Genomic DNA, 57671 nt, shown 5'->3' with positions numbered 1-57671 from the left:
GACTTTCCTGTAAGGCTTTTAAACGGAGCTGCATATATTGCTCCGCATCTTCGGTGTCGAGCACTTTAGTTAAAAATGATGAGGTCTCCATTCTTTCTCTCCTATAGCTTTTTTTATATTTACAATACATGAAAACTTTGATAAACAGTAGAGATAATTAAATTTTTGAAATATTAATATCTGAAGAAGCTGTGCCTCCCGGGCAGCAGCCGAAAAGCCTTATAATATAGTATGCAAAGAGGGCAACTGCGCAATTATCAGTGTATGGCATGATCTGCTAGCAATATATGGGACAAAAATGGCTGACAAAACAGCGGAAAAAAGCGATAATGAAACAGAAGCAACAATGGATGAACCGCGGTGTAAGCTCCGGCATATACAAAGATATCTGAGTCAGAAAGCTATGAAGTATGGTTCTCTCGGCTCCTGGGTTTCAAATAGTGAGGGGAATGGTTATATGAACTACCATTGCTGTGCAACCTGCATACATTTTCGCGCTGAGAAAAAAGAAGGCAAGATGAGTTATTTTTGTTCGCGTCTTGGTTATAATACTCATACGACCTATCAGTTTAATTGTTGGGAACCGACTGATAAGGTGAAAAAATTGATGGAAAAGCGAGTGGGAAATAACAGGTAAAGGATTGTTGTTTTGGAAGAACCTTCTTCTTGTTACCTGAGCATATTTCCTGTAATATAACTATATAAGCTGCGTTGTTCGTATAGCATAATAAAGTTTTAACCTTTAAGCTGTAATAGGGAGTTTTATATCGAAACCGGAATGGCGGGCCTTTATCACGGATAAAGGATATACAGGAACGTTTCTGCAAACACCCACTTTGAGGAGTGGTGGTTTAAAACTTTCTTAGTTGGCTACGGCAAGTGCGGCTTACATATTTTTAAATAAAATCCTGATATATGACTTTACAATTTAACTGTAGGGAACGTACTTAAAAAAGTAAAAAATGAGTCTAAACTCTTCTGGGGAATGACTTTTGGAAGAACCTTCTTCTTGCCATTTGCTCATCTTTCCTGTAATATAGCTATATAAGCTGCATTGTTCGTATAGCATAATAAAGTTTTAACCTTTAAGCTGTAATAGGGAGTTTTATATTGAAACCGGAATGGCGGGCCTTTATCACGGATAAAGGATATACAGGAACGTTTCTGCAAACACCCACTTTGAGAAGTGGTGGTTTAAAACTTTCTTAGTTGGCTACGGCAAATGCGGCTTACATATTTGTAAACAAAACCAGTCTCTGTAACGGGGGCTGGTTTTTTTTATGTTTATTTTGCGGATAACAAATTTTTCATTTGGTGTTGAATTATGTTTTAATGGTTGTATTATAAACTGTCGGGAGTTGATCATTCTGCGTAGAAGTACAGTGAAAATCGTCACCATCCTGTCTATTTTATTCGGTGTATTATGGCTTTTCGGTTTTGGATGGGCGGTTCAGGATTATTACGGAGACCATTCAGAAGGTGAAATAGAGAATAAAGATACCAGTCATGTCCAGGAAATGGACAACCGGGAGTTTACTATCGTGGCATTGGGGGATTCATTGACAAGAGGTACTGGTGATGAAACAGGAAAAGGATATGTCGGGCTTGTTACAGAGGACATTCAGGATCGCTTTGAAAATGAGGTGACACTGCAAAATCTTGGAATAAACGGCCAGACTTCAGGGGAACTAAGGGAACAGGTCAAGCAAAGCGAGGTACAACGCCAGTTGGCTGCGTCAGACACGATTTTGATTACGATCGGCGGAAATGATTTATTTCAAGGAGGGCAAACCCTTATGGATCGTAACCCTAATGAAATAGGTAAATACCAGTCTGAATATGTCCGCAACCTCCATTCGATTTTTACAGATATCCGCAAAGCAAACAGCGAGGCGACGATATTCTACCTTGGCCTGTATAACCCCTTTATCGAACTGGAAGACGGCAGTGAAACGAGTAAGGTCGTCAGGGAGTGGAATTATCAAGGCGAGGCTGCGAGTTCAAGTTTTCCAAAAACGGTTTTCGTTCCTACCTTCGACTTATTTCAATTATCGGTTAATGACTATCTATATACGGATAAATTCCATCCGAACCAGGAAGGCTACCGTTTGATTTCTGAACGGGTGGCTCCTTTGATCAAATGGGAGGAGAAGCAGCAATGAGCCGGGTCACGCTTACAGTCACCGATTTACGGAAAACAATCAAAAGAAAAGAAATTATCAAAGGCTTAAGCTTTGAACTGCGAGAAGGAGAAGTGTTCGGATTTCTCGGTCCGAATGGGGCGGGGAAAACGACCACCATCCGAATGCTTGTTGGTTTGATCAAACCGACTGCAGGTTCGATCCATATTTGTGGCTATGATGTGAGAACGGATTTCACCAAGGCTATGCAGTATTTGGGCTGTATCGTTGAAAATCCTGAGCTTTATCCTTTTTTGAGCGGCTATGATAATTTATTGCATTTCGCGCGGATGCTTCCAGAAGTGGATGAACGAAGAATACAGGAGGTGGTTTCGCTTGTCGGAATGGAAGCGCGGATTCATGACAAAGTCAAAACCTATTCCCTCGGAATGAGACAAAGGCTTGGCATTGCCCAGGCCTTGTTAAATAAGCCAAAGGTATTGATCCTGGATGAACCGACCAACGGGCTCGATCCCGCGGGCATCCGGGAAATGAGGCAATTCATCCGGGCGCTCGCGGAGCAGGAAGGGCTAAGTGTCCTCGTATCCAGCCATTTATTAAGTGAAATTCAGCTGCTCTGCGACCGGGTTGCAATCATTTCAAAGGGTGAAATCATTCAGGTGGATACGGTCGATAATTTGCTGAACAAACAGGAAAAAATCATTTGGAGACTCGAACCAATCCGAAAAGGAAAAGAGGTTTTAAGCCGATATACCGAAGTGATTGAAATGAATGATGAATATCTTGTCACTCCATATGAAGAAAAACAGGCTGCTAACTGGAACCGGGAATTAATCGAAGAAGGCGTTCAGGTTATGGAAATGAATCGTAAATTACCCGCGCTGGAGGAATTATTCCTAGAACTGACCGAGGGAGGTGGCGGGATTGGCTAATCTTATTCAGAATGAAATGATGAAGCTGCTCGCCCGAAAACGCCTCCAGGTCATTGCAATCATCGTGGGGATATTAGTTTTATTGTTTACATATGCCCAATATAAGCAAGTCGAAGAACAGCGGGAGAAGCTTGGGACCTCTGACTGGAGGGCGGCCTTACAGCAGCAGATCATCGATATCCAAAATCGGCTAGGTTCGAGCAGAATGTCAGATGACTGGCGGGAACAGCTTCAGGTCAGTCTGAAGCAGCAGCAATATTATTTGGATCAAAACATCAATCCAACAGAGCCGGGAGCCCCTTCATTTGTAAGAATGTTTATTGAAAATTCGAGTGATTTATTTATCCCGCTGCTAGTCATGATCATTGCAAGCGATCTCGTTTCCTCGGAGCATAGTCTTGGTTCTGTCAAACTGCTATTAACCAGGCCTGTGAAACGTTGGAAAATTCTCCTGAGCAAGTATATAACGTTGCTTCTGTCCATATCTGTTATCATGGCAATGGTCGGCTTGTTGGCTTACCTCATATCGGGGATTATTTTTGGCTATAAGGGGATAAACGCCCCGGTTATTACCGGTTTTTCGGTTGAAGGCGGAAATCTCGATACAAGTCAGGTTAGGCTTATCAGCCAATGGGAGTTTATCATGATGGATTTTGGGCTTGTCTGGTTCGTTGCGGTTGTCGTGGGGACACTTGCTTTCATGATTTCGGTATTGATAAGAAGCACCGCGGCAGGGATGGGAGTGATGCTCGCTGCCCTTATTTCGGGTGCTATCCTAAACGAGATGGTTTCATCGTGGGAATCCGCGCAATACCTGTTCATGGTTAATTTAAAGCTGACGAACTATTTAAATGGTGTAGCCCCGCCTATAGAAGGAATGACCTTGCTTTCATCGATGATTGTTTTACTTGTCTGGTGGGCGGCGGCACTTATGGTTTCATTCGCGGTATTTACGAAACAGGATGTTTATTAGTTCACAATTTTTAATGGTGTGAAAGAACAGCTAAGATTTTTGTTCAGTAGTAGTTAAAAACTTATAAAAAAAATCTGTCCTTTTATGGACAGATTTTTTTTGCCATTCAAGATGAATAACATAATGCGTACAGGGGAAGGAAAGTAATAGATCGTAATTTGTCTCTTTTCGTATCATAACTGCGTCTATGGAAAACAATAAAAGCAATGTTGTCCGTAAAAGGAGGATGAAAAATGGACGATCACCATTTAAGTGAGAAATTTATTCCCGTCACCTCTGTTACGAGCGGAGACGGTCAGTCTGTTACAAGTGATATTTATTGCTTGCCAATCCAAATCGTAAATGTCTGTTATATCGGAAACCGTGAAAAGTCTTCTGATTGGGTACTGATTGATGCGGGAATGCCCCGTTCGGCAGACGAAATCATCGGCACCGCAAAGGAATTGTTTGGTGAGGATGTTCCACCCAAAGCGATTGTTTTGACACATGGCCATTTTGACCATGTCGGTGCTTTAATTGACCTTGTGGAACGGTGGAATGCCCCTGTGTATGCCCATCAACTGGAAATGCCGTATTTGACTGGAGAAAAGGATTATCCTAAACCAGACCCTACAGTCGAAGGGGGCATGGTCGCCAAGATGGCTGGCCTATTCCCGAATCAGGGAATCAATTTAGATCAGCATGTACACGAACTTCCTTCGGATGGGTCAATTCCGCATCTTCCTGGTTGGAAATGGGTTCATACGCCTGGTCATTCCGAGGGACATATTTCGTTGTTCCGGGAGGAAGATCGCGCCTTAATTGCCGGAGATGCATTTGTCACGGTCAAGCAGGAGTCGTTATACAAAGTGATAACACAGGAAAAAGATATACATGGACCGCCAAGGTATTTTACGACCGATTGGAAAGCCGCGAAACAATCAGTGGAGAAGCTCGCTTCCCTAAAGCCATCGGTGGCAGTGACCGGTCATGGTCTTCCGATGGCAGGAGAGGAATTGACTGACAGTTTGAACAGGCTGGTACGGAATTTTGATGCGATTGCCAAGCCTGACTACGGAAAATACGTAAATGAACCCAGGAGGAGAACAACATGAGCGAGAAAGAACAACAGCAGGCAAATTCAAGCAAGATAGCTGGAAGAACGTTTGAATTCGAGGATTACAACAGGGACGATGAGGTGTCCTCAGGTCTTGCCGTGACGCATGAGCAAATTAGTGATAACTACACTACATCAGCACTTGATAGTGCCGTGGAAAACATGGAGGAACCTAAAAATCAGAATGAAAACAACTCGTAATTAGGCGAACCCCTCCCTGCGTTAAAACACAGTTCCAAGATCTCATACAAATAAAAAAGAATGGAAGGGGCAAGCTCTTACCATTCTTTTTTATTTTCAAATATGGACTTTTCCTATAATATTCCTTGCCCTTCAACCTTAAATTAAAGTAATTTAGTTGAAACTCCATTAATGTGAATGTTTATGGTGATGGTGGTGTTGATGCATCCGGAATTCATTTTGTTCAATCATCTTATAATGGTCTTCATACCGTTGAATCATTCTGTCGCCCATTTCCTTTGAAATCACACCAAAGTCCACATATTTTTGAATTAGCTCTCTTTTCTTTTCTAAAATATCTTTATGTAATACTTTCAGTTCTGTTTTTTGCTTTTCTGTCAGTTGTGTATTCTTCTGTTGTGAAGGAGCTGCAATAGCAGCGCTAACACTCGCTCCGAACACTAAAGCAAAAGCAGCAAAGATATATAGCAACTGTTTTTTCATAATAACTGTCTCCTTTCAAAATCTATATTTATTTTCCGTCAATAATGAAGAAATATGTAAGTTTCCTGAATAGGATGTTTTTTGATATAGGAAATGGGAAGTCCCGCTGTTAGGAGGATGAACGATATGTATAAAGAATTTAAGGAACTCGAACACCGTCCATACGCGTTGCCTTCGTCTCCCTGGGTATTGACCCAGGTATGGAGGGATTTACTGTTCATGCACTATCCATTATCACCGGATTTAATAAAAAGCTATATACCGCGAAGGCTGGAGCTGGATACTTTTCAAAATGAAGCGTGGATCAGCATCATTCCCTTTAGAATTACGAATATGAGAGCTAGGGGATTGCCGCCGATTCCATTTATCAATTCTTATCTGGAATTGAATGTGCGAACATATGCTATATATAAAGGGATACCAGGCATTTATTTTTTCAGCCTCGATGCAGATCATCCGTTGGCTGTGTTAGGTGGAAGGACTGTGACAGGACTTCCTTATAAGCAAGCAACAATGTCTTATCAAAAAAACGGAAAAGATATTGAATTTGCGAGTCATCGAATCGACGGTTCCGAAAAATTGAAGGTCTCTTATCGTACCGGACCCATATTATTTGAACCGCTTCCGGGTTCCATTGATCACTGGCTGCTGGAGCGTTATTGTATGTATTCATGTAGAGGAGATGTCCTCCTGAGGGGGGATATTCATCATGATAAATGGAAGGTCACCACGGCGGAGTCTTCTACTAAAACTAATACGATGGTTTCTTTTTTACCGGGGGAACCTCCACTGCTTCACTATTCGAGCAGAAGGCGTTTTTTTGTCTATCCATTGAAGAAGGTGTGACGTTGAAGTTCAATGAGTGGGGGAAAAGACCGGAATTTGGATATCACCGAAGATCTCAGGTATATCAACGGAATTTTGGATATATCACCGGAATTTCAAAAATATCACCGAAAGTTAAGATATATCACCGGATTTCTGAATATATCAACGAAATCTCGGATATATCACCGAAATTTCGGATATATCACCGGACTTCTGAATATGTCAATGAAATCTCGAATATATCGCCGAAATTAGAGATATATCACCGAAATTTAAAGATATATCAACAAAATTGAAAATATCCACGAAATCTCAAATAGATATACATCTCTGAAAGTGAAAATAGGTACGAAAGATCGCCTTCGAAAAAATTTATACGTATGATCGAAAACTGGGATAAGTACCCCTGATTAGTGATATGTGCCCAAAAATCTGAGATATATGCTCGATTAAAAATATATGATCGAAATAAAGGAACTGGACATTCAAAAAAACATGGGCACATATCGCCCATGTTTTTTGAAATTATACAAGGTCTCCATCTGGAGGGCCTTCCCCCATCAGCCTTTTATGAATCCAAATGGCTGCCTGTGAGCCGTCTCCCATGGATATCGTGACCTGTTCGGAGTGGGCGATTAGGTCTCCGCCCGCCCATATGCCTTCAACACTTGTTTCTTTTGTACGTGGGTATACTAGGACATGGTTTTTTTCATTTAGTCTTACGCCGGCTTGTTTGGCCAGCTCGGAATTCATTTTGTTTCCGCTGAAGCCTGTAAAACCTCGTTCCGCCTCGATGATTTTACCGCTGTTCAGTTCGAATCCCATAAGATCCTCCTTATCATCGAGAAGAACTTTTGAAATAACTTCCTTAATCACTTGAATATTGTGCTTGTCTAAATCTTCTGCAATGGCAGCTTCAACAGGGGCTTGTTCATGATTTATGAACACGATATCATCCGACCAGTAACTCAGGGTGAGTGCCATATGGGCGCCGGTATTTCCGCCCCCTAATACTACCGTTTTCTTTCCGGTTACTTCGTAGCCGTCACAATCCGGACAGACATATATATTTTTGCCGAGACATGGAAACAGGTTCTCAATATCAGGCAGCTTATCCACAAGGCCGGTAGCCAGAAAAACGGTTTTTGCTTCATATTCTTCATTCTTCTCTGTTTTCATTTTAAAGGAACCATCGAGTTTCTGTAAGCTGAGTACTTTGTCTTCCACGAAATGGACACCATATTTCTCGGCATGCTGTTTTCCGAGGCGCCTTATTTCTTCTCCGCTTACTCCATCTGGCCAGCCTAATATATTATGGTAACATTTACAAATCGTCGAACGACCTTGATTGGAATCAATCACCAAAATATTATGGTTGTATCTCCCTAATTGAATGGAAGCTTGCAGACCGGCAATGCCCCCTCCGATTATAATGCAATCCGCTTTTTTCATTTTTTCGCAGCACCTCGATTGTAGTTTTCATCGCATATTTCAAAAATATACCACTATCACTCCGTCAATAAACTACCTTCTAAAAATGTGTCGGACGGAATATATAAAGAATTGAAAGGGAGGGATTAGATGACATTCAAGCAGGATGCTTTGTTTGAGCATAGCTTTTGGCTGCAGGTTCTTGGTGACCATTCTAGATTCATTTTAGAAACCCTGGCCCCGGTGGAAAGGGAAGACATACAGAAAGCCGAGTATTTTAAACAAAATTATGACTCATTGTTGAACGGGCTGCGAGAAATTCCAGAGGACCAATTACTCACTTTTACGCAAAATGTGAAAAAGCTGACGGAACATTTCCGGGAATTCAAATTATCTTTGATCAGAAAACATCTAACAGGAAAAATAAAAATGAATATGACTCCGACTTTTATCAATCATATGGTGAATGAGCTGGAAGAATATTTAAACATTATCAGTTATCTTGAAAAAGGAGAAAAGCCTCCAATTTTTCATGAACTGCACCACCATCTCTTATGGCTCGTGGATGCTGCGGGTCATGCCGGGACGATCAATGACAAGATGGACAGTGTCGAAAGGGATATAAAATATAAATCTGCGGCCTTTACGAAAAAGTTTGAGGATTTTTATTTGAAAGCAGTCGAGCTGACCGGTTATTTAAGAACGAACCTGCACAAATTTCCGGCGTTAGAAAAAATGAACAAAGATGTCAAGCTGGAGATGAGATTATTTAGGATGTTTTTAGAGGAACTGGAGGAGTTGGAGCTAACTGAACAGGTGTTGGGAACTTTCTCAGCGCTGATGGCTGACCACATGTCAAGGGAAGAATGCTACTATTTAATGAAGTTGGCTGAATCCACTCAAACTGAGCCGCCTGACTGCAATCCTGCTAAAAAACGGGTGGAAAAGTAAAGAAAAAGGAGGCTGGTTTCATTCCGGCCCCCTTTTTGTGAAAACTATTAGATTTCCATCCATTCTGTACTCCAGTTCTGTATTTCCTTGATAACCGGTGAAAGGGCAATGCCTTTTTCCGTCAGGGAATATTCGATTCTCACGGGAGTTTCTGGATAGACTTCCCTTTTAACGATTCCTGCCTGCTCCAGATCCTTTAATCGCTCAGAAAGAATCCTTCCGCTTATCGGAAAAGAGGATTCAATGTTGCAAAAGCGCTGAGGACCGTCTAAAAGCTGGCTGACGATTAGTCCTGTCCAGCGTTTGCTCAATATTTGCATGCCTTTTTCAAAACGGGGACATACTGTTGATTTATTCATAAACATCACCTCATAGGTATATTATACCCTTTATTAGTCATTTGTAACAGATTTACATATACCAATCTATTTACTTGACGATATTTATATACAATACTATACTTGCTAACGTAAAGTAAGTAATGGAAGAGGAATTAATTCCATCTGTAAAAAATGATCTTTAGCGAAAAATAAACGTGTGGGTCATCATAACAGACTCCTTTAATCCTTCACTATATTTTGCGACATGGGATCGATCATACATCATAGAAAAGGCAGGTTACAGTTTAATGGCAAAAGTATTGTACATCACAGCACATCCTCATGACGAAACACAATCTTTCAGCATGGCTGCGGGAAAGGCTTTCGTTGATTCATACAAAGAAGCAAATCCTACGGATGAAATTGTCCATTTGGATTTATATAGCATCGACATTCCTCAGCTTGATGCGGATATATTCAGCGGCTGGGGCAAACTTCGTTCCGGTTCTCAATTTGATCAGTTATCAAAAGAGGAGCAGTCAAAAGTTAGCCGCTTGAATGAACTTTCTGATCAGTTCGTGGCCGCTGACAAATATGTTTTTGTTACGCCGTTATGGAATTTCTCATTCCCTCCAGTCATGAAAGCATATTTGGATTCTGTTGGACAAGCGGGCAAAACATTTAAATATACAGAACAAGGTTCTGTGGGCTTGCTTACAGATAAAAAAGCCCTTCATATCCAAGCACGCGGCGGCATCTATTCAGAAGCGCCGATGTCCGAAATCGAAATGGGACACAGATATATCAAAATCATGATGGACTTCTTTGGTGTACCAACACTGGAAGGATTATTTATCGAAGGACATAATCAATTCCCAGATCGTGCTGAAGAAATCAAGCAGGACGGAATTGAAAGAGCTAAGGAATTAGGAAAAAAATTCTAATTCGCAAACACCGGATGAAACCACATCCGGTGTTTTTTGATGTTTGCTCTTCTCAAGCTTTGGGTAAAAGAGTGAAAAGGAGATGATAATGATGGCAAATTCAAGGGGTATAAGTCCATATGTGTTGCTTGGAGTAGGAGTTGCCGGAGTTTCATACTTGTCCGTCAGGAATAATCGACAGAAAGTCACGCAAGCCTTTCAAGGGTTAAAAGAAAAAACAATGAAGATATGGTCGAGACAGAAAACAGAACCGGAAATACCACTTCTTGAAAAGGCGGGACACCCGGATCCATATGATATCCCCGATAACCGGATGGTCGATGAAGGAGCCTTGTTCAGCGTTAAATACTATAACCAAAAAGAGCAGCAAGCTTAATATAATCGCCCAGGAATCGATTCCTGGGCGTTTTTTAGTCCGCTCTTATATTATAGCGCTTCCGCCAATTGGCGTTTCTCTAGCTTAACGGCCACAAATAAAAAAGAAAAGGCAGCCGCAAATCTTGCCATGGAAACAAGCGACATCGCAGAATTCATTCCTAGCGCATTCAATAAAAATACACCGAATTGCGGGGCAATAAAGCCAACTATTGATAATAAAAAGTTGTAGTTGGCAATGTAATTCGTGCGCGTTGCATCCGGGGTTGCTTTCAATAGCTGGTTGAATAGAAGAAGATTCGTTCCGGCTACGAAGATGCCAATCCAGACATTAATCAGGGTAATATAGGTCAAATTTGTAGATAAGATCGTCAAAACCGGCGCGGACGCCATTCCAGCTGTGGCCACAAATAGCAGCATGTTATTTCCCCAACGGTCCGCAAATTTAGCCCACCACTTCATGCTGATGATTTGGGCGATTTGATTCGTAACAGAAAATAAACTGAACCATAAGGCCGTAGCGTTTGCTTCTTTAATGTGATAGATGCTGAAGATCGACCAGCCCATTTGAGCGGAAATATTATACAACAGGGCACAAACCAAAAAGGCCCTATACGGCTTGTGATGAAAAATGCTTAGAGAGAAGCTTTTGTTTTCATTTATTTTATTATTTTTTTCCGTCATCGTTAGATTCTCTTTATGCTTGAAGAGATAAAGCCCCTCAAGTAATGCAAATAGGAAACCCGCCGCAAATAGGACTTGATACGGAAATGGATCAGTTTTATCATACAGGCTCAAAAATAGTCCTGTCGACAATGTTACGACTAATGCGGCCATTGTATTGAACTTGTTTCTTGAACTGAAAAAGTTACCCCTTCTTTCTTCCGGTATTAAATCCCCGATCATGGACTGCCATGACAAATTGGAAAGTGCTCCGGGAAAATTTAATAAGGCAATCAAGCCGACAAGCAGCCATGCGGCATAATCAGTCTCTGAAAAGAAGGGGACGAATAAAATCAGCATGAATAATAATCTCGTGGCAAGTGTAGAGGCGACCGTGAAGTTTTTCTTGCTTTTCGATTTATTTAACCAAATGGCACCTGGGATCAGGGCTAACATGCCAATAATCGATGGCAATGATGTAATAAGTGCGATTTGGCTGTTTGTAGCTCCAAGAACACTAATGGCAAACAACGGAATATAGCCGTTGACCATATTAACCGAGGCAGTCGAGGCAAGACCGTTATAGATACTTAACTTTTCATTTCTTGTAAAACTCAATGATTGATTTCCCCTTTATATCTTCTTAATATCCTAATCTTGTGGCAATAACAGTTACATGTTCCTATGAACCGAAATGAATTGTACAATGACGTTTCTCCGCTTGCAAGAGTGCGGAGAAAAAACAGTCCATTCGGCTTAGCTTCTCAATTAAGAACGAATCATAATATAAGCTTTCTACATTGAAGCTAATTTTTTCTACAAAACATGAAAGTTAGCACATGAAATTTAGATTGTACTTTGCACTTTCAAGGATTAAGATGGTAAATGATGATTTGTTTTTTACTAGACCTAAGAGGAGTTGATACACATGAACAGTTCCTATGACCCTGAGGGTCCCAGTCAGAGCGGGGAAGCTAATTTCATCCATGATTTGATAGCTGTAAAAGTATCAACTCGAAAAAGATAGAATAGCTTCCTCAGGAAAAAGAGGAGGTTAACAGATGATAGAGATCTTTAGAACAACCGAAGATAGGCAATTAGAGACAGCGGGCGATTATTCAAAGGGAAGCTGGATTAATATGGTTTCCCCGACAGAGGAAGAGATCAGTGAAGTTAGCAGAAGTCTTAACCTGCCACTGAATTTTTTAAAGGATCCGCTCGATGATGAGGAACGCCCGCGTATCGAAAAAGAAGATGGAAATGTTTTGCTTATTGTCGATTATCCTTATATAGAGCGAAATGACAACGGCCAGGCGATTTATGAAACGATACCAATCGGAATGATTTTCACAGAAGATTGCTTTATTACCATCTCACTAAAAGAAACTCCTATTTTAAACGGATTCAAGAACAATAAGAAAAAAGAATTTTACACGAATAAAAAAACCCGCTTTGCTTTGCAGCTTCTTTTTGATATTTCGTCATACTATCTGCGTTATCTTAAGCAGATTAACAAAATTTCCAACGAAGCGGAACGGGAACTTCACCAATCGATGAAAAATAAAGAATTATATACGTTCCTGACCCTGGAAAAAAGTTTGGTTTATTTTACGACATCACTTAAATCGAACAAAGTCGTGCTCGATAAAATCCTCCGGTTTAACTATTTGAGAATGTATGATGAAGATAAGGAATTATTAGAAGATGTGATTATCGAGAATACCCAGGCAATTGAAATGGCGGAAACCCATAGCAGCATCCTCAGTGGAATGATGGATGCTTTTGCATCGATTATCTCAAATAACGTAAACATCGCGATGAAGTTTTTGACTTCCGTAACCATCATTTTAACGCTTCCGACTATGGTTGCGAGCTTTTTCGGAATGAACGTGAAGCTTCCTTTTGAACATCATCCATTTGCCTTTATCATTACATTATTAATTGCTGTCGGCCTTGCAGGGGCAACTGCTTTCGTTTTCTGGAAAAAGAAATATTTCTAAGCAGAAAGGCCTTCCGTTATGGAGGCCTTTTTCCTATTCATCGAAATAATCGCGAAGCAGAGTATTTGTATCTTCACCTTGTCGTGCATAAGGATTTTCATTTTTCACATTGTCTTCATCCAAGTTTGTCTTGATGACCAGCCGCGGGCTATCTGATGATTCAGCGATAATCCGGTCGTTCAGTTCCTTAAAATCGGGCATATCTTTATTGCCTGGTTGTCTTGGTTCCATCGTAAGCACCTCCTGAATTTAGCTTTTAACCTACAAACGAAAATATGCATTCCCATTATTGGATGACTGGAAGCAATCGGTGGAAGAATGGAGAGTGAGTCAGATGTAAGGAGGATCGTTATGGACAAATGGAATGAACAGGCAGCCCCGAATAATAACCAGAAAGCAAATGATATGTCTCTTGAGAGGGGAGCACAGATTAAAGGTGTTTCAGATGAGGAAATAAACGATATGAAAACGGAAAACGAGGTAAGAAAGCAAAATCTTTAATAAATTCGTTTGATTATTTTTATTTTAGCTTTTAGAACGAAGTGCAGGGTTGCCAGTTTAGCCTTTATTATCTGAATTGGGCCGTTTATCCAAATCACAGAGTTTATTATCCAAACGCAGCATTTATTATCCAAACTCAGATTTTATTATCCAAATCAATTTTAGCAATAAAAACCAAAGTAGAAATCTCAAGCTTCGAAATGGAAAAAGCCGATACCGCAGACTGAAATTGGCTACATCTTCAAACAGAAAAATCCCTTTTAAGATCAACAAAGGAATCTTAAAAGGGAGGCTTATTCAGTCTCTTTTTTGTTTTTTGTTTGCTGAGGAAACGCGTGCTGCACCAGTTTCCTGGTTGGTTGTTCCTTGACCTTCTACCTGGGATGAGCCTAACCCAATCGTTGACGGATCCTTTTTACGTTTATGGTTCATGGATGCCTGTCACCTCCACCGTTACTTTCTCTATTTACGGTGGATTCTATACATAGAAATCGGGCGGGTGGGGCATTTTAAATGATGGAGGAGGTGTTAGCATGGCGAGAATTGGTGTTGAGCAATCCCTTAGCAATATCCAACAGGCTTTACGGGACAAAGGACATGATGTGGTCGAGTTGAAACAGGAGTCTGACACTCAGGGCTGTGATTTCTGTGTGATTACGGGCTTAGATTCCAATGTAATGGGAATGCAGGACACTTCCATTCAGGGGTCGGTTATTGAAGCGAACGGGTTGACGGCAGATGAAGTTTGCCAGCAAGTAGAAAATAGAATTCAATAGTAAAAAAAGACTAAAGAGTGAACGATTCTTTAGTCTTTTTTTAGAGGAGAATTTAAACTGCCCCTTATAACTTATTCCTCTTCAAGTTGGATATCAATCTCCAGTTCAATGGCCACATTTCCTTGAATCGCACGTGAAATCATGCAGGAGGTCTCAGCTTTTTCAGCAAGTCGCTGAGCAAGGCTGATTTCTCTATCAGTTGCATGGCTTTCTAAGACTATTTTTGGACGATGTATGATTTTTTTATAAGAAATCACTCCGTTTGTTATATCCACGATTCCTTCCGACGCCATTGTTAATCCTTTTTTTGCAAGCTTGCTCCGTTCCATCATTGCAGCCAGGGTAATGATATAACACGTAGCCGCAGCTCCGAGAAGCATTTCATCTGGATTAGTACCGATACCAGGACCGTCCATTTCTGGTGGAATCGATATTTTCGTTTGTAAATTTCCGGTTTCGATTTCGCCGACGTCATTTCTTAAACCGGGCCAATTTGCTTTTAGATGAAAATGATGTTCGGTCATAGATACCTCCACCTCCACATTAGTCTATACCTTAGTGTAAAACAGATTCACAAAAAAAGGGGTTATTTTGCTTCTCTTTTTCGTTCATGCACTGTAAAATATAATGAGAATCATTATCAAAGGAATGGGGAGACATTGTTCAATGTTTATCATGAATGCAAGCTTTGAAATTGAAAAAGATTACGAATATATTTTAGAAGAAAAAGGTAAGAAGGATAAACAAGAATTGTCGGCCGTAAAAGGGATTATTGCGGTTGAACGCTGGCGAAAAGAACATACAGAAACGGTTGAGTACGTGATGGTGTCAAAGTGGGAAAGCGAAGCAGACTTTAAAAAGTGGATCACGAGAGAGGAACATGTTAACGAGCACAAAGATATGAATAAAAAGCGCAAGGAAGCCGGAGAGCGACCTTATCATATAAAGAAAACATTGCGCTCATTTGAGGCAGTTGAGAATTAGAAACAAAACAACATTCAAATCATGCGGGGCTGACTTTTTTAAACAAAAGCAGCCCCTTTTACTAATTGTAAAACTTCACTCGATCTTCCAAAGAGCTGCATTCCTTATCCCCCGGTTCCACCGTAGGCTTGCCAAATGGAATTTGGGCGATCAGCTTCCAGCTGTTTGGTACATTCCATTCGCTCTTGACCGAATCATCGATCAGCGGATTGTATTGTTGCATGTCATTGATGAACCTTCCTAATTTTTTTAAACCCTAATAGAGGATATAGAAGTAAACAGTTGTTTCGAAAGCGGATATCAATCGTGTCAGTAGCTTTTACCTGAGATATAATGGTAAATGAATGGGAGGAAGTAATGATGCCAAAAACAGAAAAAGAAAAGATGATCAATGGTGAATTATATTTTCCATCAGACAAGCAATTGCAAAAAGATCGGGAGAAGGCAAGAAAAATCACCAGACAGTACAATCTGACGACTGAGACGGAACATGATTTACGTGCGGATTTGATTAAACAGCTATTTGGTTTTACAGGAAAAACTGTATCCATAGAACCAACATTTAAGTGTGATTACGGCTACAATATTCATGTTGGTGAAAATTTTTATGCCAATTTTGACTGTGTAATTTTAGACGTGTGCCCAGTAAAAATAGGTGATAATTGTTTATTGGCTCCTGGGGTACATATTTATACGGCAACACATCCAATAAATGCCGCCGAAAGAAACAGCGGGGCGGAATACGGGAAGCCGGTCACGATCGGCGACAATGTATGGATTGGAGGAAGAGCAGTCATAAACCCCGGAATAACGATCGGAAGCAATGCCGTTATCGCTTCTGGTTCTGTTATCACAAAGGACGTGCCTGAAAATGCGGTTGTAGGGGGAAACCCTGCGCGGCTTTTAAAAGAAATTAATGAAAGAGCCTAGGATAAAAAACAAAGCAGGACAAATGCCTGTTTCGCGCAATTAGAATGGAATTCCGCGCATGTCCTAGGAGGTTCGTCCATCCTTAATATGAATGCCTGAATATATTACTCATATAAAGTGAAAGGAGGAGTATAAATGAGTAATCCTTGGTATCCAGGCAGACGCAGGAATGAAAACAGCGGTGGTGATGCAAGAGCAGAAGGAAGAGCCAAATCCGATTCAGACAGCCGTTCTAAATCAGAATCAGATAATGAACTTGACAATGATTTAGATGTGCGCACTGATTCTGAAGCCGAAAGCGAAAATAAGCTGAAGAATGTAGACAAAAACACGAATATAGCTAAAATCTCTCACTCCGGGAACGCAAAAATTGATCTTGATATCGATGTGGATTCTGATTCTAGGGCTAAAGTGCGTTCAAGAGCGGATGCGGAAGCAGATGCAGATGCTGAGCAGGATCAAGAATCTGATCAAGACCAAGACAATGAACAAGACCAGGATGTAGACATCGAAGACTGATGATTGCAGGCGGGGAGGGGTTTACCCCGTTTCCGCCTCATTTTATGATTAGGAAGTGTTGTAGATGCCAGAGGAGCATAACAGTCTTTTTTCACTCAATAAATCAAGGCAAGCTGACACCGATGCTAACGAAAACCTCGCCAAAATCGGTCACAGCGGTAATTCCGATGTTGATGTTCATGTGAATGTTCAGGTTGATACACGTCCGATAGCCTATGCCATGCTTTGTTCATTATTAGCGACACAACAGATCAGCCATAATGAATTTAAAAAGGCCCTTGATAAACTGGAAGAGTTAACAGCTAATTATGGAAATAAAAGCGATATCCGAGTGAATGGATCGGAAGAAAAAAAGGGACATAACCAAACTAGCATTCCTGGGTTAAGATTGTGGGGACCGTTGCGAAAGGAAAGGTAATGTTCTCTGGAGTCATTAGCTTTCCTTTACATATATGCATTACATGGGAATAAGTGTATTTGGGAATCTTAATGATACAAGGGTGAGTCTTTAAGAGAGGAGGGCTAACTGATGCCAGAATCAGATTTGTTTTCACACGACAAGGAAATCTGTATGAATATCGGAGATGGCAGACAACGGTATGAAGGAGCGGTCGTACCGCCGATATACGGCAACACACTATTTACATACGATACATTTGATAAATTATCAGAAGCGGTTATGGATGAACAAAGTCACTTTGTGTATACACGCGGCACAAACCCGACTGTATCCATCGTCGAAAAAAAGCTAGCCGAATTGGAACGGGGAGAAAAATGCAAATGCTTTGGCAGCGGGATGGCTGCTATTAGTGCAGCTTTATTAAATAGCCTGAAACAAGGCGACCATATCCTATGCGTCAGCCACATCTATTTTTCGACGCTTGATTTAGTTAAGTATTTGCAAAAGTTCGGAATTGAGCACACAGTAGTATACGCTACCTCACCGGAAGAAATTGAACGGGCAATCCGGAAAAATACAAAAGTGATTTACATGGAAAATCCTACTGATATGATGTACCGTCTTATCGACTTAAAAGCTGTGGCAGAATTGGCCAAAAACAGAGGGATACGGACGATCATCGATAATACTTGGGCAACCCCCTTGTTTCAAAAACCTCTGACACTGGGTATAGACATGGTCATCCATTCCGCCTCAAAATATCTGGGTGGACACAGTGATCTATTGGGCGGGGCCATTATTGCCGATCAAGGAATTATTGATGCAATTTTTAAAGAAGAATATTTGATGGGCGGGGCGGTTTTATCACCGTATGAAGCGTCTTTGCTGCTCAGGGGATTAAGGACGCTTCCATTAAGGATGAAGGTCCACCAGAAAAATGGAATCAAAATTGCCGAATTCCTTGAATCGCATCCAGCGGTGAAAACTGTCCATTATCCAGGGATTCCTTCACATCCTGACTACCAGCTTGGAAAGAGACAATTAAGCGGTTATTCAGGATTAATGGGCTTCGATTTAAAGGAAGAACATTATGACGCGGTAAAAGAAGTGATAGATGCAACCGCCATCTTCCAAATCGGCGTTTCCTGGGGATCATTTGAAAGTCTGATTCTTTCGCCAAATTACGGAACCAATGCAAATCAATTGATGAAGGAACATCGAAGTCCAGGTTTCATACGATTAGCGGTTGGCTTGGAAGATGCCGATTTGCTCATTTCCGATCTCAAACAGGCATTGGACAGATTGTTATAGGTTGAATGTCTTGCGATTGTGCATGGTACCTTGAAGAGGCTGATGCAAACTATGTTAGTAAGCATGCTCTACATCCAGGTAATGCATGACAAAACGAGGCAAGTGAGCCCGCAAAATGTCCTTCATGATTAATAGAGGACAAAAAGGTGCGGTTTCTTCAAATAGTTGGACGAGGAATGTTTAGGACAGTCTCTTATCAATGACTATTAATTAAGGCCAAACATAAGTTGACATTTATCTTCAAATCATATATCTTTAAAATGAGATAATTTAGTAAGTTCTATTTTTTTTAAATAAATATATCTTGATTTCGAGATAAAGTGTACACCAAAAAGAATAGGGTACATTCTATAATGAGGTGATTAACCATGGAATTAAAAGGGATTCATCATGTTTCGGCCCTGACTGCGAAAGCCCCGGAAAATTATCATTTCTATACAAAGATATTAGGCATGAGATTAATAAAAAAAACAGTCAACCAGGATAATATATCGGTCTATCACTTATTTTACGGAGATGAAATCGGCAATCCGGGTACAGAGGTAACCTTCTTTGAAATACCGAATGCTGCCCGGACCCATGAAGGTACGAACAGTATTTCAGAATTATCCTTACGGGTGAAAAATGATAATGCGTTGGTGTTTTGGCAGAAGAGGTTTAAGGAATTAAACATTGAACATGGAGAAATGACTGACAGGTTTAATCGGAAAGCCTTGCCGTTCAGAGACTTTGAAGGACAGCGATTAGTTCTTGTTTCCGATGAAAATAATGAAGGGGGCCGTGGCGGGAAACCATGGGACAGGAGTCCGATTCCCGCGGAGTATGGAATACTCGGGTTAGGGCCTGTGAAACTCACCGTACGTGATTTAAGTTTAACCGCAGACAACTTGACCAATATTCTCGGGTTTCGGGAAAAAGGAAAATATCCTTCCGGGCAAGGTGAGATTGTCGTTTATGAAACAGGCGAAGGCGGTACTGGCGCAGAAGTCCATATTGAGGAGAGAAATGATTTGCCAAAGGAACGTCTTGGCCGCGGCGGTGTTCACCATGTCGCATTCAGGGTGAAAGATGAAGAAGAAATGCAGCAGTGGGTTAAAAAAATCAAGGCAGCACACATACCGAATTCTGGTTTTGTCGACCGCTTCTACTTTCGGTCACTCTATTTTAGGGAACCGAACGGGATTCTCTTTGAATTGGCAACGGACGGACCCGGTTTCGATACCGATGAAGAGTTCGAGCATCTGGGAGAGTCTCTTGCGCTGCCGCCCTTCCTGGAAGATAAGCGTTCCATCATCGAGGCGAAATTAAAGCCGCTTGATACGAGCAATTAAATGGGACATGCATTCAAAAAGGAGAACTGGACATGAAGAAACAGACCACAGGGATACACCATATCACCGCGATAGTCGGGAATCCGCAGGAAAACGTTGATTTCTATGCCGGTGTGTTAGGATTGAGGCTGGTCAAAAAGACGGTGAACTTTGACGATCCGGGCACCTATCACCTTTACTTCGGCAATGAAGCGGGCAGTCCGGGAACCATTATCACCTTCTTTCCCTGGCCGAATGCCTATAAGGGAAAAATAGGATCAGGCCAGGTGGGGATAATTTCCTATGTTGTGCCAGAGGGAACCCTCAGTTTCTGGGAAAGACGCCTGAAAAAGTTTAAAGTCGCTTTTGAAAAAAGAAACAGATTCGGAGAGGACTATCTGGCTTTCGAAGACCCTCATGGTTTACAGCTGGAATTGGTAGCCCGCAAGGAAGGGACTGACAGCAAATGGTCCTTTGGAGGGGTGTCTGCTGAAGTAGCCATTAAGGGGTTTGGCGGTGCAGTGCTTTTATCTGCGAACCCGGAAAAGACAATGACTGTACTCACAAATGTGATGGGACTTGATAAAGTTGGGGATGAAGATGATTTAACAAGATTTCGAACAGCGGATGACATTGGCAATATCATTGATGTAAGCCGGACGGAGTTACCCCCGGGTTCTATGGGGGTAGGCACGGTCCATCATATCGCCTGGCGGGCAGATGATTTTGGTGACCATGAAAGCTGGAGGCAATACCTCGATAATCAAGGATACGGAGTGACCCCGATCATCGACCGCCAGTATTTTAATGCCGTTTACTTCAGGGAAGAGGGCGGGATCCTGTTTGAAATCGCCACTGATCCCCCGGGATTTACAAGGGATGAATCAGCGGAAGAGATGGGTAAAGGGCTTTTGCTGCCTCCGTGGCTGGAGGAAAGACGTTCCAAGCTGGAAAGAACTCTTCTTCCTGCTGAAGCAAGGGTACTAAAGGAGGATCTAGAATAGATGAAACATATTTTTAAGCAAGGAAGCGGGAAAGAGGCACCTGTGCTGTTGCTTCTTCACGGCACAGGCGGTACAGAAAATGATTTGCTTGGACTGGCGGAAATGATATCGCCGCAATCTCCGGTTCTAAGTGTAAGAGGGAACGTTTTGGAGAACGGGATGCCAAGGTTTTTTCGGAGACTCGCCGAAGGCGTTTTTGATGAAGAGGACTTGATTTACCGAACGAAGGAATTGAACGAATTTTTGGGAAGCGCCGCGAAGCAATACGGGTTTGCCCGCTCCGAGGTTGTGGCAGTCGGTTATTCAAATGGGGCTAATATTGCCGGCAGTCTGCTTTTCCATTATAAAGATTCACTGAAAGGGGCGATTCTTCATCATCCAATGGTTCCAAGACGGGGAATCGAGCTCCCTGAACTGACTGGGGTGCCGGTATTCATTGGCGCAGGCAGCAATGACCCAATTTGCCCGCCGCAGGAAACGGAAGATCTCGTCGCCATTTTAAGAAATGCAGGAGCAAATGTTGATATCCATTGGGAGCTGCATGGCCATCAACTGACAAGGATGGAGGCGGAAGCTGGGGCGGCGTGGTTCCAAAAGAACTTTTAGAAAGAGGTTTGCACATATGATTTCATTAGATCCTGAAAAAATGAGCGAGCGGGAAAACTATAAGTTTTTAACGGGAAGCATCATCCCCAGACCCGTCGCCCTGGTCACGACGCTTTCTGATCAAGGCGTAATCAATATTGCCCCGTTCAGTTATTTTAATATTGTCAGTGCCAACCCGCCGATGCTTTCGCTCTCGATCCAGCGGAGAAATGGAATACAAAAGGACACAGCCAGAAACGCGATCGAAAAAGGAGAATTCGTCGTCCATATCACCGATCAGAACAATGTCGAGGCAGCTAATAAGACGGCTACAGAGCTGCCATTCGATGAAAGTGAACTCCCTTTGTCAGGTTTATCGACGGTCACAAGCAGTTCCATCTCGGTTCCGGGAATAAGAGAAGCAAAAGTAAGGTTTGAATGCCTCCTCGAACAAACGATACAGCTTGGAGGTACAGACTTGGAGACAGCCTGTGATCTATTGATTGGCAAAGTGGTTGCTTATCATATTGAGCCATCTATTTACCATGAGGGCAGAATTGATGCTAATGGATTAAAACCGGTCAGTCGGCTCGCAGGCAATCACTATTCAAAATTAGGCGATACTTTTACATTGGAACGCCCCAGATGAATTGCCTGGGCAATCGGAATAAAACGACAAATATTGATGATTCACACTTAGCTTGAAGTTAAGTGTGTTTTTTTATCCATTACAGGTTATTTCTGTAGCAGAAATTCTTGTAAACATACAAGGCTAAGGGAAAAAATCAAATGATGCAGATTAAGCTGTGGCTAAGAGGAATTATTTTCAGTGTGTAAGTTCATGTTCCTGACAAATCCTAAATGTGATATTCGGAATGAATATCGAATGTATCCTGCGATGAGGTGATTAGATGGGTTACCAAGGTCGATATGTTGATCCGCACTCTGAGCTATTTCGCCATAATTGGACCAGACCGAAGCGTTCGAAGTCCCAGGTGAATGGCCATACGCAAATGTCGCAAACCAACATCATCCTGAGAAGCAACGCAAAAGCGCATCATTGGTAAGGGATACCACATAATAAAATGAAAAAGGCGCTTCGGCGTCTTTTTTTGGCAGTAAAGTATAAACTTCCCTTTCTTCATAGGTGCAACTACGTTTAATCTCCGCCTTAGGGCTCGTCAATTGACGAGTTTTCTTTAACTGTTCAATAGTCATATAATTCCACACGAGTTATATAATTCCCGATTTATACTTATTCTGGATGATACTCAGATGCATAAAAAGGATGGAAAAACATTATTCTATTATTGTGATTGAATAAACCAAGGGAGGAAATGAAACATGACTGTGATTTCAGATGTCAAGACAACACTTGCAGGATTGAAAAGTGCGCAGGCAAGCTTCGAAACGTTCGCACTTGGTACTGATAACGAACAGGCAAAACAACTTTATGAAGAAGCCGCTCAACAAACGCAGCAAATTGTTGATAAGTTATCTCCGCGTGTAGATGAAATTGTCCAAGAAGAACCGCAATACAAAGAATAAGTAAAATAAAAGGTTGGTTTTATCCCAACCTTTTTTTACACTTCCTTTTTACTTAGAAGAAAGTAGGGCAGGCAGACATGGCAAATAATAAAAAGAAACAGTTAACACCTGTTCAACAGGAATATCAAATCCTTCAAAACCAACGGGAAATCAAGAGACCCGTTTTAATGAATTGTATAAAAGCTTTTTTTGTAGGTGGATTGATTTGTGCGATTGGACAGGCCATTCAATTCTTTTATATCTATTATTTTGATTTTACAGAGAAAACGGCGGGCAATCCGACTACAGGGACTTTAATTTTTATTACGATGCTGCTTACGGGATTCGGTGTATATGACCGGATGGCGCAATATGGAGGAGCAGGTACGGCCGTGCCGGTAACCGGCTTCGGGAATGCGGTCATTTCGGCAGCGATTGAACATCGAAGTGAAGGATTTGTGCTAGGTGTGGGCGGTAACATTTTTAAACTGGCAGGATCCGTCATCATATTCGGCGTTTTTTCCGCTTTTGTGGTCGCGTTCATCAAAACGATTCTTATTCAGTGGGGTGGCTTGTGATGCTAAAAGGACATCGAACGTGGGTCTTTGATAATAAGCCCGTTATCGTTTCCACCGGGACAGTAGGCGGGCCGTTTGAGGCAGACGGAATGCTTGCTGAAGATTTCGATGTGCTTCACTCAGACTTATGGATTGGACAGGAGTCCTATGAAAAAGCCCATAAGATCCTTCTGGAAGAAGCGAACCAAAGAGCGATGGAAAAAGCGGGCCTGCAGCAAGAACAAATTCAATTCTTTCTTGCGGGGGATCTCGTAAATCAAATTACGCCCACAAGCTTTGCGAGCCGGACGTTAGGGGCACCGTATTTCGGTCTGTTTGGTGCCTGTTCAACCTCGATGGAGGGCTTGGCTTTAGGTGCCTATATTGTTAATACAAAAGGTGCCAAGTATCTGCTTACTGGTGCATCCAGCCATAACGCTGCGGTAGAGAAACAATTCCGCTATCCGACTGAATATGGTGCCCAAAAGCCTCCTACTTCACAATGGACAGTTACAGGTGCCGGAGTCGCTTTGTTAAGTGATACCGGAGAAGGTCCACGTGTTACATCTGCCACGATTGGACGTGTGGTCGATATGGGAATGACCGATCCATTCAATATGGGGGGAGCGATGGCCCCAGCGGCTGTTGATACATTAGAGGCCCACTTTCGGGAACGGGATCTCGATCCATCCTATTATGATTTGATTGTAACAGGGGATCTTGCTCAGATTGGCAGGGAAATTGCCCTTGATTTATTTAAAAAACATGGGCTCCCGATTGAAGAAGAAAAGTTTAGAGATTGTGGATTAATGATCTACCGGGATGGCCAGCCTGTACTTGCAGGGGGCAGTGGAGCGGGATGCTCAGCAACGGTTGTGTATGGTCATTTGTTGAATCGAATGAAAAAAGGAGAGTTGAAACGGATTTTGGTTTGTGCAACGGGTGCTTTATTATCCCCGTTATCCTTCCAACAAAATGAAACAATACCTTGTATCGCTCATGCGGTATCGATTGAAATGTAGCCAACAACAAGGGGGATAAAAAATGACTGTCGCATCTCAAGTGAAGCAATGCCTTACAAGTCTGAAGGGAGTTGAAACAGATCTCTCGAGCTTAGCGCTCCGGACAGAGGATGACGATTCAAAAAGAACCTTGCACGAAACGATGATGGTCGTCCATGAAATCGTAAAGGATCTTAAAATGAGAGTCGGTGAAATAGAGGAGGAAGAATTCACATACAAAGGCTTTTAATAGAAAGAGACCGTTAATGGAGATGAAAAACGATGCCAGATTGGTTAAATATCATTGTGAGATCCCTATTATTTTTGGTTATCCTGTTCTTAATTACTAAATGGCTGGGTAAAAAGCAAATATCACAGCTCTCCTTTTTTGAGTATGTCACCGGTATTACAATCGGCAGTGTAGGAGCCGAAGTTGCTACAAAACCAAACCAAAGCATGATGCATGGGGTGCTCTCCATTGGGGTATTTGCGTTGGTGCCATTTCTCGCCGGATTAATTTCTATAAAAAGCAAGCCATTTCGCGATTTTGTCGAAGGGAAAGGGACTATTTTCATCAAGGATGGCAAGATCATGGAAGATAATTTGAAAAAGGAAAAATATACGACTGATGAGCTACTGGAATTGCTTCGAAGGAAAGATGTTTTTAGCGTGGCAGATGTGGAGTTCGCGGTCTTGGAGGCAGCCGGTGATTTAAATGTCATGCTAAAGAAAGAAAACCAGCCGTTAACCGCAAAAGATTTGCAGTTGGCTGTGGCTTCAGTAAAGGAACCTCAAACGGTTATTATGGACGGCAAAATTATGGATGAGCCGCTTTCGACGATTGGACGGAGCAGAAAATGGCTGTTAACCGAGGTAGGGAAAATGGGAGTCACCCTTGAAAACGTCTTTCTCGGCCAAGTGAATTCCTATGGCGAATTAACCATCGACGTTTATGATGATAAACTACAGATACCGTCCCCGCAGGAAAGGCCTTTGATCCTGGCGACGATGAAACAATGCGAAGCGGATTTAGAGTCATTTGCGCTTGCGACAGATAATGAGACAGCAAAAGAAATGTATGTGAAAAATAGTAAGAAGCTGCAAAAAGCGATTGATAAAGTTACCTATATTTTAAAGAGCTAGTCATGTAGAACAGTGTTTTTTTATCTAGGAGCAGTAATTCAAACGAAAATCCTTGTGATTTAAACAATAATACAGTTCATTTAATCGAAAATCAGGATGATTTAAACGAAAGCAAAATCCATTTAAATCAAACATGAAAAAAGACCGCCATATCCTTTAAAAGGTGGACGGTCTTTTGCTTTTGGTTATTCTAAATTGGCATGTTTGCCGTACATCTTATCTGAATCCAGCCCTTTTTTCTCCATGAACCGGAGAATCACGGCATCGTAGAATAATAAAAGAGTTTGTTCAAAAAGTGACCCCATCGGCTGGATCGTTTTATAATCACTTTCTGACTGATCTTTAGGTGAACCGGGCAATTTTATTGTGAAATCGGCTAATTTGCCAATTGTTGAATCTGGAACGATTGTCGCAATCGTTACGGTACCGCCGATACTTTTTGCTTTCTGGGCGACAGAGACCAAGCTTTTCGTTTCTCCAGAACCGGAACCGATGATCAAGATATCATCTTTTTCGAAGGTAGACGTAACGGTTTCGCCAATTACATAGGCATCTATTCCCATGTGCATCATTCGCATCGCAAAAGATTTACCCATAAATCCGGATCTGCCAGCGCCTGCTACAAAAACTTTCTTTGATTCAAGAATCCCGTTTACCAGCTTTTCAGCTTCTTCATCAGCGATCAAGTCCACTGTCCGCGTTAATTCATCTATAATTTCCGCTAAAAATTGAGTAGTTTGCATGCCAGGATTACCCTTGCTTGATCATTTTTTGCATTTCGGCAGCTACGGCTTTTTTATCGTCTTTACCAGTAATACCTCCGCCAACAATGACAAGATCAGGTTGTGCCTTAATTACTTCAGCAAGAGTTTCTAATTTAATGCCTCCCGCAACGGCAGTTTTCGCATTTTTAACGACGCTTTTAATGGTAGCTAAATCTTCAAAAGAATTTTGTCCTACCGCTTGAAGGTCGTAACCAGTATGAACACAGATATAGTCTGCTCCAAGTTCATCAAGCTCTTTAGCACGAGTGGCGATATCTTTAACAGCGATCATATCAACAAGGATTTTTTTACCTTGCTTTTTTGCTTCTTCTACTGCACCTTTGATGGACTCATCTTCTGCAGCCCCGAGTATCGTAATGATATCAGCTCCAGCTTGAGAGGCCTGCATAACTTCATATCCTGCCGCATCCATGATCTTTAAATCTGCCAATACTTTCAAATTAGGGAATGCTTCCTTCATTTCCTTAACGGCTTTAAGACCTTCATTTATAACGACCGGTGTACCGATCTCGACGATATCGATATGTTCTTCCACTTCTTTAACCAATTTAATGCCTTCTGGGATGTTTACTAAATCCAATGCTAATTGTAATTCCATGAATGTCACACTCCTAAGATAGTTTTATGCTAATGCACAATAGTAATGTACCCATTAAGAATTCACCTAACACGAGGTAATAAGTTCTTTAGAACAGGTACTGTGTCAGTATACTATGTATGTTTATCTTTCGAAAGTACGCACTTTATTTTTACATAGTGTTAAAAAGTATACCGTAATAAAAAACCAGGGGAGAGAAGACTTACATTGGAAACCATAAGGAAAAAGCAAAAAAGGCAATTAAAACCAAGTGTGAACCAATAATTCCATATCTTGCTTTAATGCAGGTTCTTCACCAAAAGAAGTGGTTTAAGCTTTTGATTATCCGTTGATTTCCGCTCCAGACGCTCGCTTTCCGCGGGCAGTCCGGGAGCCTCCTCGGCAAAGGGCACGCCTCCGGGGTCTCCCTTGGCCTGCTTTTCCCGCAGGACGTTGAATCATCATCCATGCATAGGCACCGCACGAGAAAATGCGTAGCATTTTCGAGGAGTCTCGCATATCCTCTCCAATCAACTTTGTTGCAAAATTAACTGAGATATTACGTTAATCAATATTCAACCACCAGTTATGGCGAAGAGCCTTAATGCATAAAGTCTTATTCTCTGTTTTATTTACCCTAATAGTGGGCCGTAAAAAATGGTTCGTTTTCCCTATGAGAAATTAGAGGAAAGACAGATGTCCACATGGAAAAGAAGATAAGAATGCGAACATAGAAAGGTGGAGCAGAGAATTGAATAGACAGATGAAAAATAGCATGGTCATTATTTTGGTTTTTATGTTAGCTTTAATTCCATATGTTGATCTGGATCATCCGGTTGAATCGGCGACCAGCGCAGGAACCGAATTGGGACAGCAGATTACGCGCGTTTTGGATAACCCATTGCTGGATGGTGCTGTAGCCGGAGTAAGTGTAAGGTCTGCAGCAACAGGAGAAATCCTTTTTGAACAAAACGGTGACATACGCCTGAGGCCAGCTTCCAATATGAAACTGTTGACGGCATCAGCGGCGCTTAACACGCTTGGTGAAAATTACAAGTTCCATACGGATGTACTCACAGACGGAAAACTGAAAGCTAACATTTTAAAAGGAAATGTTTATGTAAGAGGAAAGGGTGATCCCACTTTATTAAAGGAAGACTTTAATGAAATGGCCGCTTCTTTAAAAAACAAAGGGGTGAAGATGATTGTCGGAAATGTAATCGGTGATGATACTTGGTATGATAATGAGCGCTATTCGACTGATCTGTCATGGACAGACGAAACGGAATATTATGGGGCTCAGGTATCTGCTTTAACAGCCGCCCCAAATGAAGATTATGACGCAGGCACGGTCATTGTCGAAGTCAATCCGGGGAAAGCAGCCAATGAAAAGGGCGCCATTTCATTATCGCCGGCGACAGATTATGTAAAAATCATTAACAATGTAAAAACGGTTGAAGCGGGAGCAAAAAAAGAAGTGAAAATCCGCCGCGAACATGGTTCCAATACAATTATTGCGGAAGGCACAATACCACTGGAAGCGAGCAGGGTGCGAAGTTGGATTGCCGTATGGGAACCAACCGGATATGCACTTGATTTATTCAAAAAGTCATTACAGGAACACGGAATAAAAGTGGCAGGACGAGTGTTAACGGGAAAAACACCGGCCGGGGCTAACGTTCTTTTCTCCCATCAATCCATGCCGCTATCCGAATTACTAGTTCCATTTATGAAGCTTAGCAACAATGGCCATGCGGAAACACTCGTGAAGGAAATGGGAAAAGTGGAAAAAGGAGAAGGCAGCTGGGAGAAAGGGCTTGACGTGGTAGAGGCAAACATAAAATCGTTCGGAGTTAATACTGAATCAATAGTAATGCGTGATGGCTCAGGGGTCTCACATGTCAATTTAGTATCTGCCAATGAATTTTCTACGCTGCTTCACACGGTACAGAACAAAAATTGGTTTCCAGCATACCAGAATGCACTGCCTGTTGCAGGTGTCAGTGAAAGAATGGTTGGCGGAACTCTAAGAAACCGGATGAAAAATACATCGGCAACGGGAAATGTAAAAGCCAAGACGGGCACGATTACGGCAGTGAGCTCACTTTCAGGCTATGCTACCGGGAAAAGCGGGGAGACGTATGCATTTTCCGTCCTCCTAAATAATGTACTTGATGATGAGGCGGTAAAGAAAATTGAAGATGAAATGGCCGTCATTTTATCTAGTCAATAACTTTTTACGGATAAATTTTAAAGGAACGCTTCCTACTATGTCGAATCATTTTAATAAAAGATGTATACTGTCGGATTAAAAATGGATAGGTGGTTGGAAGAAGTGACGGTTCAAACTGGGGATGTATTTACATGGGAAAGAACATTTAGCGAAGAGGATGTTTTTCAATTTGCAGAGATTTCGGGCGATAAAGGAATTCATCATATGAAAAAGGATGAAAAAGGCCGTTTGATGGTTCAAGGTTTACTGACAGCAAGCATCGGGACTAAAATAGGCGGAGATTTGAATTATATCGCCAGAGATATGAACAATGAATTTTTACGGCCGGTTTTTACGGGTGACACGATTACATGTGAATTAACGATTGTGGAAGCTGAACAAATGGAAGGCTTCAAGAAAATAGCTATGCAGACAGTATATAGAAACCAAAATGGAAAAGAAGTGTTGGGTGGATCGAGCCGTGGCATAATCAGAACACCATAGATTATGATATTTTCTGCTGGAGGAGGACACTAAGACAACGTTAATGTGTTGTTTGAAGTGCTCTTTTTTCTTAAGAAGAATATACGTGGGGATCATGCTGACTCGATTCAATGGTAAGAATTGAAAAAATTGATTTGGAGATCTAATATTGAAAAGACTGAAGACATATTGAGGAAGTGAAAACAATTGAAAACTTACATCATTACAGGTTCCTCAAAGGGGCTGGGGAAAGCTATTTCGGAACAATGTTTTCAAAAAGGGAATCATTGCATCTTAGTGGCTCGTTCAACAAATGAAGAACTAATCGAGAAAGCCAAGCACCATGGTATAAAGGTAAGCAGCATTTCTGCGGATCTTAGCAAGACTGAAGAGCTTCCCGCTTTAATTGAGAAAATCTTCACAGAAATCGGCGAAACTGATGAACTGTATCTCATCAATAATGCTGGTGTGATCGAACCGATTAAGCCTGTCGGCCAGCTGGAACAGGAAAAAATGGAAATCAGCATGAAGGTTAATTATTTAGCTCCGGTCATGCTCTCGAACGCGTTTATAGAAAGAACGAAAGATTTCAACGGTAAAAAGATCATTGTAAACGTTTCTTCTGGGGCGGCATTGCGACCAATTCATGGATGGTCGGCTTATTGCAGCACAAAAGCGGCGCTTGAAATGTTCACCCGTACAGCCGGTCTTGAGCAGCAAAAAGAAAAAAGTCCTGTCACAATCGTTTCATTCTCGCCTGGTATCATGGATACAGAAATGCAGGCAAATATCCGTACAGCGGATGAAAAGGATTTCGCCGATGCAACCACTTTTCAATCGTATAAAGACAAAGGAATGTTAAGGACTCCTCAGGTTGTGGCTGAAAAGTTACTAAATCTGCTTCAACAAGAAGTTCTTGAAAACGGAAGGTTTTATGATATAAAAGAACTTCTATAGCATTTTATCTTATAGGACAGACATATATGTTCTTCCTCCACCCATATGCTTTAAGCAAGGAACATAAATGAAGGGCGGGGTGTAGATGTCTGTCCATGTTGTTAAAGCCGGTGATTCGCTTTGGGCCATTTCAAATTCTTATCGGATAAGCGTTGCAGAACTTATCAGAGTGAACGGGCTTGTTTCAGCAACTGATCTTATTCCTGGCCTTGCGCTATACATTCCAGATGGAAGACGAGCGGAACGCTTGTATATCATAAAGCATGGAGATACCCTTTGGAAAATTTCGCAGAGATATAATACTACTGTTCAAAGAATACTTGCTGCAAACAGGGGAGTGAGTCCTGATAGGTTAACGGTTGGCCAGAAAATCTTGATTCCATCACCTAATCTCTTGCGAATAGAATCGCTTGCTTTCGCCTTTCCTGCAACTGGCGGAGCGGTTTTTACCAACCTGCAGCAACAGGCAGACCGACTGACTTATTTAGCAATAACCGCTTATTCTTTTACAACTGAAGGATATGCTTATCTTGAAGGAAATGACCAACCGCTTTTAACGCGCAGCAAACAGTTGAATGTGAATCCCTTATTAATGATCCGGAATATAAGCAATGGACAATTCAATGCCGAGCTTGTTGGCAGAGTGCTCGAAAGTGAAAATTATCGAAGCAATCTTGTCGAAAGCATTATTAATTTTGTCAGGCAAAAAGGGTACGGAGGTGCCTCGGTTGATTTCGAGTTTGTCCCTCCGGAAAGGCGAAATGATTTTACCCAATTTTTGCGCGATTTAAAAATAGCGCTCGGATCGCTCGTTCTACATGTAAGCGTTCACGCCAAAACAGCCGATAATCCTACAAACCGGCTTGCAGGGGGACATGATTATCGGGCCATCGGCAATGTCGCCGATATCGTGGCCGTAATGACGATTGAATTTGGGTATCAAGCAGGACCGCCAAATCCTGTTTCACCGATATGGTGGGTGGAAGAAGTGCTCCGATATGCCACGGCCAATATAAGCCCGAAAAAAATGCAGGCCGCCTTTCCATTATACGGCTATGATTGGCCACGGCCCAGCGGTTCAGCAAGGGCACTTTCGGTGTTGAATGCCCAAAACCAGGCTATTTCACGAGGCAGTGTCATTATATATGATGAGAATGCCGCCGCCCCCAGGTATGACTATTGGCAGGAACGAATCCAGCACATTGTCTGGCTTGAAGATATTCGAAGCTACATAAGAAAATATCAGCTTGTTGACGCTTACGGTTTACTAGGCGTCACCTACTGGCATCTCGGATTGAATTTCCCTCAAAATTGGGAATATATGAAGGATAATATTTTGGTTGAAAAGAAAATTTTTACGCGATACGGAAATGATTATGATAATTTGTGAAAAATAGTATAGACAGGACCTAGTCATTTATGGTTGGGTCTATTTTTTTTGGAGCAAACGCTCATATTGGACAATGGTTAAGCTAAAACTAATCAAAAGGATTTCAGATGTCATGTGAAACTACTTTAGATACATAATGAGTGAGGTTCCCTAATGCGCAGTTTCTGTTAACTTCATCATATTCAAACCCGATCACTTCGATTAGAAAGAGCGGGCCGCGTTTCCAGCTAATAAAAATAATCTGATGTTTAGACGATAAAAGGCTACTAGCTATTAAAATAGGGAGAAAACTAATGGTCGTCGATACAAGATTTAAAAAAATAATCATTATATTTATCATTTTATTCATGAACGATCATCATGCAGCAGCGGTTAACCTAGAAGATGAAGATGGACCAATCAGTTATAAAATTGAAATGTTATCTTGGGAAAAAGTAAATGAACTTCTCCCTAATCATTCTAAATTCACGATCATCGATAGTGAAACCGGTCTGCAATTCAAGGTTCAACGAAGGGCTGGGAAGATGCATATGGACGCCCAACCGTTATCAAGAAAAGATACTGCGATCATGAAGAAAATTTATAATGGCAGGTGGAGTTGGAAAAGGCGGGCCATTATCGTATTGGTCAAAGATCAAATGATTGCTGCATCTATGCATGGGATGCCACATGGTGCTGGCTCAATCAATAACGGTTTTCCCGGTCATTTCTGTGTTCATTTTTCTGGAAGCACCACACATCGTTCGGGACGTGCAGATCTTGCCCATGAATTAATGATTTGTAAGATTGACGAATATTTAAACGAAGCAGAGCCGTATGAGCTCATCAATATTTTTGCAATTGCTATTAATCAAACCGACACTAAAATTTTACATGCGATCGTTTCGAAATTCGGCTCTCCAAATCGCATCAATAAAGTTGCCAATAACATGAAGTACTTTAGTGTAACAAGATACTTGAACCGTCCTCTTAAAAATACGAAAGGGTTATTACAAGTTGATATACCTGTTGAGGCCACCTATTTTACGATGGATAATCGCAAGGAAGCAAAGATTATCCATTTTATCGTCCGCAGGGAAAGCTTAACGGATGCCTGGTTAATTGATCAAAAAAATCTCTATAAAGAACTAAAATAAGAACACTTGACGATCCTTTGCGTTAGAGAGATATCGGGAGGAATATGTTTATGAGGCTTACATTCTTTGTCGTACTTCTACTATTTGCCCAGCAAGTTCATATTCCTGACAGCTTATCCATAAATGAAAATGGACAGACCATTGCTGACGTTAACCGAGCTGAAATTGCTGTCCCAATGCCCGGAGTTCCAATGATTCATATAGAAAAATATAATGAGCTTGTCGAAAAACTGGAGCGACAAATATACCAGGCACCGAAAAATGCTCAAATTGATGATCATGGCAGAATTGTACCAGGGCGGACAGGAATCAAGCTACATCAAGAAGAATTCGAAAAACAGTTTTACACCTACTTTTTTGATAACGGACCAAATACAATAGAAGTGCCAAAGCTAACGATTCACCCAAAAGTTGACAGCGAGTTACTTGCTAACATCCGTATCCAACGAATTGGTCATTACGTAACCTTTTTTAATGCTAACAACAAAGAACGCTCTCAAAATATTTCTCTTGCTATAGAAGCAATCAACAATCATGTCATTTTTCCAGGTGAAACGTTCTCATTCAACAAGGTTGTCGGTAACAGAACATCTGGCAAAGGATATTTGCGTGCTCCGATTATCATAAAAGGAGAGTTGTCGGAAGGGATTGGCGGTGGAATTTGCCAGGTGTCTTCCACTTTATTTAATGCTATCGACAGAGCGGGACTGCAAATTGTGGAGCGCTATTCGCATAGCAGGCGAGTTCCTTATGTGCCAAATGGGAGGGATGCAACGGTAAGCTGGTATGGTCCCGATTTTCGTTTTAAAAATGATTATAACCAACCCATACTAATCCAGGCCAAAAAGCAAGGAGGAAGCGTGAGTATCCTCATTTACTCGTCTGATGCAATAAATGTGGTGAAGCGAAAAAGTTCAAGTTCGCTGCGTTGACTCATTTATAGGGCAGTTATCGTGAATTCATAGTCTTGAGGGATGCAGTGTGGACATTGTTATAAGAGTCCCAATCATGGATTCCTGAGCAGGATGATCAACAAGAGATAAGCAGATTGTTAATAGTATCTTCATGATTAATCCAAAATGGATTTGCTTGAAAACTTTTCCTTTGGACACTATAATCCTATTATATTTGTTCCAAAAGGAGTAGTTTGGATGTTACGCCGATTTTATTCATATTATCTGCCTCATAAGAAATTATTTATGTTAGATTTCAGCAGCGCGGTTATAGTTGCCGTGCTTGAATTGGGATTCCCGCTCGCGGTTCAATGGTTCATCGATGACCTGTTGCCGCAAAACGATTGGCCGGCAATTGTTTCGGTAAGCATCGGCTTGCTTTTGCTCTATGTGCTCAGTACTTTCCTGCAATATATCGTAAACTATTGGGGACACAAGCTTGGCATCAATATAGAAACCAATATGCGGCAGCAGTTATTCCAGCATGTACAGAAGCAATCATTCAAATTTTTTGACGACACGAAGACAGGCCATATCATGAGCCGGATCACGAATGACCTGTTCGATATCGGCGAGCTTGCACATCATGGGCCCGAGGATGTATTCATTGCCGTGATGACCTTTATCGGCGTTTTTTGGATCATGCTGACGATTAATGTACAGCTGGCTCTTGTAACGATGCTCATCATCCCCTTCCTTGTCTGGGTTATCGTTTTCAGCAACATCCGCATGAACAGGGTCTGGAAAGCGATGTACAGCGATATTGCCGATGTCAACGCCCGAGTCGAAGACAGCGTGTCGGGTGTGAGAGTTGTCCAGTCTTTCACAAATGAAAACTATGAAATTAGCAGATTCGAAAAAAACAACCGCAAATTCCGTAAAGCCAAGCTCTTCGGATACCGCACGATGTCATTCAGCGCATCCGGCATTTATATGATGACCAGATTTATGACGTTAGCAGTTTTGGTCGTCGGTGCCTGGCTCAGCTACAACAAACATCTGTCATACGGGGAACTGGTCGGGTTTGTGCTTTATGTAAATGTGCTATTTAAACCAGTCGATAAAATCGCCGCCCTAATGGAACTCTATCCAAAGGGAATGGCCGGATTTAAACGTTTTACAGAAATGCTTGATATTGAGCCGGATGTAATGGATTCACAGGATGCCGTTGAAATTGCCTCATTACGCGGCGACATAAGATTTACCGATGTCAGCTTCAGCTATGACGATAAAAAGCAAGTGCTGGACGGAATTGATTTATCGATCAAGGCGGGTGAAACAGTTGCTTTCGTAGGACCATCCGGTGCAGGAAAAACAACGATTTGTTCATTGATTCCCCGTTTTTACGATGTGGAGGCTGGCAGCATAACCATTGACGGCCTGGATATCCGCGATATGACGAAGCATTCGCTGCGTTCGCAAATCGGGATTGTACAGCAGGATGTATTTTTGTTTACAGGTACACTTAAAGAAAATATTGCGTATGGCATGCTGGATGCGTCTGATGAAGAAATCGAGGAAGCAGCTAAACAGGCGCACCTGGAGAAATTCATCGAAGGGCTCCCGGACGGCTACGAAACTCAAATCGGTGAAAGAGGGTTAAAACTATCAGGCGGGCAAAAACAACGGATTTCTATTGCGAGAATGTTCTTGAAAAATCCTCCGATTCTCATCCTGGATGAAGCAACTTCTGCACTCGATACCGAAACAGAAATGGTGATTCAGAATGCGTTGAATGAGCTTGCTAAAGACCGGACGACGCTCGTGATTGCCCACCGGCTGGCGACGATCCGGAACGCTGACCGGATTGTGGTTGTCACTGAAGAAGGCATTGCCGAAGATGGCAGCCATGATGAATTGATTGAACAGGGCGGAGTCTTTGCCAACCTGCACCGCATTCAGTTTCAACGCTAAAGGGAACCATGTATGCAAAACTTATTATCAGAGAAAAGGGATCGGCAACAAAAATGAAATTCCGGCAACAAAAGTCCGTGTTTCGGCAACAAACCCGGGGACCGGCAACAAAAATGGAATTCCGGCAACAAAAGTCTGTGTTTTGGCAACAAAATGAGTCATACCGGCAACAAAATCAAAATTCCGGATAGTAAATCTGGAAGAGACTTCACGCCCTGCTGTGTCCGAGCTCAATCGGCGGAATCTCTATACTTTACAAAATCTAAAAATAGTAATCTCAAACTCTTTACAAATCCATCTTCTCTTGTTATATATTTATATTTAGCTGAGAAAAATTCACGGAATTTTATATAAAAAAGGGGGAGTTCCATTGAAATACCGCGTTTCTGCTGTTCAATACCATCTGCATACCATCCAATCATTTGAAGAGTTTGCTAACCAATGCGAACATTATATTAAAACAGCTCAGGAATATGGCTCTGAGTTTGTTTTATTTCCTGAGTTCTTTACGACCCAGCTATTGTCAATCGGCAGTGAACAGGGAACGAGGTTAACCATCAATGAACTTCCTGGATTTACAGATCAATACAGAACATTGTTTTCAAACTTTGCTCAAGAAACCGGCATGCATATTATAGGTGGGACGCATGTCGTCCAGAGAGAAGGCCGCTTGTATAATGTTGCTCATTTATTCTATCCTGACGGCAGGATTGGCGAGCAAGCAAAGCTTCATATTACGCCAACCGAGGTGCATGAATGGAATATGTCGCCGGGCGAGGATTTTACGATTTTTGAAACGGAAAAAGGGAGGATTGCCATTTTAACCTGCTATGACATTGAATTTCCTGAAATCGTGCGCATGGCCAAAGCAAAGGGGGCGGATGTGATTTTCTGTCCGTCCTGCACAGATGACCGCCATGGTTTTCACCGGGTTCGTTATACGAGTCACGCTCGCGCAATTGAAAACCAGGTCTACGTAGTAACGACCGGTACAATTGGTTCGCTGCCGACTGTTGATTTCATGCGCGCTAATTTCGGCCAGGCCGCGGTGATTACACCGAACGACATTCCTTTCCCGCCTAAAGGCATTATGGTGGAAGGAGAATTGAACAGCGATATGATTGTTACGGCAGATCTTGATTTGAGTTTATTGTACGAGGTTCGAGAAGCAGGCTCGGTTACGACATGGAGAGACCGCAGAACGGATCTATATCCTGACTGGGAAAAAGCGGAAACAATTGAAGGGTGATGGCTATGGCATACCGCAATGAACTGTTTGTATTTGATAATGAAATACCTGTATTGTCTGTCGTCCGGAATTATACCGAGGATGATTTTGATGAATTAATTGCGATTCAGGCGGAATGCTTTCCACCGCCTTTCCCAGAGGAATTATGGTGGAATCGGGAGCAGTTGCAAAACCATGTGGACTTATTCCCGGAAGGGGCCTTGTGTATCGAGATTGATGGAGAACTTGCCGGATCGTTGACAGGGCTACGCGTCGATTTTGATCCTCTCCATCCTGCTCATACGTGGGAAGAGATAACCGATGGAGGGTATATCCGGAATCATGATCCGAATGGGAATACATTATATATCGTGGATATCAGTGTCAAGCCGAAATACCGTAAATTCGGGCTCGCAAAGCAGATGATGCAGTCCATGGGCCATATCGTCGTGGAAAAGAAGCTCGACCGTCTGCTCGGCGGCGGACGGATGCCGGGGTACCATCGTTACGCCCGGGAATTAAGTCCCGAACAATATGTCCAGAAGGTGTTGTCAGGCGACCTGAACGATCCGGTGATCACCTTTTTATTAAAGTGCGGCCGGAAGCCGGTCGGCGTTCTGGAAAACTACCTGGAAGATAAAGAATCACTTAATTATGGCACGCTGATGGAATGGAAGAATCCATTTAAATAACAATAGTAGCAACCTAATTCATAGAACCCGCATCCTTGATCTTACAAAATCTATCAGGATGCGGGTTTTTATTATGAAGTCATAACTTATCGGGAGTGAAATTAGTAAAGATGTTTTACAACTATTTTGGAAGGGTAGTGAAAATGATAGGTAATGCTGATTAGTATAAAGGGGGCGTTTTTATTGGCAGATAAGTTACAGATTAACATTAACGGTGTAGAGATGGAGACCACTGATAACCAGACGGTCCTTCAGATGCTTTCTGACAGTTCAATAGAGGTGCCGAGTGTTTGTTATCATCCGAGCCTTGGACCGATTGAAACGTGTGACACCTGTATTGTCAATGTGAATGGAGAGTTTGTCAGATCCTGTTCAACCATGATAAATGATGGAGACGTGATCAATACGATTTCTCCTGAAGTTAAGCAAGCTCAGGTAATCGGGATGGATAAAATCCTCAATAACCATGAATTATATTGTACGGTGTGTGATTACAATAATGGTGGTTGCGAAATACATAATACGGTTAAAGAGATGAAGATTAACCATCAGAGCATTCCGTTTGCGGGGAAGCCCTACGAGGAAGATAATTCCCATCCGTTTTACCGTTACGATCCTGACCAATGCATCCTTTGCGGCCGTTGTGTAGAAGCATGCCAGGATGTCCAGGTCACCGAAACGCTGACCATTGACTGGGAGCGCCAAAAGCCGCGTGTAATTTGGGACAATGATGTGCCAATCAACGAATCTTCTTGTGTGTCTTGCGGCCACTGCTCTACCGTTTGCCCTTGTAACGCAATGATGGAAAAGGGCATGGTCGGGGAAGCAGGTTTTCTGACAAGTATAGCGAAACAAACACTGCGTCCGATGATTGAAGTGACAAAAGGAGTGGAAACCGGCTATGGTTCAATCCTCGCGATTTCGGATATGGAATCAGCCATGCGTGACGAACGAATCAAGAAAACAAAAACAGTTTGTACATATTGCGGTGTTGGCTGCAGCTTTGATGTATGGACGAAAGACCGTGAAATTCTAAAGATAGAACCACAGGTGGAAGCACCGGCGAACGGCATCTCCACTTGTGTTAAAGGGAAATTCGGCTGGGACTTCGTAAATAGCGAGGATCGCCTGACGAAACCATTGATTCGTGAAGGTGATACGTTCCGTGAAGCAGAATGGGAAGAGGCTTTAACGCTCATCGCAGAAAAGTTTACGAATATCAAGAATGAGCATGGCCCAGATTCATTGGGATTCATATCGTCTTCCAAATGTACGAATGAGGAGTCCTATCTTATGCAAAAACTAGCGCGCGGCGTAATTGGCACCAATAATGTCGATAACTGCTCACGCTATTGCCAGTCACCGGCGACTGTCGGATTATTCCGTACGGTAGGGTATGGCGGTGATTCAGGTTCCATCACAGATATCCAAAAGGCGGAGCTCGTGTTAATCGTTGGCTCAAACACGTCCGAATCCCATCCCGTATTAAGCACACGGGTGAAAAGCTCACACAAACTGAGCGGGCAAAAGCTCATTGTAGCTGATATCAGGAAGCATGAAATGGCTGAACGCGCGGACTTGTTCGTGCATCCTAAAGCGGGGTCTGACTTAGTCTGGCTCTCAGCGATAACGAAGTATATCATTGACAATGGTTGGACCGATGAGAAGTTTGTGCATGAGCGCGTCAATGGCTTTGAGGAGTATAAAAAAAGCCTGGAGCTTTTCACATTGGAGTATGCGGAGGAAGCAACAGGCATTTCGAAAGAAACCCTCATCCAAATGGCGGAAATGATTCATGATGCGAAAACAACCAGTGTGTTATGGGCAATGGGCATCACGCAGCATACAGGAGGCAGTGACGCGAGCACTGCTATATCCAACCTTTTACTCATTACTGGAAACTACAGTAAGCCTGGGGCAGGCTCCTATCCGTTGCGCGGTCACAACAATGTGCAGGGTGCCAGTGACTTTGGCTCTATGCCAGACCGGCTCCCGGGCTATGAAAAAATTGCGGATGACAACGTGCGCGCGAAATACGAAAAAGGCTGGGGAGTCAAAATTCCCGAGCAACCTGGCATGAACAACCATGAAATGATAGATGGAATCCATTCCGGCATCCTGAAAGCCATGTACGTAAAGGGTGAGGAAATGGGCCTCGTCGATTCAAATATTAATCATGTGCATGCCGCATACGAGAAGCTTGACTTCTTTGTTGTTCAGGACATTTTCTTCTCACGTACCGCGGAGTTTGCGGATGTCGTGTTACCTGCAAGCCCAAGCTTTGAAAAAGAAGGAACGTTTACAAATACAGAGCGCCGGATCCAGCGTTTGTATCAAGTATTTGAACCTCTAGGAGACTCAAAGCCTGACTGGGAAATCATCCTTGAGATCGCAAACCGCCTTGGCGCAGGCTGGAATTATAACCATCCAGCGGACATTATGCATGAAGCAGCCATGTTATCGCCGCTTTATGCAGGCGTCACCTACGATAGACTTGAAGGATACAATTCGCTTCAATGGCCGGTTACAGCCGATGGAACAGACACACCGCTTCTGTTTGCGGACGGAACATTCCCGTTCCCGGACGGAAAGGCAAACCTATTCCCGGTTCAATGGTCCAAGCCAATTGACTTTGGTCCTGAATATGATATCCATGTGAACAACGGCCGTCTTCTCGAACATTTCCATGAAGGCAATCTGACATACAGGTCAAAAGGGATTTCCTCGAAAACTCCGGAAATCTGGTTAGAGGTATCTCCTGAATTAGCAGAGGATAGGGGGATTAAAGACGGCACGCTTGTAAGGCTGACTTCTCCTTATGGCAACGTCAAGGTTAAATCCCTAATTACGGACCGTGTCCAAGGAAACGAAGTATATCTCCCGATGAACGACTCCGGAGAAGCAGCCGTTAACCTGTTAACGAGCAGTTTTTCCGATAAAGACACCGACACGCCAGCTTACAAGGAAACGATGGCCAAGATGGAAATCCTGAAATATGAAGGGGTCAGCCCAATGCGGGATATCAACCATCGTAACGGCAACCCACAGCCGCAAATTGGTGTGCAGGTGCAGAAGAAATGGGCGCGCAAGGATTATGTTTTCCCTGGTGATGCAGTAAGGGAGGAGCGAAAGCAGCATGGCTAAAGCGATTAAACAAATCCAAAGAATCGAAATTAGCGAAGAGGATCAAAGAAGGAAAGATTTACTTCAAGTAGAAGATGCGCTCATCAAAAATAAGGAAGCCATTCTGGAATCACTTCAAGTTTTGGGTCATATGCAAGATCGCGGTGTACTCTCATTGTTAAATGGATTGTTCGGCCAGGGGGATAAGGTCTTGGATGTCCTCGTCAAAACGGCCGACACGCCTGAGACGACCAATTTGCTGAAGAATCTATTATTAATGGGTGGTCTGCTCGGCACGCTCAATGTCCAACAGCTTGAACCGTTTATATTGAAGATCAATTCAGGTATCGCCAGAGTGGCAGAAACGAAAGATAATGAAGATTCCGTCGGCTATTTTGATTTTGCCAGATCTTTAAAAGACCCTGAAATAAACAAATCGGTATCCTTATTGCTCAACTTTCTAAAAGGAATGGGCGAGGATACAGAAGGTCTTGAGCGGACGACCCAGCCTCCCGAGAAGCAAATCCAGCAGCAAATGCCACGTGAAAAACACGGTATGCATGAAAGAGATTAATGAAAAGCACCCGCTACCAACAACCTTTTTAGGTTGTTGGTAGCGGGTGTTTTTTTGTTTTAGTAGATTTAAGCGAAAGAATCTATCGATAAAGTTTGAAATAAAAAGTTATATAGAGTTTTGATTCAATGAATTAATCCTATAAAGACAACCATTTTTGTTGGATTTATTGTATATGTTGCATTTGTTGGATATTGAAGTTCAGCTATTGGATCAAAACAACATGGTTCCCCGAATCCTCTTTTATACGTCCTAACTTTTTGTAGAAGGTTTAGAGGCCGGTGACAACTATCAAATGCTCAAACGGACGGTTTCTATCAATATACTCGCATTTAAATTAGCGGAATTAAGGAATGAAAATTTTCACTAAAACACATCAAATTCAAGAGGTTCATTCGAAAAATCCTTTAACAGACTTGATGGAAATTCATTTTTTTTAGAATTTCCTAAGTTCGAGCAAATAGAATATGATAAGAATATTTCCCTGCACAGATAGGTATTATTTTTAAAAGATGATATTTCGCAAGAAAAGCTAATGGAGGTCGTTAGCATGGATATGATGACTGGTAAAGCTGAACAAAAATTAGCAAAATTAAGCTCGGATCCTGGAACCCGAAGAGAATACGGGCTTAGAGAAAAGGCACTCTTGGATGAAAATAGCAGACTAAAAGATGCAGTAGATACCGAGTCAAAAGTTTCCTAGAAAGTGGTATGCCTCTAGATGAAGTCGCAAAGCATACACCATATTCAACTGATGAATTAAGACAACTACTAAATAAACTAAATATAGATTAATCCACCAGATTATCGGGTGGATTTCTTCTGTTTTTTAAGCTTTAAGCGAATTATTATTTATTAGTCACTAATTTAACTGCGGTGCCCGTCTCTCAAACATACCAAGCCAACCATTTTCCATTCAGTCTTTATTTTGTTACAGTATAACTAATGGACGAATTTGAAAGGCAGGCTGAATTACATCATGAACAAAGAAATAAAACTAATTGCCCTTGATATGGACGGGACGTTATTGAACGAAGAAGGCAAGGTGTCTGAGGCGAACAAAGCAGCAATCAGAGAGGCGGAACAAAAGGGCGTCAAAGTTTTGCTAAGTACTGGACGCGCTTATGCGTCATGCAGTGAGATCGCAAAATCACTCGAGCTATCCTCTTATCTGATTACGGTAAACGGCAGCGAAATATTTGATCCGACCGGGGAACTGGTTGAGAGGAACATCGTCGGTGCCGAACTGATCCAATGGATGTGGGATTTAAGCCAAAAGCACAAGACGGATTTCTGGGCAACGAGCAGTGATCGGGTTTGGCGGGGAGAAATGCCCGAAGACATTCCATCCTATCAATGGCTGAAGTTCGGGTTTAATATAGAAGACGATAAAATCCGAGAAGAAATCTTAACGATGCTAAGAGAGAACGGCAACCTTGAGATTAGCAATTCAAGTCCGACGAATATCGAAGCCAATGCCGTGGGAATAAATAAAGCCAGGGCGATTGAAAAGGTATGCGGCTTCCTGGATTTAAGGATGGATGAGGTTATGGCGGTAGGCGACAGCCTGAATGACATCGCCATGATTAAGGAAGCGGGTCTTGGGGTAGCAATGGGAAATGCCCAGGATATCGTGAAGGAAACAGCGGATTGGGTTACCGAGACGAATAACAATAACGGAGTGGCAAAGGCCATCCAAAAATGGGTGCTGGAAAAATAAAAGCATAGATAATCGATGAAACCGTTAAAATATTAGCGGTTTTTTTGATTTCGAGACAAGTAATATATAGAAGGAAAAACTTGAATAATCGCCTCTTCGGGAGTAAAATGAATAGTGATTCATATTCTGAAAATTCTGTACGGAAGTGAGGCGTTTTTGTTGAGTAAAACGATACCGGAAGAATGGTGGGGGCAGCTTAGATTACCCGCTATTTCAGCGCCGATGTTTCTCGTGTCGGGTCCTGAATTGGTAGAAGCTGTTTGTATGAATGGTGTGATTGGTTCATTCCCTTCCCCAAATGCACGTCCAATCGAGGTACTTGATCAATGGATGGGTGAGTTAAACGATAAACTTGCCGCTGCACGAGAGAAAGAACCAGAGCGGAAGATTGCGCCATGGGCGATAAACATGGTCGTTCACAGTTCTTATAGCAGATTACAGGAAGAGTTGGATTTGGTGAAAAAACACCAACCGCAGCTGGTTATTACTTCACTTGGAAGTCCGAGAGCTGTCGTCGATATTGTACATAGCTATGGTGGCCTTGTTTTTTCGGATGTTAGTGACGTCAAATTTGCTAAGAAGGCGGCTGAAGCTGGGGTAGATGGGTTAATTCTTGTTGCATCAGGAGCAGGCGGACATGCGGGGAATCTGAATGGTTTTGCATTCGTTGACAGCGTTCGAACATTCTGGGATGGAATCATTATCCTTGCCGGAGCGATTTCAACAGGAAAAAGCATACTGGCAGCGCAGGCCGCTGGTGCGGACCTCGCATATATGGGAACGCGCTTCATCGTGGCAAAAGAAAGTATGGCAAATGAAGAGTATCGTCAAATGCTTGTAGATTCGAATCAAGAGGACATCATCCTCACAAACGCATTCTCCGGCGTTAACGCGAATATGCTCATACCAAGCATCGTAAAGAACGGACTAGATCCGGCCGAATTGCAAAAGAAGGACAAAGTTGAATTTGACAGCATGCAAAAGGAGACTAACGCCAAAGCTTGGAAAGATATCTGGTCTGCCGGACATGGGGTAGGAGCGATCAACCAGATCGATACAGCTGAAGGCATTATAGCTGAACTGGAAAAAGAATATAATGAAGCAATAGAAAAAATGAATGTGCAAACAGAAAAGCTGAAATCTGCAGTGATTAAATAAGTTTTCTGTAAGCGTTTTAAAACAGAGTCAGCTGGTTATCTTTTTTTGATAACCAGCTGATCTATTGTTAATAGGGAATTTCTTATTTCTTTTTGAGTATCTTTACTTCATTAGATTCCCCTATAATCACTTTGTCAGCCATTCCAATAAATAATCCGGTTTCTACTACACCAACTATCAGTATCAGATGATTATGTGTCATCTCTGGATCCGGAATAGACTCGAATGTACAATCCAAAATATAATTTCCGTTATCTGTGCTGAAGATCCTATCATCTTTCATTCTTAGTGCGGGGGAGCACCCAAGCTGAGCTATTTTTTGAGCGGTAATTTCCCAGCCAAATGGAACAACTTCAACAGGTAGAGGAAAATTACCCAATAGTGAAACTATTTTTGAATCGTCCGCGACAATGATTAGCTCTTTTGACGAAATGCTTACTATTTTCTCCCTTAAAAGAGCACCTCCTCCGCCCTTAATAAGGTTAAAATTTGGGTCGATTTCGTCAGCGCCGTCTATTGTTAAGTCAAGATTCTGTACTTCAGAAAAGTCGGTTAATGGGATGCCAAACTCAATGGCCCATCTCTCCGTATTGCTGGATGATGGGATACCTTTTACCCGTAAACCCCCTTTAATTCGTTCAGCGATTTTTTTTATTGTCCAGTACACAGTTGAACCTGTTCCCAATCCTATTATCATTCCATCCTGGACAAAGTCTGCTGCTTTTTCACCAGCTATTTTTTTATTGCCTTCCAATGTGTCCATCCCGCAACCCACCTTTGTAAATGTCTTATTATAGTTTACCTAAAGAGAAGGGGAATATCTTTTTCTTTACTTTCATTTCTGGATAAGCACAATATATTTTATGCGAAAAATACTAAATACGTAATTATTCAAAATCTAAAAATAGTGGGGGTCATTATCCCTGCTATTTTTTACTGTTTTTCCAAACCATAAACTTTATGAACAAAATGTGTTTAATATTTTTATTGGAGTTTAATTGGATAATCTAGTAAATCGCTTTTATTTATGTAAAATTGAGAAAACGCTTACAAGGGGGATTTACATGATTTCTATTAAAAGGTTTTTGACAATAATGGGTGCCGGTGTGTTGGCATTGAGTCTAACCGCATGCGGGAGTGAAACATCCGGCGGTGAAAAAAAAGTGGAAAGTACTGGTTACCCAAACAAGGCGATTGCAGTTGTAGCACCTTCTGGAGCGGGGGGTGGCTGGGATTTGACAGCCCGTTCATTCACAAAAGTATTGAGTGAAACAAAGCTGGTGGATCAGCCATTGACGGTTGAGAACAAACCTGGCGGTGGGGGAGCCGTTTTTATGGCGGAGTATGCGACACAGGATGTACAAAACAACGCCAGGCTGTTGGTCAACTCACCACCAATCGTCATTAATAATTTGAAAAAAGAAGGAAACAGCCCTTATGGACATAAAAATACAACTCCTTTGGCACAGTTGACAAAAGATTACGGGGCGATTGTCGTCAAAGCAGATTCGAAATTCAAGGATCTGAAATCGGTATTGGAGGAAGTCAAAAAAGATCCGCGTAAGCTTACCTTTGCAGGGGGCTCTGCTCCAGGATCAATGGATCATTTGATCTCCATTTTACCGGCTTATGAATACGGCGTCGATCCAACTAAAATTAAATATGTTTCTTATGATGGCGGCGGTGAAGCGATTACGGCATTGCTTGGAGGAAACGCTGATGTAATCGGTACAGATGCATCCAGTGTCAATGAGTTTTTGAAGGCGGGCAAGGTACGGGTTCTGGCAATCACATCACCTGAACGTATAGAAACATTTAAAGATATTCCTACAGCTAAGGAACAAGGTGTGGACGCTGAATTCACAATTTGGCGCGGTGTGTTTGGTCCTGAAAAAATGTCTGACGAAGCAAAAACATATTGGGAAAAAACGATCGAAAAGCTTGCTGCATCCCCTGAATGGAAAAAAGAAGTCGAGACTCAAGGCTGGGAAATGGAATATAAAAATAGCGCAGATTTCAAAAAGTTTTTAGATGAGCAGGAAACACAAGTACAGCAACTATTAGAAGCTTTGGGTATGGAAAAGTAATAGAGTCGGGAAGGAGTGAAACACTCCTTCTCATCTGTTTAGAAAGGATGAATGTGGATGGACATCAGATTCGACCGCATTGCAGCGGTTTTGTTCTTGGCTATTGGTCTGCTTTTTATAATCGGCAGCAGGCAGATTGCGAGCTCCGCTTATGGAAGTGAAGTAGGACCGGATATATTTCCTTTTTTTCTTGGCATTCTGCTGGTTCTATTAAGCATCCGTTTATTTTATGAGACATTCCGCTTCCAAAAGCAAGCAGGAGGCCCTAAAGAAAAGCTGCAATACAAGCCGTTTTTGATCATATTTACCGCAACGCTTGCTTACATTCTCACGTTAGAAACGATTGGATATGTGATTACGACATTCATCTATCTGTTTATTTGCTTTCAAACAATGGAAAGAACGAAGTGGATAAAATCACTTGTAATTGCTGCCTCTTTTTCAGGCATAGTCTATTATCTTTTTGTAAATATTTTAAAAGGAACTCTGCCCGGCTGGCCAGTCTGGTTTTAGTTTGGAGGGAGATGAATCATGAGTACACTCAGTTATTTAATGGATGGGTTTGGTACGGCTCTCATTTGGTATAATCTGATTTTTGCATTTGTTGGAGTTCTAATAGGAACGGCTGTCGGCGTCCTACCGGGTATCGGACCAATGAGCGGTGTGGCCCTGCTGATTCCGGTCACGGCTTCCATTACGGGCGGTCTGCCGCCTGAACAGGCAGCAGCGAGTGCGATTATTCTTCTTGCCGGTGTTTATTACGGGGCGATGTATGGAGGTTCGACAACATCGATACTATTAAATACCCCTGGGGAATCCTCGTCTGTTGTTACAACATTGGATGGCTATCAGATGGCGAAGAAGGGAAGAGCCGGTAGTGCACTCTCCATTGCCGCAATCGGTTCTTTTGTTGCCGGGATCGTTACACTGTTAGCGTTGATCGCATTAGCCCGGCCTTTATCGAATGTAGCATTAAAGTTCGGTCCTGCGGAGTATTTTTCGCTCATGCTCTTAGGCTTGGCTGCTGTCAGCGGGTTGGCGGGCAAGTCAGTGACGAAAGCATTGATCATGACGATCTGCGGTTTATTGCTAGGTACGATTGGAATTGACAACGTTTCTGGAATTGCTCGTTTTACCTTTGATGTGCCCTGGCTTTATCAGGGAATTGAATTCTTAACGATTGCCGTTGGATTGTTTGCTCTTGGTGAAGTATTCAAGACGATATTGGAAAATGAAGAGGAAGACAATGAGATAGCGAAAATTAATAATTTGCTGCCGTCGAAAGAGGAATTAAAAGAATCGGTCGGGCCCATTGCCCGCGGATCCCTCCTTGGTTTCTTTATAGGGATTCTGCCAGGTGCGGGTGCGACATTGGCTTCTTTCTTCTCTTACTTAACAGAAAAAAGGCTTTCAAAAAATCCTTCGAAGTTTGGTACCGGTACGATTGCCGGGGTAGCCGCACCTGAATCGGCCAATAACGCGGCTTCGGGCGGTGCGATGATTCCCTTATTGACACTGGGAATTCCGGGATCAGGTACAACGGCGATACTCATGGGTGCTCTTATGATGTATAACGTCCAGCCGGGCCCATTATTATTCGAAGACCATCCACAGGTTGCCTGGGGCTTGATCGCCAGTATGTTCATTGGAAACATCATGCTTTTAATTTTGAATTTACCACTGGTAAAGGTGTTCGCAAAAATCATTCAAACACCGAAACAATTTTTAATACCTATCATTATTGCCATCTCCATTTTCGGAGTATATGCCGTACAAGTTTCCACATATGATCTACTGCTTCTTCTTGCTTGCGGGCTGTTTGGCTATTTTTTAACGAGAAATGATTATCCGATCGCGCCTCTTGTACTCGGCCTTGTTTTGGGTCCGATGATTGAGAATAACTTCCGACGGGCGCTGACCATTTCAAATGGTGATTACAGCTTATTTATCACCCGTCCGATATCCCTTGCTTTCTTGATCATCACAATTCTTTGGCTGCTTATACCGGTCTTAATGAAAATGAAAGGTAAGGATGTCATCATTAATGTGGAAGGATAAGTAGTCGGACACAACAAAATATTTCAAAAACTCCTTTTGTAGAGGAGTTTTTTTTTAATATGATTAACAAGAGGTGTTTGAATGCGTCTACATACTAAGTTAATGACAGGCATCTGTGTGTTAATTATTCTCATGGGAGTCATTTTTGAATTAACCTTTATAAATATTTTGGAATCCGGCCTGAAAAAGGAAAAAGGTAACACAGCCTTATCGGTAGCACAGTCCGTCTCTCATATCCCTGAAATAAAGGAAGCCTTTAATGAGGACAACCCAGCCAGTACCATCCAGCCGATTGCAGAAAGAATCCGCAAGCAGATTGGAGCAGAATTTATCGTAATTGGAAATCGTAATGAAATTCGCTACTCTCATCCGAATCCTGAACGACTTGGACAAAAAATGGTTGGCGGGGACAATGGCAGAGTATTTAAAGGTGAACCGATCATTTCTGAGTCCACGGGTACATTGGGTCCATCGCTTAGGGGGAAAGCACCCATTCAATCAGATGGCCGAATCATTGGAGTAGTTTCCGTCGGTTTTTTGCAAAAAGATATTGAAGAAGAGGTCTCAAGTTTGCAGAGGAAAATTCTTTACACAACACTCTTTATCCTATTAGGTGGTATCTTGATCGCCTTATTAATCTCATTAAATATTAAAAAGGCAATCTTTGGTCTTGAGCCGAAGGAAATCGCCTGGATGTACCAGGAGAAGCACGCGATCCTTGAATCGATCCATGAAGGGATTATCGCAATAGATAATGAGGGAAGGATTACCGTAGTAAATGAAACGGCCCATCAAATCCTGCATATACCGAATGATATTTTGCTTCGCGGAAAGCGAATCGAGGACGTGATTGAAGACACACACCTTCTCGATGTAGTAAGTACGGGACAGGCTGAATACGACAGGGAATTTATGATTCAGGGCGAGGTTTTCGTGGTCAACCGGATTCCTATTTTAAATAAACGCGGACATGTAAAAGGAGCTGTTGCAAGCTTAAGGAATAAATCTGAGCTTTCAAATCTTCTTCAGGAATTGTCTCACATAAAATCATACGCCGAAGGGCTCCGAGCCCAAACCCATGAATATTCCAATCGACTCTATACCCTTCTCGGTTTGATTCAACTCGGTTCATACAAGGAGGCAATTGAATTCATTTCGAAAGAAGTGGATGTTGCGCAGGGATTCATAAATTTCTTAATGCAAGAAATTCCCGATCCGATCATAGCCGGCTTTATTTTAGGAAAAGTGAGTTTAGCCAGTGAATTGAAAATTCATTTTACTGTCGATAGGGAGAGCAGTTTCAAGGATGTTCCGGCAGAAATAGGCAGGGAAACGTTAGTGACCATTATAGGAAACCTGGTCAATAACGCTTTTGAGGCAGTCCGGGAAAATGGAAAGGAAAAGAAAAAGGTTTCTCTATTTTTGACAGATCTCGGCAAAGAACTGATTATAGAAGTGGAAGACAACGGGAAGGGGATTGCACCAGAGGATTATGAACGTATTTTCCAGACTGGATTTACAACGAAGGACAGCAAAAGCAATGCGGGAATTGGGTTGAGTTTAGTGCAGGATGCAATTGAAAGCTTGGGAGCATCTATTACATATTCATCTAATGAGGGAGATGGAACGGTTTTCACGATTGCTATTCCAAAAGTAAGGGGGCGTTTGGATGAATGACAATCAAATGATCGATGTATTAATTGTGGAGGATGATCTAAGAATAGCAGAGATACAGAAACGGTTTATTGAGCAAATCCAAGGCTTTCAAACAGTTGGAATCGCTGCAAGTTATATAGAAGCAAAAAGCTTTATCGAGATCTTACAGCCAGACCTTATTTTGCTTGATGTCTATTTTCCGGATATGAACGGCCTGGATCTTTTAAAAGAAACGAAACAGGAAAATAAACAAATCGACGTCATTATGATAACAGCAACCAAAGAATTAGATAAAGTACAGGAAGCGATAACCATAGGCGTCTTCGATTATATTATTAAACCTGTCGTGTTTGAACGATTCAAACAGTCGTTGCTGCGATATCAAGATTACCACACCAATTTATTGGAGCTGGGGAAAAACAATCCTCATATTACCCAACAACAAGTCGACAAGCTTTTGCGGAAAGATAAGGATGGAAGCAGCAGTGAGAAATCCGACTTGCCTAAAGGAATTGACCCGCTGACACTTGAAAAAGTACTGCAGGTTCTTGGAGATGACAATGCCGGAATGACAGCTGAATCTGTGGCTAAACAAATTGGGGTGAGCAGAACGACCGCGAGGCGATATCTGGAGCATCTAGTTGCCGGGGGCAAGATAAGGGCGGATCTTGCCTACGGTGCAGTCGGGCGGCCGGAGCGGGTCTATATGGTAAGGGTTGCAAAGAAGACTTATTAGCATGTGACTATTTAATGCTTTCATTAACATTAGGGAGGAATATCAATGTCAGCTGAATATATGTGCGATCTCTCATTTCCCGATGATTTCAAGGAAGGAAAAACCTATCCGGCAATCTTCGTGATGCATGGTGCGGGTTCAAATGAGAAAGATCTTGTTCCAATCCTGGAAGGTGTTAAAGGCCGATTTATTCTATTTTTCATTCGCGGCAACATCAAAACGGAAACCGGATATAAATTCTTTGATCTTCATGGAATCGGAAATCCTGTCAAGGAATCTTTTGACCGCAGTGTCCAAGGGTTGACAGCCTTTATTAAAGAGATGAAGGAGGCACATCCGATTGATAAAGATCAAGTATATTTGCTTGGCTTTAGCCAGGGAGCGATCATGGCGATGACACTTGCCCTAACTTTAGGAGATGAGATAAGGGGAATCGTGGCAATGAACGGGTACATTCCTTCCTTTGTGAAAGAAGAATACTCACTGAAAACGAGCAGCCGACAGTCCGTATATATTTCACATGGAGAAAGTGATCCGATTTTTCCGATTCACATCGGAAATGATAATCAGGATTATTTCATGAGCCGTGCTGTGAACACAACTTATGAAACCTATCCTGCCGGCCACTTTATCGTGCCGGAGAATGTTTCTTCCCTACAACAGTGGTTGTTACAACAAATTAAATAGCGCAAAGAGAAACAAATTGCGACAGGTTATCCGGATTTTTCGGGTAACCTTTTTTGCATTCGCATGCCGTCATGATAATAGACCTATCATTATTGTGTTTAACAATCTAGTTAATAGTTATTTTGCATGATGGTCCCTGCTGGAAAATCAAATATACTAGTGTATATCTAGGCAATATTTTGAATTTTCTATCAGGAGGTAAAGGATGAAGAAACAGAAACTATTAACCGGCCTTATCACTGCTAGTATGCTTGCCACTGTTCCGTTGGCAGACACACTCGCCGCATCGCCAAAGAAGTGGACGAATGTCAATGTCTACGAGGAACAAAACGGCAGCAAGTTCAACAGCGAACACTATGATTTTGTTAAATTCTCGAAAATCGGCGCCAAGCTTCAGGAAATTGACAAGAAATCAAACCGTGTAAAGGTAGAAGTGAAAGGGAAATCTTCTGATGGACATCCGCTTTATGTCGTAACGATTGCCGACCCTGCTTCACAAGGCAAGTTCGGCAAAATTAAAGCGCTACGAAAACAGATGTTCAAAAATCCCCAAAAAGCACAGGACTGGATTAGTGAAAATCCAGATTTTAAGGTTCCGGTTATGATTAATGGCTCCATTCACGGTACGGAATTTGTCGGAAGCGATGCCGTGCTTCAATTAATCGAGCGTTTTGCGACGCAGACTGATCAAGTGACTAAAAACATTCTTGGGAGTAACATCTTAATCTTTAATGTGGTCGCTAATCCGGACGGAAGAATAGATGCCACCAGGTTCAACGGACAGGGAATCGACCTAAACCGCGATTTCATTACCCAGTCACAGCCGGAAACCCAGGAAACCGTAGAACTTATTAAAGAATGGAATCCAATGGTTTTCCTTGATACGCATGGATATGTAAAAAATTATGCACCGAATTTGCAAGGCTTGATCGAACCGTGTACGCCGCCGCATAACCCTAATTATGAATATGATCTGTATAATAAATGGGCCTATAAACAAGCGGAAGCCATGGAATCAGAAATTATGAAGAACAAAGGGCAATACAGCGGTGACCTGTATAAAACGATGGAAGGCGCATATGTTCCGCAGCGTGATGATACTGCAGGCTGGGATGATTATCCGCCGATCTTTACACCGATGTACGCCATGTACCATGGCGCTTATGGACACACATTAGAGGCGCCTACAAATGATTGGGATGGTGTCCGCTGGCAATATGATGCGATCATGGGTGCCCTCCAATTCGCAACTGCCAACAAACAGGGAATGATCACGGACCAGATCGAGGTCTTTAAACGGGGCATCAATTTTGACCATCCGTTCCATGAAGAAGGATTCTTCCCGAATGCCTATGTTCTGCCGGTTAATGAGAAAGACCCGACGGTAACGGAAAAAGCGGTGAACCATTTAATCAAAAATGATGTTGAAGTGGAAGAGGCTTCAAAGCCATTTACGGCCGAAGGCAAATCCTATCCAAAAGGAACGTATGTCGTAAAGATGAACCAGGCCAAGGCAGGTCTTGCGAACACAATGCTTTGGGACGGAGAGGATATCACCAATGATACGCCAGCTATGTATGACATATCAGCGTGGAGTCTCCCGGAATTATGGGGCTTTGAAGCGATATCTGTAAAAAGCCAGTTTAATGTAACAGCCAGCAAGGTGAAGGAAGTTGAAAACCATGGCTCCCTTTCAGGTAAAGGGCCATATAAAATTCCTAACAGTTCAGTGAAAGCAGTTGAACTGACTAATACGTTAATCCAACAAGGGGTAAAAGTGAAACGCGATTCAAAAGGTAACTTTTACGCTCAAGCAACAGGAAATACAATCTCAAGAGCAGTAAGAGAGTCCGGCTTAGAAGTTGAAACCTCAGCGATTCCGGCTGATGCTGTGCAGCTCTCCAAATTAAAGGTAGCGCTCCTAAAGGATGGCGGAATGGGCAAACAGCAATCGCACTCCGGGACAAACCTTTCTCTAAGGAGACTTGGCTTCGAGGTAACGGAAGTCACCCCTGTTGAGGTAGCGCAGAAAGGTTTTGGCTCATTCGATGTCTTTGTTTATAGTGGAACCGCAAATCTTATTTCCACGAATCTAAGTGAAGCAAATAAAGAATTCGGGTTCGAGAATCCTGCCCAATATGATTCATTTAAAGCCAATCTGGAAAGCTTTTTAAACGAAGGCGGTAAGTATATTGCAGTAGGAGCCGGTGCCTCCCAGGCTACAAGAACTCTTGGTTTTACAGATGATACGATAAAAGTCGGAGGGTCCAATAGCAACGGGATCGTAAAAGTCGATTATGAAGGGACAGGAGTTACGGCCGGCTATGGCCAGGATGATTACGGATTCGTCTACCGCCCAACATGGTATACTGGCACGGAGAACGATGAAGTATTGGCTACCTACGATAATACTCCAGATTTCTTTGTCGCCGGACATTGGGCAAACAGGTCGGGAGCCCAGGGACAAGCAGTAATGGTTCAGGAGAAGGATAAAGATGTCACGCTTATTGGTCTGGAACCAGGCTTCCGCGACCACACCGACTATTTGTTCCGACTGCTCTCGAATGCGATATTTGAAGAATGATAGTGAGAAACCTGACTGGCATGCCCAGTCAGGTTTTTTTTAGTCACCGACACTAACAATGATGAGCGCTTTTGGCTCTTAAACGGTCCGTTTAAATCCCCTGTTTTAGGGCCTAATCTCCCAAATTTAAGCGGAATTGGCTGATCATGGTTTATCTCTTCAAAAATATGGGTACTGAAAAGCAATTTAGTAAGGCAGCAAGCATTTACTAAAAATAAAAAAGGAGGAGACGGATTTTTAAAAATTAAATGGCGTTTTCATACTGTCTTAGAGATTATCCTGCTTTAAAAAGTCAAAATATTATGACTACTGGAGGAAAACTAAATGAAGCGTATTGTCTATGTATTTCTTGCTCTATTATTGTTTATCCCGTTTTACGCTGAACGCCCGGAAACGGCTCAGGCAGGTCCCTTGGCCTCTGCCGTAATCGACCCGCTCATTGAAAAAGCACTGGCATCTTCGGAAACAGTTCAAGTCATTGTTACTTTTAAAGGCGATGGTGCACCAAAGAGCAATCAACTGGCCCTGTTAGAAACACTTGGCATCGAGACAGGAATCACGATGAAGTCTTTGCCAATCGCCGGGGTCATTGCGACAAAATCGCAGATCGACATACTGGCAAAAAACGATGAGGTCCAATCTATTTATTTCAACAAAAAGCTTACGTATTCCAATGCGGAAGCAACGGACATTACCGGTGTCGACCGGGCAAGGACAGACGAGAATTTCCGTAAAGCCAATAAAGGATTCCCTCTTTCCGGAAAGGGTATCGGTGTTGTGGTGAACGATAGCGGTGTGGACGGGACCCATAGAGATCACCAATTTGGCAGAAATCTGGTTCAAAATGTGATGGCTTCCACGAACCTGAATGCCTTTGCGCCGGAATTATTGCCGATCACTTACCTGGAAAATGTCCCAAATACGGATACGAATTCAGGCCATGGTACACATGTAGCGGGAACAGTCGGCGGTACCGGTGCGATGTCTTCCGGCAAGTATGAGGGAGTTGCGCCAGGGGCCGACCTGATTGGTTATGGTTCCGGTGCCGCGTTATTTGTCCTGGACGGAATCGGCGGCTTCGATTATGCGATAACCCATCAGCAGGAATATAACATTCGCGTGATTACAAATTCCTGGGGATCATCAGGTGATTTCGACTATAACGACCCGATTAACATCGCCAGCAAAAAAGCGTTCGATAGAGGAATAACAGTCTTGTTTGCGGCAGGAAATGAGGGGCCGGATGAAAATACCCATAATCCATATGCAAAAGCTCCGTGGGTTATCTCGGTCGCAGCAGGAGTGAAGGATGGCACACTTGCCGATTTCTCATCCCGTGGCAAAAAGGGCGTGGGTGGAACCTTTACATTAGATGGAAAGCAATGGACATGGATGGATGAACCGACCATTACGGCGCCTGGAGTCGATATTGTATCGACGCGCGTTCTTGCTCCTGTTTCAAGTCTCGGAATCGACAAAGATATTGAACTTATCAGTCCAGCCCATCTTCCGTTCTATACAACGATGAGCGGAACATCGATGGCCACACCCCATGTAGCCGGAATTGTCGCACTGCTGTTAGAAGCGAACCCTGAACTTTCGCCATCTCAAGTAAAGCAAGTCTTGAAAAAGACAGCCACAGAAATGCCAGGATACGAATCCTGGGAAGTGGGGGCCGGGTATGTAAATGCCTATAATGCCATTAAATTAGCTTATCGAAAATAATGCAGCATACCTTCATTCCTTTAATCGGTATGAATCTATTAAAAAGGAATAACTATTTTTTGAAGGAACAAATAGGCTTTCGCTTATTTGTTCCTTTTAATTTTCTAACTTACATAAACATTTAGTTTTACCATATATTGCTTGTCGCTTAATTAGCAGATTCAAATATATAATTATATCGAAAATACATAATCTGAGGGAATAGAGGGAAATTATGAGGCAGATCGCCAGTATTTTATTTGCACTTATTTTGTTGGTATCGCTTTTGCCTAAGCAGTCATTTGCAGCACAAGATCCAAATTTCGATGCGGATTTCCAAGCTTATCTTGAAGAAATCAGCGCAATCAGAGGGTTTGAAGTGACTGAGGCGGATATCGCCATCGCTCTTGCTGAGTATGATGAGGTAATTAAAGATTATGAAACAGTCGAAGAATTGTCAGACTGGCTCGGGGAAGTCATTGCATCTGACTATAGCAATATCCAGGATGTTTTACAGGAAAATGAAATGACAATGGAGGATCTCGATGCTCTTTTAGCAGAGAACGGGGAAGAGATTGAAGATTTCATTTTTGTCGATGATGTTCTATTCTATATCGAGCCTGACTTTGATGAAGAATTTATGAACGAACTGCTAATGATTTTCCAGGAAGAATTAGACCTCACACAACAGGAATTGGAGAACTTAAACAATCACTTCATGGCTCTTGAAGAGGAGTTATCAACTCCTGAAGCTACAGCAAAGTTCGAACAACTGGCAGAAAAAATGGAAGCGTTCGATGAATTTGAAACGCTTGATGAATTAACGCCTGAACAGGTTTCAGAATTTATTGCCATTTTTGATGAAATGTTTACGATGTTAAAAATTAAGCCTACGTTCGCTCTCATCATGGACGGTAAAGAAACAACGGTTTCTCTATGGGAACTATTTAACATGGAAGAACTTATCAATGCGAAATTAAAAGTAAACATTTTCGATCTGGAAGGCAATTTATTGGCCGACCTCATCATTACCGGCGACATGGTCGACAATGAGACGATCAATAACATTGGAAACAATCTTAATACAGCTACTGAAAAAGTGAAGCAAGCCAAAAGTGAAAACCCGAAAGTTAAAACAGAAAAAGGCGGCAAGCTTCCGAAAACGGCGGGGAACTACGCTTCCGGCATCCTGATTGGTCTTGTTATGATGTTATCTGGAATCATGTTATATCGTAATTTCAGGAAAACGGCTTAACTTTTAAATCAGGCTGATTCACCATACGAAAGACGGCGATCCTTTTACAGGATCGCCCAGACTGTAGACAAACTGGATGAAATCGAGTTTGCCTGCAGTTATTTTTTTATTTGGCC

The 57671-nt window shown here is 42.3% G+C and carries 63 protein-coding genes, 2 other RNA genes and 1 pseudogene (1 of these 66 running past the window's edge); 53 read left to right on the top strand and 13 right to left on the bottom strand.

All coding sequences use genetic code 11. The features are described from left to right. Window positions 1-91: the beginning of a GNAT family N-acetyltransferase gene (locus D0463_RS05655; protein ID WP_160118375.1), read on the bottom strand. Its footprint begins 431 nt before the window's first position; the window shows 91 of its 522 coding nt (coding positions 1-91); the start codon lies at window positions 89-91; the stop codon falls past the left edge of the window. A gap of 207 nt (window positions 92-298) precedes the next feature. Between D0463_RS05655 and D0463_RS20365 the strand changes: the two genes are divergently transcribed. From D0463_RS20365 to D0463_RS05615, 8 genes are all read left to right on the top strand, one after another. Continuing rightward, window positions 299-637, top strand: a complete 339-nt coding sequence (locus tag D0463_RS20365) for a hypothetical protein (protein WP_483295719.1) — start codon at window positions 299-301, stop codon at window positions 635-637. A 63-nt stretch (window positions 638-700) separates the two neighbouring features. Then, window positions 701-892: non-coding RNA, 6S RNA (ssrS, locus tag D0463_RS05645), on the top strand. A gap of 151 nt (window positions 893-1043) precedes the next feature. Further along, a non-coding RNA gene (ssrS, locus tag D0463_RS05640) (6S RNA) lies at window positions 1044-1235 on the top strand. 147 nt (window positions 1236-1382) lie between these two features. Further along, a complete protein-coding gene (locus tag D0463_RS05635; RefSeq protein WP_254052722.1) occupies window positions 1383-2162 on the top strand; it encodes an SGNH/GDSL hydrolase family protein in 780 nt (259 codons plus the stop codon). Next, entirely contained in the window at window positions 2159-3073 is a 915-nt protein-coding gene (locus D0463_RS05630) for an ABC transporter ATP-binding protein (protein WP_117306049.1), read from the top strand. The genes D0463_RS05635 and D0463_RS05630 overlap by 4 nt, the downstream gene beginning before the upstream one ends. Beyond that, the gene (locus D0463_RS05625) at window positions 3066-4046 is read left to right on the top strand and encodes an ABC transporter permease (RefSeq protein ID WP_117306046.1); all 981 of its coding nucleotides are present in this window, start codon (window positions 3066-3068) and stop codon (window positions 4044-4046) included. Before D0463_RS05630 ends, D0463_RS05625 begins: the two co-directional genes overlap by 8 nt. A gap of 233 nt (window positions 4047-4279) precedes the next feature. Beyond that, window positions 4280-5140 (top strand): MBL fold metallo-hydrolase, encoded by an 861-nt coding sequence (locus D0463_RS05620; protein ID WP_117306044.1) that lies wholly within the window; start codon window positions 4280-4282, stop codon window positions 5138-5140. After that, a complete protein-coding gene (locus tag D0463_RS05615) occupies window positions 5137-5343 on the top strand; it encodes a YozQ family protein (protein WP_117306042.1) in 207 nt (68 codons plus the stop codon). Before D0463_RS05620 ends, D0463_RS05615 begins: the two co-directional genes overlap by 4 nt. A 168-nt stretch (window positions 5344-5511) precedes the next feature. On the opposite strand, the gene D0463_RS05610 is transcribed toward D0463_RS05615, so the two are convergent. Then, window positions 5512-5826 carry a DUF2680 domain-containing protein gene (locus tag D0463_RS05610; RefSeq protein ID WP_117306039.1) on the bottom strand — a complete coding sequence of 105 codons (315 nt, stop codon included), beginning with the start codon at window positions 5824-5826 and terminating at the stop codon, window positions 5512-5514. A gap of 126 nt (window positions 5827-5952) precedes the next feature. Between D0463_RS05610 and D0463_RS05605 the strand changes: the two genes are divergently transcribed. Continuing rightward, entirely contained in the window at window positions 5953-6672 is a 720-nt protein-coding gene (locus D0463_RS05605) for a YqjF family protein (RefSeq protein ID WP_160118374.1), read from the top strand. A gap of 507 nt (window positions 6673-7179) precedes the next feature. Here the strand turns inward: D0463_RS05605 and D0463_RS05595 are convergent. After that, entirely contained in the window at window positions 7180-8106 is a 927-nt protein-coding gene (locus D0463_RS05595; RefSeq protein WP_117306032.1) for an NAD(P)/FAD-dependent oxidoreductase, read from the bottom strand. Window positions 8107-8235: 129 nt separating this feature from the next. On the opposite strand from D0463_RS05595, the gene D0463_RS05590 reads away from it, so the two are divergent. Next, window positions 8236-9036, top strand: a complete 801-nt coding sequence (locus D0463_RS05590) for a DUF2935 domain-containing protein (protein ID WP_117306029.1) — start codon at window positions 8236-8238, stop codon at window positions 9034-9036. 47 nt (window positions 9037-9083) lie between these two features. Here D0463_RS05590 and D0463_RS05585 read toward each other — a convergent pair whose 3' ends face one another. Further along, window positions 9084-9395 (bottom strand): winged helix-turn-helix transcriptional regulator, encoded by a 312-nt coding sequence (locus tag D0463_RS05585; protein ID WP_117306026.1) that lies wholly within the window; start codon window positions 9393-9395, stop codon window positions 9084-9086. 269 nt (window positions 9396-9664) lie between these two features. On the opposite strand from D0463_RS05585, the gene D0463_RS05580 reads away from it, so the two are divergent. After that, window positions 9665-10300, top strand: a complete 636-nt coding sequence (locus D0463_RS05580; protein ID WP_117306024.1) for an FMN-dependent NADH-azoreductase — start codon at window positions 9665-9667, stop codon at window positions 10298-10300. A 91-nt stretch (window positions 10301-10391) separates the two neighbouring features. Continuing rightward, window positions 10392-10676: a hypothetical protein gene (locus tag D0463_RS05575; protein ID WP_117306022.1), complete on the top strand. Its 285-nt coding sequence runs from the start codon at window positions 10392-10394 to the stop codon at window positions 10674-10676. 50 nt (window positions 10677-10726) lie between these two features. On the opposite strand, the gene D0463_RS05570 is transcribed toward D0463_RS05575, so the two are convergent. Further along, window positions 10727-11956: an MFS transporter gene (locus D0463_RS05570; RefSeq protein WP_117306019.1), complete on the bottom strand. Its 1230-nt coding sequence runs from the start codon at window positions 11954-11956 to the stop codon at window positions 10727-10729. A 443-nt stretch (window positions 11957-12399) separates the two neighbouring features. Here D0463_RS05570 and D0463_RS05565 point away from each other — a divergent pair, with 443 nt between their 5' ends. Next, a complete protein-coding gene (locus D0463_RS05565) occupies window positions 12400-13338 on the top strand; it encodes a magnesium transporter CorA family protein (RefSeq protein ID WP_117306017.1) in 939 nt (312 codons plus the stop codon). Between the two features lie 33 nt (window positions 13339-13371). On the opposite strand, the gene D0463_RS05560 is transcribed toward D0463_RS05565, so the two are convergent. Further along, window positions 13372-13569 carry a hypothetical protein gene (locus D0463_RS05560; RefSeq protein WP_117306015.1) on the bottom strand — a complete coding sequence of 66 codons (198 nt, stop codon included), beginning with the start codon at window positions 13567-13569 and terminating at the stop codon, window positions 13372-13374. Window positions 13570-13689: 120 nt separating this feature from the next. On the opposite strand from D0463_RS05560, the gene D0463_RS19575 reads away from it, so the two are divergent. Continuing rightward, window positions 13690-13839: a hypothetical protein gene (locus tag D0463_RS19575; RefSeq protein WP_174234296.1), complete on the top strand. Its 150-nt coding sequence runs from the start codon at window positions 13690-13692 to the stop codon at window positions 13837-13839. Between the two features lie 297 nt (window positions 13840-14136). On the opposite strand, the gene D0463_RS05555 is transcribed toward D0463_RS19575, so the two are convergent. Continuing rightward, window positions 14137-14271, bottom strand: a complete 135-nt coding sequence (locus D0463_RS05555; protein ID WP_117306013.1) for a YuzL family protein — start codon at window positions 14269-14271, stop codon at window positions 14137-14139. 101 nt (window positions 14272-14372) lie between these two features. Here D0463_RS05555 and D0463_RS05550 point away from each other — a divergent pair, with 101 nt between their 5' ends. Beyond that, window positions 14373-14615 carry a YkuS family protein gene (locus D0463_RS05550; RefSeq protein WP_117306011.1) on the top strand — a complete coding sequence of 81 codons (243 nt, stop codon included), beginning with the start codon at window positions 14373-14375 and terminating at the stop codon, window positions 14613-14615. 71 nt (window positions 14616-14686) lie between these two features. On the opposite strand, the gene D0463_RS05545 is transcribed toward D0463_RS05550, so the two are convergent. Continuing rightward, the gene (locus D0463_RS05545; protein ID WP_117306008.1) at window positions 14687-15139 is read right to left on the bottom strand and encodes an OsmC family protein; all 453 of its coding nucleotides are present in this window, start codon (window positions 15137-15139) and stop codon (window positions 14687-14689) included. Window positions 15140-15281: 142 nt separating this feature from the next. Here D0463_RS05545 and D0463_RS05540 point away from each other — a divergent pair, with 142 nt between their 5' ends. Next, a complete protein-coding gene (locus D0463_RS05540; protein WP_117306005.1) occupies window positions 15282-15599 on the top strand; it encodes an antibiotic biosynthesis monooxygenase family protein in 318 nt (105 codons plus the stop codon). A gap of 61 nt (window positions 15600-15660) precedes the next feature. Here D0463_RS05540 and D0463_RS05535 read toward each other — a convergent pair. Continuing rightward, window positions 15661-15822 (bottom strand): annotated as a pseudogene (locus tag D0463_RS05535) (nitroreductase family protein); the annotation flags it as partial. 134 nt (window positions 15823-15956) lie between these two features. On the opposite strand from D0463_RS05535, the gene D0463_RS05530 reads away from it, so the two are divergent. The 14 genes from D0463_RS05530 (at window position 15957) to D0463_RS05465 (ending at window position 25886) form a co-directional block, all read left to right on the top strand. Beyond that, window positions 15957-16529 carry a maltose acetyltransferase domain-containing protein gene (locus D0463_RS05530; protein ID WP_117306002.1) on the top strand — a complete coding sequence of 191 codons (573 nt, stop codon included), beginning with the start codon at window positions 15957-15959 and terminating at the stop codon, window positions 16527-16529. A gap of 135 nt (window positions 16530-16664) precedes the next feature. Then, window positions 16665-17048, top strand: coding sequence for a hypothetical protein (locus tag D0463_RS05525; RefSeq protein WP_117306000.1), 384 nt, complete (start codon window positions 16665-16667; stop codon window positions 17046-17048). Between the two features lie 64 nt (window positions 17049-17112). Further along, window positions 17113-17466 (top strand): hypothetical protein, encoded by a 354-nt coding sequence (locus D0463_RS05520; protein WP_117305998.1) that lies wholly within the window; start codon window positions 17113-17115, stop codon window positions 17464-17466. 111 nt (window positions 17467-17577) lie between these two features. Continuing rightward, the gene (locus tag D0463_RS05515; RefSeq protein WP_117305996.1) at window positions 17578-18759 is read left to right on the top strand and encodes a trans-sulfuration enzyme family protein; all 1182 of its coding nucleotides are present in this window, start codon (window positions 17578-17580) and stop codon (window positions 18757-18759) included. 368 nt (window positions 18760-19127) lie between these two features. Further along, window positions 19128-20090: a ring-cleaving dioxygenase gene (locus D0463_RS05510; protein WP_117305994.1), complete on the top strand. Its 963-nt coding sequence runs from the start codon at window positions 19128-19130 to the stop codon at window positions 20088-20090. A 32-nt stretch (window positions 20091-20122) separates the two neighbouring features. After that, entirely contained in the window at window positions 20123-21073 is a 951-nt protein-coding gene (locus D0463_RS05505; protein ID WP_117305992.1) for a ring-cleaving dioxygenase, read from the top strand. Further along, complete coding sequence (locus tag D0463_RS05500; RefSeq protein ID WP_117305990.1) at window positions 21074-21679, top strand: alpha/beta hydrolase; 606 nt, start codon at window positions 21074-21076, stop codon at window positions 21677-21679. Between the two features lie 16 nt (window positions 21680-21695). Further along, entirely contained in the window at window positions 21696-22307 is a 612-nt protein-coding gene (locus D0463_RS05495) for a flavin reductase family protein (protein ID WP_117305988.1), read from the top strand. A gap of 262 nt (window positions 22308-22569) precedes the next feature. Continuing rightward, window positions 22570-22725 (top strand): YpzG family protein, encoded by a 156-nt coding sequence (locus D0463_RS05490; RefSeq protein WP_117305986.1) that lies wholly within the window; start codon window positions 22570-22572, stop codon window positions 22723-22725. Between the two features lie 277 nt (window positions 22726-23002). Next, complete coding sequence (locus tag D0463_RS05485; RefSeq protein ID WP_117305983.1) at window positions 23003-23206, top strand: DUF1657 domain-containing protein; 204 nt, start codon at window positions 23003-23005, stop codon at window positions 23204-23206. Between the two features lie 77 nt (window positions 23207-23283). Further along, window positions 23284-23763 carry a stage V sporulation protein AC gene (gene spoVAC / locus D0463_RS05480; protein ID WP_117305981.1) on the top strand — a complete coding sequence of 160 codons (480 nt, stop codon included), beginning with the start codon at window positions 23284-23286 and terminating at the stop codon, window positions 23761-23763. After that, a complete protein-coding gene (spoVAD, locus tag D0463_RS05475) occupies window positions 23763-24764 on the top strand; it encodes a stage V sporulation protein AD (RefSeq protein ID WP_117305979.1) in 1002 nt (333 codons plus the stop codon). Before spoVAC ends, spoVAD begins: the two co-directional genes overlap by 1 nt. 22 nt (window positions 24765-24786) lie before the next feature. Further along, the gene (locus tag D0463_RS05470; protein ID WP_117305977.1) at window positions 24787-24993 is read left to right on the top strand and encodes a DUF1657 domain-containing protein; all 207 of its coding nucleotides are present in this window, start codon (window positions 24787-24789) and stop codon (window positions 24991-24993) included. Between the two features lie 32 nt (window positions 24994-25025). Continuing rightward, on the top strand, window positions 25026-25886 hold the full coding sequence (locus tag D0463_RS05465; protein WP_117305975.1) for a DUF421 domain-containing protein: 861 nt from the start codon (window positions 25026-25028) through the stop codon (window positions 25884-25886). A gap of 185 nt (window positions 25887-26071) precedes the next feature. On the opposite strand, the gene hxlB is transcribed toward D0463_RS05465, so the two are convergent. Together hxlB and hxlA are read right to left on the bottom strand one after the other, a co-directional pair. Then, the gene (gene hxlB, locus D0463_RS05460; protein ID WP_117305973.1) at window positions 26072-26629 is read right to left on the bottom strand and encodes a 6-phospho-3-hexuloisomerase; all 558 of its coding nucleotides are present in this window, start codon (window positions 26627-26629) and stop codon (window positions 26072-26074) included. Window positions 26630-26636: 7 nt separating this feature from the next. After that, window positions 26637-27269, bottom strand: coding sequence for a 3-hexulose-6-phosphate synthase (hxlA, locus tag D0463_RS05455; protein ID WP_117305971.1), 633 nt, complete (start codon window positions 27267-27269; stop codon window positions 26637-26639). Between the two features lie 730 nt (window positions 27270-27999). Between hxlA and dacB the strand changes: the two genes are divergently transcribed. From dacB to D0463_RS05420, 7 genes are all read left to right on the top strand, one after another. Beyond that, on the top strand, window positions 28000-29481 hold the full coding sequence (dacB, locus tag D0463_RS05450; RefSeq protein WP_254052720.1) for a D-alanyl-D-alanine carboxypeptidase/D-alanyl-D-alanine endopeptidase: 1482 nt from the start codon (window positions 28000-28002) through the stop codon (window positions 29479-29481). 102 nt (window positions 29482-29583) lie between these two features. After that, window positions 29584-29964, top strand: coding sequence for a MaoC family dehydratase (locus tag D0463_RS05445; RefSeq protein ID WP_117305969.1), 381 nt, complete (start codon window positions 29584-29586; stop codon window positions 29962-29964). 186 nt (window positions 29965-30150) lie between these two features. Further along, a complete protein-coding gene (locus D0463_RS05440; RefSeq protein ID WP_117305967.1) occupies window positions 30151-30900 on the top strand; it encodes a (S)-benzoin forming benzil reductase in 750 nt (249 codons plus the stop codon). 85 nt (window positions 30901-30985) lie between these two features. Beyond that, window positions 30986-32290: a LysM peptidoglycan-binding domain-containing protein gene (locus tag D0463_RS05435; protein WP_117305965.1), complete on the top strand. Its 1305-nt coding sequence runs from the start codon at window positions 30986-30988 to the stop codon at window positions 32288-32290. A 293-nt stretch (window positions 32291-32583) separates the two neighbouring features. Then, complete coding sequence (locus D0463_RS05430; protein WP_117305963.1) at window positions 32584-33426, top strand: hypothetical protein; 843 nt, start codon at window positions 32584-32586, stop codon at window positions 33424-33426. A 50-nt stretch (window positions 33427-33476) separates the two neighbouring features. Continuing rightward, entirely contained in the window at window positions 33477-34358 is an 882-nt protein-coding gene (locus tag D0463_RS05425; protein ID WP_117305961.1) for a VanW family protein, read from the top strand. A gap of 219 nt (window positions 34359-34577) precedes the next feature. Beyond that, the gene (locus tag D0463_RS05420; protein ID WP_117305959.1) at window positions 34578-36293 is read left to right on the top strand and encodes an ABC transporter ATP-binding protein; all 1716 of its coding nucleotides are present in this window, start codon (window positions 34578-34580) and stop codon (window positions 36291-36293) included. A gap of 27 nt (window positions 36294-36320) precedes the next feature. On the opposite strand, the gene D0463_RS05415 is transcribed toward D0463_RS05420, so the two are convergent. Continuing rightward, window positions 36321-36527, bottom strand: coding sequence for a hypothetical protein (locus D0463_RS05415; RefSeq protein ID WP_117305957.1), 207 nt, complete (start codon window positions 36525-36527; stop codon window positions 36321-36323). A 136-nt stretch (window positions 36528-36663) separates the two neighbouring features. On the opposite strand from D0463_RS05415, the gene D0463_RS05410 reads away from it, so the two are divergent. The 7 genes from D0463_RS05410 (at window position 36664) to D0463_RS05385 (ending at window position 44788) form a co-directional block, all read left to right on the top strand. Next, entirely contained in the window at window positions 36664-37542 is an 879-nt protein-coding gene (locus D0463_RS05410) for a carbon-nitrogen hydrolase family protein (RefSeq protein ID WP_117305955.1), read from the top strand. Window positions 37543-37547: 5 nt separating this feature from the next. Continuing rightward, entirely contained in the window at window positions 37548-38213 is a 666-nt protein-coding gene (locus tag D0463_RS05405) for a GNAT family N-acetyltransferase (RefSeq protein WP_117305940.1), read from the top strand. Window positions 38214-38396: 183 nt separating this feature from the next. After that, the gene (fdhF, locus tag D0463_RS05400; protein ID WP_117305938.1) at window positions 38397-41357 is read left to right on the top strand and encodes a formate dehydrogenase subunit alpha; all 2961 of its coding nucleotides are present in this window, start codon (window positions 38397-38399) and stop codon (window positions 41355-41357) included. Continuing rightward, window positions 41350-41910, top strand: a complete 561-nt coding sequence (locus tag D0463_RS05395) for a helical membrane plugin domain-containing protein (RefSeq protein ID WP_117305936.1) — start codon at window positions 41350-41352, stop codon at window positions 41908-41910. The genes fdhF and D0463_RS05395 overlap by 8 nt, the downstream gene beginning before the upstream one ends. Window positions 41911-42460: 550 nt before the next feature. Further along, on the top strand, window positions 42461-42613 hold the full coding sequence (locus D0463_RS19320) for a hypothetical protein (protein WP_160118373.1): 153 nt from the start codon (window positions 42461-42463) through the stop codon (window positions 42611-42613). Between the two features lie 276 nt (window positions 42614-42889). Further along, entirely contained in the window at window positions 42890-43630 is a 741-nt protein-coding gene (locus D0463_RS05390; protein ID WP_117305933.1) for a Cof-type HAD-IIB family hydrolase, read from the top strand. A gap of 114 nt (window positions 43631-43744) precedes the next feature. Further along, entirely contained in the window at window positions 43745-44788 is a 1044-nt protein-coding gene (locus D0463_RS05385) for an NAD(P)H-dependent flavin oxidoreductase (protein WP_254052719.1), read from the top strand. 82 nt (window positions 44789-44870) lie between these two features. Here D0463_RS05385 and rpiA read toward each other — a convergent pair whose 3' ends face one another. Continuing rightward, the gene (gene rpiA / locus D0463_RS05380) at window positions 44871-45551 is read right to left on the bottom strand and encodes a ribose-5-phosphate isomerase RpiA (protein WP_117305931.1); all 681 of its coding nucleotides are present in this window, start codon (window positions 45549-45551) and stop codon (window positions 44871-44873) included. A 301-nt stretch (window positions 45552-45852) separates the two neighbouring features. Between rpiA and D0463_RS05375 the strand changes: the two genes are divergently transcribed. The 9 genes from D0463_RS05375 (at window position 45853) to D0463_RS05335 (ending at window position 57555) form a co-directional block, all read left to right on the top strand. Further along, window positions 45853-46875, top strand: a complete 1023-nt coding sequence (locus D0463_RS05375; protein WP_117305929.1) for a Bug family tripartite tricarboxylate transporter substrate binding protein — start codon at window positions 45853-45855, stop codon at window positions 46873-46875. A 57-nt stretch (window positions 46876-46932) separates the two neighbouring features. Next, the gene (locus D0463_RS05370) at window positions 46933-47388 is read left to right on the top strand and encodes a tripartite tricarboxylate transporter TctB family protein (protein ID WP_117305927.1); all 456 of its coding nucleotides are present in this window, start codon (window positions 46933-46935) and stop codon (window positions 47386-47388) included. Between the two features lie 18 nt (window positions 47389-47406). Then, on the top strand, window positions 47407-48933 hold the full coding sequence (locus tag D0463_RS05365; protein WP_117305925.1) for a tripartite tricarboxylate transporter permease: 1527 nt from the start codon (window positions 47407-47409) through the stop codon (window positions 48931-48933). Window positions 48934-49014: 81 nt separating this feature from the next. Further along, window positions 49015-50610 carry an ATP-binding protein gene (locus tag D0463_RS05360; protein WP_117305923.1) on the top strand — a complete coding sequence of 532 codons (1596 nt, stop codon included), beginning with the start codon at window positions 49015-49017 and terminating at the stop codon, window positions 50608-50610. Beyond that, window positions 50603-51325, top strand: a complete 723-nt coding sequence (locus D0463_RS05355) for a response regulator (protein ID WP_117305921.1) — start codon at window positions 50603-50605, stop codon at window positions 51323-51325. The genes D0463_RS05360 and D0463_RS05355 overlap by 8 nt, the downstream gene beginning before the upstream one ends. Window positions 51326-51370: 45 nt before the next feature. Then, on the top strand, window positions 51371-52012 hold the full coding sequence (locus D0463_RS05350; RefSeq protein WP_117305919.1) for an alpha/beta hydrolase: 642 nt from the start codon (window positions 51371-51373) through the stop codon (window positions 52010-52012). Window positions 52013-52217: 205 nt separating this feature from the next. Further along, window positions 52218-54596: a M14 family zinc carboxypeptidase gene (locus D0463_RS05345; RefSeq protein ID WP_117305917.1), complete on the top strand. Its 2379-nt coding sequence runs from the start codon at window positions 52218-52220 to the stop codon at window positions 54594-54596. A 324-nt stretch (window positions 54597-54920) separates the two neighbouring features. After that, on the top strand, window positions 54921-56321 hold the full coding sequence (locus D0463_RS05340; RefSeq protein WP_117305915.1) for a S8 family serine peptidase: 1401 nt from the start codon (window positions 54921-54923) through the stop codon (window positions 56319-56321). Window positions 56322-56535: 214 nt separating this feature from the next. Then, window positions 56536-57555 (top strand): processed acidic surface protein, encoded by a 1020-nt coding sequence (locus D0463_RS05335; protein WP_117305913.1) that lies wholly within the window; start codon window positions 56536-56538, stop codon window positions 57553-57555. The last annotated feature ends 116 nt before the right edge of the window (window positions 57556-57671 follow it).

This window comes from Bacillus sp. V59.32b, assembly GCF_003429085.1.
Lineage (GTDB): Bacteria > Bacillota > Bacilli > Bacillales > DSM-1321 > Peribacillus.
This window is presented reverse-complemented; position numbering and strand designations above follow the sequence as displayed.

Coding starts and splice junctions, on each gene's coding strand:
- D0463_RS05580 (WP_117306024.1), top strand. CDS start 9,665: ATGGCAAAAGTATTGTACATCACAGCACATCCTCATGACGAAACACAA.
- D0463_RS05340 (WP_117305915.1), top strand. CDS start 54,921: ATGAAGCGTATTGTCTATGTATTTCTTGCTCTATTATTGTTTATCCCG.
- D0463_RS05505 (WP_117305992.1), top strand. CDS start 20,123: ATGAAGAAACAGACCACAGGGATACACCATATCACCGCGATAGTCGGG.
- D0463_RS05590 (WP_117306029.1), top strand. CDS start 8,236: ATGACATTCAAGCAGGATGCTTTGTTTGAGCATAGCTTTTGGCTGCAG.
- D0463_RS05375 (WP_117305929.1), top strand. CDS start 45,853: ATGATTTCTATTAAAAGGTTTTTGACAATAATGGGTGCCGGTGTGTTG.
- D0463_RS05370 (WP_117305927.1), top strand. CDS start 46,933: ATGGACATCAGATTCGACCGCATTGCAGCGGTTTTGTTCTTGGCTATT.
- D0463_RS20365 (WP_483295719.1), top strand. CDS start 299: ATGGCTGACAAAACAGCGGAAAAAAGCGATAATGAAACAGAAGCAACA.
- D0463_RS05425 (WP_117305961.1), top strand. CDS start 33,477: ATGAGGCTTACATTCTTTGTCGTACTTCTACTATTTGCCCAGCAAGTT.
- D0463_RS05435 (WP_117305965.1), top strand. CDS start 30,986: ATGTCTGTCCATGTTGTTAAAGCCGGTGATTCGCTTTGGGCCATTTCA.
- D0463_RS19320 (WP_160118373.1), top strand. CDS start 42,461: ATGGATATGATGACTGGTAAAGCTGAACAAAAATTAGCAAAATTAAGC.
- D0463_RS05345 (WP_117305917.1), top strand. CDS start 52,218: ATGAAGAAACAGAAACTATTAACCGGCCTTATCACTGCTAGTATGCTT.
- D0463_RS19575 (WP_174234296.1), top strand. CDS start 13,690: ATGGACAAATGGAATGAACAGGCAGCCCCGAATAATAACCAGAAAGCA.
- D0463_RS05615 (WP_117306042.1), top strand. CDS start 5,137: ATGAGCGAGAAAGAACAACAGCAGGCAAATTCAAGCAAGATAGCTGGA.
- D0463_RS05420 (WP_117305959.1), top strand. CDS start 34,578: ATGTTACGCCGATTTTATTCATATTATCTGCCTCATAAGAAATTATTT.
- D0463_RS05485 (WP_117305983.1), top strand. CDS start 23,003: ATGACTGTGATTTCAGATGTCAAGACAACACTTGCAGGATTGAAAAGT.
- D0463_RS05510 (WP_117305994.1), top strand. CDS start 19,128: ATGGAATTAAAAGGGATTCATCATGTTTCGGCCCTGACTGCGAAAGCC.
- D0463_RS05365 (WP_117305925.1), top strand. CDS start 47,407: ATGAGTACACTCAGTTATTTAATGGATGGGTTTGGTACGGCTCTCATT.
- D0463_RS05560 (WP_117306015.1), bottom strand. CDS start 13,569: ATGGAACCAAGACAACCAGGCAATAAAGATATGCCCGATTTTAAGGAA.
- D0463_RS05620 (WP_117306044.1), top strand. CDS start 4,280: ATGGACGATCACCATTTAAGTGAGAAATTTATTCCCGTCACCTCTGTT.
- D0463_RS05500 (WP_117305990.1), top strand. CDS start 21,074: ATGAAACATATTTTTAAGCAAGGAAGCGGGAAAGAGGCACCTGTGCTG.
- D0463_RS05610 (WP_117306039.1), bottom strand. CDS start 5,826: ATGAAAAAACAGTTGCTATATATCTTTGCTGCTTTTGCTTTAGTGTTC.
- D0463_RS05395 (WP_117305936.1), top strand. CDS start 41,350: ATGGCTAAAGCGATTAAACAAATCCAAAGAATCGAAATTAGCGAAGAG.
- D0463_RS05595 (WP_117306032.1), bottom strand. CDS start 8,106: ATGAAAAAAGCGGATTGCATTATAATCGGAGGGGGCATTGCCGGTCTG.
- D0463_RS05575 (WP_117306022.1), top strand. CDS start 10,392: ATGGCAAATTCAAGGGGTATAAGTCCATATGTGTTGCTTGGAGTAGGA.
- D0463_RS05465 (WP_117305975.1), top strand. CDS start 25,026: ATGCCAGATTGGTTAAATATCATTGTGAGATCCCTATTATTTTTGGTT.
- D0463_RS05350 (WP_117305919.1), top strand. CDS start 51,371: ATGTCAGCTGAATATATGTGCGATCTCTCATTTCCCGATGATTTCAAG.
- D0463_RS05355 (WP_117305921.1), top strand. CDS start 50,603: ATGAATGACAATCAAATGATCGATGTATTAATTGTGGAGGATGATCTA.
- D0463_RS05520 (WP_117305998.1), top strand. CDS start 17,113: ATGCCAGAGGAGCATAACAGTCTTTTTTCACTCAATAAATCAAGGCAA.
- rpiA (WP_117305931.1), bottom strand. CDS start 45,551: ATGGACACATTGGAAGGCAATAAAAAAATAGCTGGTGAAAAAGCAGCA.
- D0463_RS05585 (WP_117306026.1), bottom strand. CDS start 9,395: ATGAATAAATCAACAGTATGTCCCCGTTTTGAAAAAGGCATGCAAATA.
- hxlB (WP_117305973.1), bottom strand. CDS start 26,629: ATGCAAACTACTCAATTTTTAGCGGAAATTATAGATGAATTAACGCGG.
- D0463_RS05515 (WP_117305996.1), top strand. CDS start 17,578: ATGCCAGAATCAGATTTGTTTTCACACGACAAGGAAATCTGTATGAAT.
- D0463_RS05470 (WP_117305977.1), top strand. CDS start 24,787: ATGACTGTCGCATCTCAAGTGAAGCAATGCCTTACAAGTCTGAAGGGA.
- D0463_RS05530 (WP_117306002.1), top strand. CDS start 15,957: ATGATGCCAAAAACAGAAAAAGAAAAGATGATCAATGGTGAATTATAT.
- D0463_RS05525 (WP_117306000.1), top strand. CDS start 16,665: ATGAGTAATCCTTGGTATCCAGGCAGACGCAGGAATGAAAACAGCGGT.
- D0463_RS05430 (WP_117305963.1), top strand. CDS start 32,584: ATGGTCGTCGATACAAGATTTAAAAAAATAATCATTATATTTATCATT.
- D0463_RS05360 (WP_117305923.1), top strand. CDS start 49,015: ATGCGTCTACATACTAAGTTAATGACAGGCATCTGTGTGTTAATTATT.
- D0463_RS05605 (WP_160118374.1), top strand. CDS start 5,953: ATGTATAAAGAATTTAAGGAACTCGAACACCGTCCATACGCGTTGCCT.
- D0463_RS05565 (WP_117306017.1), top strand. CDS start 12,400: ATGATAGAGATCTTTAGAACAACCGAAGATAGGCAATTAGAGACAGCG.
- D0463_RS05335 (WP_117305913.1), top strand. CDS start 56,536: ATGAGGCAGATCGCCAGTATTTTATTTGCACTTATTTTGTTGGTATCG.
- D0463_RS05545 (WP_117306008.1), bottom strand. CDS start 15,139: ATGACCGAACATCATTTTCATCTAAAAGCAAATTGGCCCGGTTTAAGA.
- spoVAD (WP_117305979.1), top strand. CDS start 23,763: ATGCTAAAAGGACATCGAACGTGGGTCTTTGATAATAAGCCCGTTATC.
- D0463_RS05405 (WP_117305940.1), top strand. CDS start 37,548: ATGGCATACCGCAATGAACTGTTTGTATTTGATAATGAAATACCTGTA.
- D0463_RS05495 (WP_117305988.1), top strand. CDS start 21,696: ATGATTTCATTAGATCCTGAAAAAATGAGCGAGCGGGAAAACTATAAG.
- D0463_RS05550 (WP_117306011.1), top strand. CDS start 14,373: ATGGCGAGAATTGGTGTTGAGCAATCCCTTAGCAATATCCAACAGGCT.
- D0463_RS05390 (WP_117305933.1), top strand. CDS start 42,890: ATGAACAAAGAAATAAAACTAATTGCCCTTGATATGGACGGGACGTTA.
- spoVAC (WP_117305981.1), top strand. CDS start 23,284: ATGGCAAATAATAAAAAGAAACAGTTAACACCTGTTCAACAGGAATAT.
- D0463_RS05555 (WP_117306013.1), bottom strand. CDS start 14,271: ATGAACCATAAACGTAAAAAGGATCCGTCAACGATTGGGTTAGGCTCA.
- D0463_RS05540 (WP_117306005.1), top strand. CDS start 15,282: ATGTTTATCATGAATGCAAGCTTTGAAATTGAAAAAGATTACGAATAT.
- D0463_RS05630 (WP_117306049.1), top strand. CDS start 2,159: ATGAGCCGGGTCACGCTTACAGTCACCGATTTACGGAAAACAATCAAA.
- D0463_RS05490 (WP_117305986.1), top strand. CDS start 22,570: ATGGGTTACCAAGGTCGATATGTTGATCCGCACTCTGAGCTATTTCGC.
- hxlA (WP_117305971.1), bottom strand. CDS start 27,269: ATGGAATTACAATTAGCATTGGATTTAGTAAACATCCCAGAAGGCATT.